Raw genomic sequence first — 41,233 nt, forward strand, 5'->3', positions numbered from 1 at the left:
CGGCGCGTTGCGCGGCGGGACTGGCGCCCCATTGGCCGGCCACGGCAGCGGCGGCGGCGACAGCGGCATCGATCTGCGCCGGCGTGGATGCCGGCCAGCTTGCGCCGGTGGGCTGGCCACTGCGCGCGTCGATGGATTGCAGCAGGGAGGACATGGTCATACGCTCTTCAGGTGATAGCCGCGGCCCGCGTAGTCGAATGCCACCAGTTCGTTGATGGGCGTTGCCTTGTCGGCGGGCGAGGCGTAATAGGCGCGGATCTCGGCGATCTTGCCGGTCTGCGGATCAAAGTCGTACCACTCGGCGCCGCGCAGCGCGGTGCCGCTCTTGTTCTTCCAGTGCGTCCACTCGATCATCGCCTCCGGGGTGTCGTGGCTGACGATGAGGCGCTCGATGGTCCATTGCGAGCCGAGCGTTTCCACGCACCAGATCCATTTTTTGGCGATGGTGTCGGCGCTGCGCCAGGGCACTTCGGGCAGGCCGGCGGGGAAGTAGTGCACGGCGTCGGGCGTGAAGCAGTCCACCAGCGCGTCGTAGTCGGCCGCGTTGCAGGCGTCGAAGTAGCGGCGGATCAGCGCGGCGTGTTGTTCGGGAGTGAATTTGGCGGTCATCTTGGTCTTGTGTCCGGTTGGGCGGATTCAGCGGCTGCCGGCTGGCTTGGCGGCCGGGATCGGCGGGCGGCCGGCGGCAACCCATTCGCGATGCTGCGCGCGCGTGGCTTCGCTCGGCGGGTACAGGCCCCACAGCGCTTCACCGGCCTGCACGCGTAGTGCCAGGTAGGCTTCGATGTCGTCGCGCTTCTCGCACAGGTTGGCCATTTCCTCGGCCAGGTGGGCCGGGATCACGGTGATGTTGTCGCCGTCGCCGTGGATCACGTCGCCAGGATAGATCGCCACGCCAGCGCAGCCGATCGGCACTTGCAGGTCGGCCACATGATGGTAGGACAGCCGCGTGGTGGCGGTCACGCCCGTGCTCCACACCGGGAAATCCATCTGGCTCAGCTCGGTGCCGTCGCGGAAGCTGCCGTCGGTGATGACCGCGCGGGCGCCGCGCATCATCATCCGCGTGATCAGCATATTGCCCATGGATGCGGCGCGGCCGTCGCGGTTGCTGTCGATCACCAGCACATGGCCCGGCTCGATCTGTTCCACGCCTACCCATTGCAGGTTGTCGGCGGAAGGCTCGGTGGTGAGGTTGCCATAGACGTCGATGTCCTCGCGCGCCGGGATGAAGCGCATGGTGTATGCGCGCCCGGCAAAGGGCTTGACCTTGGGGTTGAGCGGCGTCAGCCCATGCAATACCGGCTGGCGGAAGCCTTTGATGTAGAGCTGCGTGGTCAGCGAGCCGCTGGTCACCTGGGCCAGGCGGTCGAGTACGGAATCCGGCACGTGCGGCGCGGGTGCGCGCTGCGGGATGTTGGCCAGGGGCGGGGGAGGCGTGAAGATGGGGTTGGTGCTCATGATGCGCGCTGTCCAGGTTGCAAGTGGTCGGGGCGGCCCTCGTCCCAATCGGTGGGACAAACCTGGCCGCGTGTCAGCTGTGCTGGCTGATTGCATGGTATTGAACTTCCCGAGAACTTAAAATGCTCACCAGAGGGCCTGCCCCGCCAGACTCCTTCGTTTTTTCCATATATTGAGACAAGCCACCATGTCCGCGAATCCCGGTGACGGTACCGGCGCAATCGAGAAAGCCATCGACGTGCTCGAAGCGGTAGGCGCCACCCCCGGCGGCGTCAGCCAGAGCGACCTGGCCGCGCAACTCGCGCTGCCGCGCACCACGGTGTACCGGCTGCTGGCCACGCTGGTGGCGCGTGGCATGCTGCGGCGCGATCCGCTGCGCAAGGTGTACCGGCTGGGCTTTCGCTGCTTCGAGATGGCGCGCCAGGCCTACACCATGCCGGACCTGGTGGCCGCCGCCGCGCACGAGATGCGCGGCCTGCGCGACCTCACCGGCGAGACCTGCTACCTTGCCACGCTGGACGGGCTGGAGGTGATCTCGCTGGAACGCTGCGACGGTGCCCACAGCGAGCGCTCGGCCGCGGTGCTGGGCCAGCGCAAGCCGGTGCACTGCACCAGCCAGGGCAAGGCCATCCTGTCGGCCATGGAAGGCCCGGCACGCGACGCCATCGTGCGCGACCTGACGTTGAAGGCGCTCACGCCGCTCACCATCACCGATCGCCGCCGCCTCAACGCGGAGCTCAATATCACCGCCGCGCGCGGCTACTCCATCGACGATGAGGAGATCGTGATGGGCGTGCGCTGCGTGGGCGCGCCCATCGTCGACCCCGAAGGCGTGGTGCGCGGTGCCATCAGCGTGGCCGGTCCGGCCTACCGCTTCACGCGGGCGCGGCTGGAGTTGCTGGGCCCTGAAGTGGCACAGGCCGCCCGCCGCATCGGCGCGCAACTCGAAGGCGTGCGCGCGCCGGCGGGAGACGCCGCGGTGACTGCAGTGCCCGGGCCTTGGGCCTTCCAGGGCGGGCATCCGCTGTGGTGCGCGCGGCGCCAGCGGCTGTACTGGGCCGACGTGCTGGCGCCCTCGGTGCGCATGCTGGACACCACGCAAGACCCCGCGCGCGATGAACAGTTGCTGCGGCTGGAAGCGCCCGTCACGGGCATGCTGCTGCGCGGCGAGGAGGTATGGGCCATGCATGACGATGGCGCGGTGGCCATTGCGGCGGATGGCAGCCGCCGCCCGCTGGAGGGCTGGCCGCGCGCGCCGCTGCAGGCGTTTTGCGATGTTGGCGATGTTGGCAACGGCGCGCAAGCCACGCAGGCGGTGTGGGCCGCCATGGAGTCCGCCGAAGGCGGATCGTCGGTCGGCCTGCTGCGCGACAACGGCAGCCTCGAGGTGCGCTGGCATATCGGCGAGGCCGTGCAGGCGCTGTGCTGGAGCGCGGCGGATGGCACCCTCTACGCCACCACGCCCGCCTCCGGCGCCATCCTGATGCTGCAACCCGGCTCCGCGGCGGTGCGCCGGCTGGCCAGCATGCCGCCGGGCGCGGGCAAGCTGAGCGGGCTTGCGCTGGACACCAGCGGCGGCATATGGACAGCGCTGTGCGAGGGCTGGAGCGTGGTGCGGTTCACGCGCGACGGCACGCTCGATCGCGTGGTGGGCATGCCCGTGCCGTGCCCCAGCGATGTGGCGATCGGCGGTGCGAACCTGGACACGCTCTACATCACCACGTCGCGCCAGCAGGTGTCGCTGGAAACGCTGGCCAAGGCGCCGCAGTCCGGCTGCCTGTTCGAGGTCAAGGTCTGAGCGGTTTGCGGCGCTGCGTTCTTGCGGACTTGTGTTTGTCCTTGTAGTCGTCCTTGTGGTCGTCCTTGTGCTGGTAGGTCTCATACCAGCATAAGTTCTCATCTTGTCGCCTCGGGACTAGCCCTCTAGGCTGTTCAGGCCCATCCCTTGCAACAAGACAGAGTGAACGAACAGGAACGCACCAATGACCACGAATACGACCGCTGCCGCCGCTGATTCAGCTGCCAAGTTCGACCCCAGCCGCGCCGGCGAATACGAAAAGCAAAGCCGCATCGCGCTGGCGGGCTACGACGCCTGCCATGAACTGTCCGCCTGCATGCTGGCGGCAACGCTCGGCGCCGGGCGCGCGGCCGAAGTGCTGGTGGTCGGCGCCGGCGGCACGGCGCAGGAGATCGTCTGCGCGGCCCGGCTGGAGCCGGCGTGGCGCTTCACGGCAGTCGATCCGTCGCAGCCGATGCTGGACCTCGCCATGGCGCGCGTCGCCCAGGCCGGGCTGGCCGAGCGCACGCATGCCGTGCCTGGCGTGGTAGAGGACCTGCCCGCTACGCCGCGCTTTGACGCCGCCACGTTGATCGGCGTGCTGCACCACCTGGCAGGGGACGAAGCCAAACGCGATATCTTGCGCGCTATCGCCGCCCGCCTGAAGCCGGGCGCGCCGCTGATCCTCGCCGGCAATTACCGCGCCTATGCCAGCGAGCCGCTGTTGCTGGCAGCGTGGGGCGAACGCTGGCGCATGCAAGGCGCCAGCGCCGACGAAGTCCAGGCCAAGCTGGGCAAGATCCTGCAGGGCGCGGACCCGCCGCAGTCGGAGGCTGCCGTGCAGGCGCTGCTGGCCGAGGCGGGCTTTGCCGCGCCGCAACGCTTCTTCGGCAGCCTGTTCTGGGGCGCGTGGCTTGCGCAAAAGCAGGGCGGCTGATCCGGGGCGCCCGTGCATGGCCGGGCTTTGCATGGTTGACGGCCGGTTCTATCCTACGCAGACAAGAGCCGCCATCAAGGAGCTTGCCGTGCCCGTCCGCCCTTCGTCCTTGCCCGTGCAGATCGCCGTGATGGCCTTCGCCGGCACCGCCATGCTGGCGTGGCCGGCGCGCGCTGCCGACAGCGACCAGGAAAACCGTGGCCACGATCCCTTCTTCCAGATCTCGTCGCGCATCGCCAATTGCCCGGAGCCGCTCGGGCCCCGCGTGGACGAAGCGCAGTGGCGGCGCGACGCCCATCACCGGATCGAGGATGGCAACCACTGCTATGTGGAAGGCCGCTGCCGTCTCGGCAATTCCTACCAGTACGAGCAGGAGATCGTGGAAAGCACGCAGCGCCGCCTGCAGGCGCTGTCGATCGCGCTGCCGGGCTGGCATGACTCCACGCTGTGGCTCACCGTGCGGGGCCGCTGGCTGCTGGTGCAGGGCTGCGTGGGGCGGGGCTTTCCAGGGCAGCCCTTTCTGGCCGCGCTACGCGAAGTCGCCGACGTGGAGATCGTGGTCGACCAGATCACGGGGGATCCGGTGCGCGGCGTGCCTTACCCCGTGTTCGGCGGCCATTCGGGCAAGGCGACGCCCGTCCTGCCGCAATCCGGCCGAGGGCCGAATTAAGCATTTTCCTCAAAGGGTTAGATTCTGTGGTGCTGGCGCCAATCCGGGTTGTGGGGCGTCATGCCAAGTGCTACCTTCAGGGCATGCTGGCGGGGCCCGTCCGGGCCAGCCCCACGCCCGGGGCATTCATTACCAGCGCCGGGTCGCTTGGGATACGACATGTCTGCTCACCCTCATGGGCCGAAGCCCGCTTTCAGGAGACTGGGTGCGATGCTATTTCCCTTGCTGCTATGCGGGCTCGCCGATGAAGCCATGGCACAGCAAAGCCGCACCGACAGTCCGGCGCAGGGCGTGCCCGGCACCATCTGCGACGCGCCCTGGTTCCAGTCCGGCGCGCGGGCGCAGATGGAGGCCAGTGGCGACATGCCAATGTCGATCACCATGATCATCCGGCACCCGACGCTCACGGAAAATGGCTGCAGCGCCTGGCTGTCGATTCACTCGAAGTCGGCGCTGGCGGCCATGATGGGCCCTCCAGTCGTGATGGACCAGGTCCACAAGATGACGTTCGACCGCGGCGCGACGGCCGGCTCGGTGGGCAGCGTGAGCAGCCAGCGCGCCACCATCAATGCGCAGGCGCGCTACACGCGGCTGTTCGGGCAAGCCTCGTTCCAGGGCAAAGGCGTGCTGACCTACGCGGGCCTGGCGATACGGGAGGGCGTGGTGCTGCCGGGCGAGACCCTGAGTTCCAGCCTGGATCTCGAGATCCGCAGCCTGGCGACGGACGAGATGGTCACTACCATTCGCGCGCCGTCGGCCTCGGTCTCGGTTGGCGAGCGGCGCGTCGGCCGTGCGCAATCCATCGAGACCGTGCTGGGCCGCCGCGAATGCATGCCGATCACTTACGAAAAGCGCACCTCGCTGGGGCCCTTGATGATGGGCGACGACCTCATCCAGACCGAGCCCGCGATCATGAACGTCACCGACTGGTACTGCCCGACGGAAGCGTTCGTGCTGCGCACGGAGGTGCGGCAAAAAGGAAAGATCGAAAGAATCGACACGACTGCCATCGGCATGGACGACGACGTGCAGTGACGCAGGATACCGAGCGATGGCAGGAGCGCCGCGCCGGGGAACGCCAAGGAACACCGCGACATGAACAACGAGAACCAAGACATCGATTTGCTGCCCTTGCTTCGGCAACTCGAAACCGAACTGCATCGGCCCGCAGCGCGCGGTGACCGCCATCGGCTGGACGCGCTGCTGCACGACGACTTCCTGGAGTTCGGCCGCTCCGGCGGCATCTACACCAAGGCCGACACGCTGGACGAGCTTCCCACCGAAGCCGCCTCGGGCACGATCTGGGCGCAGGATTTCTCGCTGCGTTCCCTCGGGCCAGGCGTGGCCATGCTGAACTACCGGTCAGCCTGCCAGCAGCCGGACAACCGGCTGGAGCGGCACACGCTTCGCACCTCGATCTGGACGCTGACGGACAAGGGTTGGCAGATGTCGTTTCACCAGGGCACGCCGACCGAGAGCTTCGCGGAAAAAGCCGTGTAGTCGGGCAGCCGCATAGCGGCTCCTCAGACTGCTGACAAGGCCGGATCTGCGTTGTCGGGCTCCCCTCTCCCGCGTGCGGGAGAGGGGCTGGGGGAGAGGGAGAGACAGCCGTCGTCATGGCGTGCGGCGGCTTTGGCCCGTTCGGCGGCTTCGGCTAGTGCTTCAGGTTTGTCAGCAGCCTGGGGATAGGAACGGCAGCAAGCGCGTCGGCATTGAGGCCAATCATCGTGCCGATGCACCTCGCTCAGCGATGGTCGCGTGCATTTCCACCACCGAGACCGGACGTTGCAATGTGCCGATGATCCCTTTCAGAGCAGATATCGATTGTGTGGCTGCAATGATCTCGTAGCGACCACTCTCCTCATTCATGACGAATTCAATCCGGTCACCCGTGACCACGCCTAGCGCATTGCGCACGTCGGCAGGGATGGTGACTTGCCCTTTGGCATTGATGATGGCTGACGTCGGAAAAGCGTGACCATGAGTGCAGTAAGGGACATATTAAAAATAGCTTGCAATTAGATCGCGCGCTATGTATATTCCAGCCCATGGACACGAAACGCACCTTCCGGACCAAGCAGGCAGCACCCGGCGCCACGGTAAATGCCGCGTCGGCGCTGCTGCTGGACCAGCAGTTCTGCTTTTCCGTGTACGCCACGTCGCTTGCGCTGAACAAGCTGTACCGCAAGTTGCTGGCGCCGCTGGGCCTGACGTATCCGCAGTATCTGGTGATGATGGTGCTGTGGGAGGCCGATGGCCTGACCGTTTCGGAAATCGGCGCACGCCTGCATCTGGATTCGGCCACCTTGACGCCGTTGCTCAAGCGCATGGAAGCCCAGCAATTGCTGCGGCGCGAACGTGCGGTTGCCGACGAGCGGCAGGTGATCGTCTCGCTGACCGCCGAGGGCCACGCGCTCAAGGAGCCGGCTGAGGCCGTGCCGCGCGCGGTGCTCTGTGCCTCGGGCTGCAGCGTCGACCAGGTGGTGGCCGTGAAGGCGGAGCTGGACCAGCTGCGCGAGCGGTTTGCAGAAGCGGCTGGCGGGTAAGGTCAAGGCGCCGGCGCTATTGGAGCGACGGCTGAAGACGGGCTGCTCAACTTGACAGCCCGTTTTGATTGTCTATTATATAGCGTGCTATTTAATAGCTAGCTATTTAGTATGGAAAGCGAGCATGCTTTCTCCAACCGAAGGCTCGATGAGCCAGTTTTTATCACTAGCCAGGAGTGTCATCATGTCGATCGAAAAAGTCCTCTACCGTGCTTCCGCCACCGCAACCGGAGGCCGTGACGGCCGCGCCGTGTCGTCCGATAGCGCGCTGGATATCAAGCTGGCCACCCCGCGCGAGCTGGGCGGCGCGGGTGGTGCCGGCACCAACCCGGAACAACTGTTCGCGGCTGGCTATTCGGCTTGCTTCCTGGGTGCCCTGAAGTTCGTGGCGGCGCGTGACAAGGTGGCACTGCCTGCCGACACCGCCATCACCGGCCAGGTCGGCATCGGCGCCATCCCCACCGGGTTTGGCATCGAGGTGGACCTGAACATCGCGCTGCCGGGCCTGGATCGCGCCGTTGCGCAAGACCTGGTCGACAAGGCGCACGTGGTCTGCCCGTACTCGAATGCCACGCGCGGCAATATCGACGTGCGCCTGACGCTCATCTGAGCGTAGATCCGGATCCCGGAGGCTCCCCCGGGCCGGCCCCGCGCAATGCTCTAAAATGAGCATCCCTTGCGCGGGGCCGGCTGCTTTGTCTCGCGTGCCGCCTCAAGTGGCAATCAGCGAAACAAGAAGACGGACCCGGAGACACAGTGCGCTACGAACTCACCGACCTGCGCCTGTTCCAGGCGATTGCAGAAGCACAGAGCCTGTCCAGCGGCGCGTCCGCCATCCACATCACGGCATCCGCCGCCAGCTACCGCCTCAAGAATCTCGAACACGCGATGGGCACTGCCCTGTTCGTGCGTAGCGCGCGCGGCATGGAGCTCACGCCTGCTGGCGAAACCTTGCTGGTGCACGTGCGCGAACTGCTGCGCGGCGTGGAGCGCATGCATGGCGAGGTGGGACGGTTTTCCGCCGGGCTCAAGGGCCATATCCGGCTGCTGGCCAACAGCAGTTCGCTCAATGGCTTCATCATCCCCAGCGTGAGCCGCTTCCTGGCCGCCAACCCGGATGTCAACATCGACCTGGAAGAGCGTGCCAGCCAGGCGATTCCCGCCGCCGTGGCCGCGCAGGAGGCCGATATCGGCATCCTGGCCGGCGACATCGATGCCAGCGACGTTCGCGCCGTGCGCTACGCGGTGGACGAACTGATCCTTGCGGTGCCCAACGGCCATCCGCTGGCGCGCCAGGCCGAGTTGCGCTTTGGCGCCGCGCTGGATTTCGATTTCGTGTGCATGAGCCGCGGCAGCAGCAACTTCCTCTTCTTGCGCGACATGGCGCAGCGCGCCGGCAAGAGCCCCAACGTGCGGCTGCACGCGCATAGCTTCGAGGCTGCACTGTCGCTGGTCGAAGCCGGCGTGGGCGTGGCGCTGGTACCGCGCAGCGTGGCCGCAACGGCCCTGCGCGAGGCGCGGATAGCCGGCGTGCGCCTGGCAGAGACCTGGGCCCGCCGCGAGCTTAACCTGATCGTGCGCGCCGAAGGCAAGCTGCCGTCCTTCACGGCGGCGTTCGTGCAATTCCTGCTCAACGATCCGCGTGTTGCCACCACGCGGGAGGATGGCGCCCCGGTGGTGTAGTTGCTGGCGCCACCGGTAACCATGAAAAAAGCGACTGCATCTGCGCTACATATATCATTTTTCGAATAGATTCATCGTCGCTACACTTTCCTCGTGTACCCAGACTTGACAAGGGTAGGCACAAGGAAAAAAACGATGAACAAGAAGCAAACGCTCGCCGCCGCTCTGGCGCTCTCCCTCCTCGGCATCGCCCCCACCAGTACCTCCGCCTGGAGCGCCACGGCGCCTACGCCGGCCGCCAAGGCCGCCCGTGTCGCCGCCCTGTTCGGCAGCCCCGCCGACGTGGGCACGACGACCCGCACGGTCACGCTGGCCCCGGGCATGAACTACGTGAACGTGGCATCCGGTGAATCGGTGGCCTTCCGCGCCGGCGGCAAGACTGTCGGCTGGACGTTCCTGGAGGCCATCGGCGGGACTTCGGTCGATATGAGGACCATCTTCCCGGATGTGGCGCAGGCCAGGGGGATCCGGGTGTACATCGCGCCGAGCGAAGTATTCAGAGGCGGTTAAGCAGGAGCGGTGGCGCCCCGCAGTTGCCGCCCAGCGTGGCGAGCGTAGGGCGTTTATACAGGGCGTTACAGGTGTTGGGCGTTGAGCTGGTATTGAGTCCTACCCCGGCCGCGAAAGCTGCGGTGACGAAACGTGCGGGAAGAGATGCGGCGGATCGCTTCAAGCGCGAGGTCTGGTAGGCCAGGGCTGAAACTCGCACGAGCGTGGACTCTGGACGTATTCCCCCAAGCCTTCCAATTCCACGAACCGGTGATTCGAATCTTTCGGATGGCCGGGCTCCGGCCACAAAAATATACTGGCCGGCAGCCCCAAGCCATCGATCGCGGATCTCTCCGCCTCTTGTCGACCAGGCGGCGGCACACAAGAACGAAAGACCGGAGACACCGTGAAATCCATCCAGGCCCGCGCGCGCCTGCTCGCCTTGTGCGGCAGCGCCCTTAGTTCCCTGATTTCCCTGGCAACAGCCGCGCCCGCGCTGGCCCAGCCTGACGCGTATCCCAGCAAGCCCGTCACCATCGTGGTGGCATTCGCGCCCGGCGGCATGACCGATATCGTGGGGCGCTTGCTGGCGGCGGAGCTGTCGCTGGCGTTCAGGCAGAGCTTTGTGGTGGAGAACCGTCCCGGCGCGGCCGGGCAGATCGCGACCGAGTACGTGGCGCGCAAGCCCAACGATGGCTACACGCTGTTGCTTAGCGCGACCGGCCATGTGATCGGGCCGGCCGTGCAGAAGAACGTGCGCTACCAGCCGGTGAAGGATTTCGAGCCGATCGCGTTGATCGCCAAGGCGCCGAACCTGCTGGTGGTGAACCCATCGGTGCCGGCCAGGACGTTGCCGGAGTTCATCAAGTGGGCCAGATCGCAGCCCGGCGTGCCTTATGGCTCGGCCGGGGTTGGCGGCTCCACGCACCTTGCCGGCGAGCTGTTCCGGCAGGTGGCGGGCGTGCCGCTGGTGCATGTGCCGTACAAGGGCGCGTCGCCGTCGACCAACGATGTGGTGGCGGGGCAGATTCCGATGGTGTTCCAGGATTCCATGAGCGTGTCCGCATTTATCGCGGCCGGCAAGCTGCGTCCGATCGCGGTCACCAGCGCGGAGCGCAGCAAGCTGTTTCCCGATCTGCCGACCATTGCCGAAGCCGGTTTCAAGAACTATGACCTCTACACCTGGCTGGGTTTGTACGCGCCGGCCGGCACGTCGCCGGAGATCGTGGCGAGGCTGAACCAGGAGGCCAACCGCATCATGCGCTCGCCGGAGATGGCGGCCAAGCTGCGCAAGCAAAGCGCCGAAGCCGCGGGCACGCTGGGGCCGGCGGAATTCCGCAAGTACGTCGAGGCCGAGGTGACCAAGTGGCAGCGCACCGTCCAGGTCACCGGCGTGAAGGTGGACGAGTAAATGGGCCGGCAAGCACGCGAAGCCATATCGATGCATGACGAATCCTCCACGCAGGACGCCCCGGGCGCGGACGCCTTCTACTTTGGCCAGCTGGCCCAGGGCCGCTTCGTCATTCCCCGCTGCGCGGATTGTGGCCGGTGGCATTTCTTCCCGCGCGTGCTGTGCCCGCACTGCGGCTCGGATGCGCTGGAATGGCTGGCGCCCGCGGGCGGCGGCACCGTGTACTCCACCACCACGGTGCGCCGCAAGGAGGGCGACTACAACGTCTGCCTGGTCGACCTGGACGAAGGGCCAAGGATGATGAGCCGCGTCACCGGCGTCGCGCCGGACGCGGTCCGCATCGGCATGCGCGTGCAGGCGCAGGTCGCGCGCGAGGAAGCCGGGCCCTTGCTGGTATTCGTTCCGGGAGAGACGCAATGATAGGCAATACCAGAGGCAGATCCGGCTCGCAGCGCGGCGCCGTCGCCATTCTCGGCACGGGGCTGGCCGGCCTTGGCCACGCCGGGGGCCGTACCGAGCAGGAGATCATCGCGCAGGCAGCGCATGCCGCGGTCAAGGCCAGTGGCCTGAGCATGCAGGAGATCGACGGCATCATCACCTCCAGCCTCACCTCGCCGTGGTGGGTGATGCGCATGGCCGAGTACCTGGGCATCCGGCCGAGGTTTTCCGATAGCACGATGTTTGGCGGCTCGTCGTTTATCGCCGACCTGAAGATTGCCGCGATGGCGATCGAGGCGGGCGAATGCGACAACGTACTGATCTGCTACGGCAGCACGCCGCGCAGCGTGCCGAGCAGCTCGCGCCAGAACCAGATGCGAGCCGAGCTTGACCCGCAGCCCTACGAGCATCCGTACAAGCCCTTCAACCCGCCCAGCAGCTATGCGCTGGCCGCGGCGCGCCACATGCACCAGTACGGCACCACGCGCACGCAACTGGCGGAGGTGGCCGTGGCCGCGCGCAAGTGGGCGCAGCTCAACCCCGATGCGTTCTCGCGCGACCCGCTGACGGTCGATGACGTCATCAACGCCAAGATGATCTCGGACCCGCTCACGGTGCGTGATTGCTGCCTGGTCACCGATGGCGCCGGCGCCTTCGTGGTCACGCGGGCCGACCGCGCGCGCGGCCTGCATGCCAGCCCGGTGTATGTACTGGGGTGCGGCCACGCCCACTGGCACCGGCAGATCTCCTGCATGGACGACGTGACCGTCACGCCCGCCGTGGAGTCCGGGCGCAGGGCATTCGCCGAGGCGGGCCTGACGCCGGCCGATATCGACGTGGTGGAGCTCTACGATGCGTTCACCATCAACCCGATCCTGTTCCTGGAGGACCTCGGCTTCTGCGCCAAGGGCGAGGGCGGCGCCTTCGTCTCCGGCGGGCGCATCGAGCCGAGCGGTGCGTTCCCGATGAACACCAATGGCGGCGGGCTGTCCTGCCTCCACCCGGGCATGTACAGCATCTTCCTGGTGATCGAGGCCGTCACGCAACTGCGCCGCGAGGCTGGCGCCCGCCAGGTCAAGGACGCGGACATCGCGCTGGTGCATGGCAATGGCGGCGTGCTGTCCAGCCAGGCTACGGCCATTCTCTCCACCTTGCCTTGAGCTCGCGTAATCCCATGACATCCAGTTCTTCGGCGTCCGCCTTCACCCCGCTCACCGCCACCGCGCCTACGGTGCAATATGGCCGCCAGGGCCGCACCGCGATCCTGTTGCTCGACAATTCGCCCGTGAACGGCCTGGGGGACACCGTACGCCTTGGCCTGTTCGACGGCATCGCCCGGGCCGGGCAAGACGATGCCGTGACGGCAATCGTGATCCTCGGCGCCGGCAAGGCGTTCTGCGGTGGCGCGGATATCCGCCAGTTCAATACGCCGGCCGCCAGCGCGCAGCCCACCCTGCGCCAGGTGATCGCGCGCATCGAGCAGTCGGCCAAGCCGGTGGTTGCCGCCATCCATGGCGTGGCGCTGGGCGGTGGCATGGAACTGGCCCTCGGTTGCCATTACCGCATCGCCAGCGCCGATGCCAGTCTGGGGCTGCCGGAGGTCAATCTCGGGCTGGTGCCCGGCGGCGGCGGCACGCAGCGCCTGCCGCGCCTGATCGGCGTGCCGGCGGCGCTGGAGCTGATCCAGAGCGGCAACCCTGTGCGCGGTGACAAGGCGGTGGCCCTCGGCATGGCCAATGCGTTGATCGACGGCGAGCCGCTGGCCGCGGCCGTGGCTTTCGCCGAGCGCGTGGTGGGTTTGCCGGGCGCCCATCCCGTGATCGCGCGCAAGCCTTGTGCCGATGCCGCTGGCGTGGACTTTGCCGCGCGCATCGCGGCGGTTAGCGCCAAGGCGCGCAATGCGCTGGCGCAACGCGCCGCCATTGCTTGCGTGGAGGCCGCCACGCGCTTGCCGATTGAAGCCGGTCTCGACGACGAACGTGCCCGCTTCGGCCAGCTCGTGGCGGGCACGGAGTCGAAGGCGCTGCGCCACCTCTTCTTCGCCGAGCGCGAGGCGCCCAAGGTGGCAGCACTGCCGGCAGGCGCATCGCTGCGCCCGGCGGTGCGGGTGGGCATTCTCGGCGCCGGCACCATGGGCGCGGGCATCGCCATGGCCTTTGCCAACGCCGGCATCCCGGTGACCTTGCTGGAACAGCAGCAGGCCGCGCTGGATCGCGGGCTGGCCATGATCCGCCGCAACTACGAGATCACAGCCGCCAAGGGCAAGCTCACGGCGCAGGGCATTGCGCAGCGGATGGCGTGCATCACGCCCACGCTGGCCGATGCCGCCCTGGCGGATGCCGACCTGGTCATCGAAGCGGTCTTCGAGGACATGGCGGTCAAGCAAGCCGTGTTCGCCCGGCTCGACGCGTTATGCAAGCCCGGCGCCATCCTCGCCACCAATACCTCGCGCCTGAGCATCGACGTGATCGCCGCGTCCACTTCGCGCCCACAGGATGTGATCGGGTTGCACTTCTTCAGCCCAGCCAATGTCATGAAGCTGCTGGAAGTGGTGCAGGGCGAGCGCACCGCGCCGGAGGTCACCGCCACCTGCATGAAGATGGCCCAGGCCATCGGCAAGATCCCGGTGCTGGTGCGCGTGTGCGAGGGTTTTGTCGGCAACCGCATGCTCACGCCCTACTGGCGCGAGGCCGGCTTCCTGCTGGAGGAGGGCGCATCGCCGCAACAGGTGGACGGCGCGCTCACGCGCTTTGGCATGGCCATGGGCCCGCTGGCCATGGCCGATCTTGCCGGCATGGATATCAACTGGGCCACGCGCAAGCGGCTCGCGCCGACTCGGCCCGCGCACCTGCGCTACTCCAAGGTGGCCGACCGCATCTGCGAGCAAGGCCGCTTCGGCCAGAAGACCAATGCGGGCTACTACCGCTACGAAGCCGGCAGCCGCACGCCGCTGCCCGATCCGGCGGTCGACGCGCTGATCCGCGCCTGCGCGGCGCAGGCCGGCATCGAACGCCGCGACGTGAGTCACGAGGAAATCGTCGAGCGCTGCGTGCTCGCGCTGGTCAACGAGGGCGCGCGCATCCTGGAGGAGGGCATCGCGCAGCGCGCCTCGGATATCGACGTGGTGTACGTGCATGGCTACGGCTTTCCTGCGTGGCGGGGCGGGCCGATGTTCCATGCCGAGACCATCGGTCTGGACCGCACGCTCGACAAGATCCGGGCGTTGAATGCCATCCACGGCGAGCACTGGACACCCGCGCCACTGCTGGTCCGGCTGGTGGCCGAAGGGCGCCAGACCTTCGCCGGGGGCTGATCTGGCGCGGGACGCGCGCCTGCGTGCCGCGCGTCGACCCCGGGGACCGGTTGCCTTACGGTGAAAGGCGGAGGACACTAGCGTGGTTTTGCTGATGCAGCCCACCGTCAGCGCTAGTGCCAACGCCAACGCCAACGCCAACGCAAGGGAGAGGCAACCATGGCCGTCACCGACAAGATGTCCACCGTCGCGGATCGCGAACTGACGCTGACCAGCATCATCGACGCTCCGCGCGCCGCCGTCTTCAAGGCATGGACCGATCCCGAGCTGGTCAAGCAGTGGTTCGCGCCCAGCCCGTGGACGATCTCCGCGGCGCAGATGGACGTGCGCCCCGGCGGCGAGAGCCTGGTCGTCATGCGCAGCCCGGAAGGGGTCGAGTTTCCCAACCGTGGCGTTTATCTTGAGGTGGTGGAGAACAAGCGGCTTGTCTTCACCGATGCCTATGTCACGGCGTGGGAGCCTTCCGAGAAACCGTTCATGACCGTCGTGCTGACGTTCGAGGACGAGGACGCGGACAGCAAGACCCGGTACACGGCACGCGTGCGGCACTGGACGGTGGAAGATCGCATGGCGCACGAGCAGATGGGCTTTCACGCAGGCTGGGGGCAGTGCGCCGACCAGCTGGCTGCCCTTGTCACCATGCGTTGACGCGCCGGCCGGGAGGCCGCGCCGGGCGCGTCTTTCCTTGTCTGCCAGGTAGCCGATGATGATGCCAAGAATCACACGTCTGCTCAAGCGCAGGGCCGTGCTGGCCGGCGTAGTGCTCGTCAGCACGCGCGCGGTGGTGGATGCGCGCTATGCGAACCCGCCCGCGAACGGCAGCGAGCTGGTGCTGTTCGACCTGAACCATGACGCGCACCTTGGCCCACGCATGCGCCCGAGCAATGGCGGGCTGGCGGCGCCGTATCGGCTGCAGGGCATGGACGAAGGCATCGCGCAAGCCGGCGGGCCGGCATGACCAGCACGCTGCTCGCTCGCGTCCATCCGTTGCTGCGGCGCGTGCTGCGCCCGGTGCTGGATCCGGCGCGCCGCTACCGCCATGCCAAGGTGATTCATGCCGCCAGGGTGGCGCTGGGCCTGCTGACGTCCATTGCGCTGACCACCGGCATCCACCTGCCCCATGGCGAGTGGGCGTCAATCACGCTGCTGGTGGTCATCGGCGGCCTGCAGCACCACGGCAATATCCGCAAGAAGGCGGCCGAACGCGCGCTCGGCACGCTGATCGGCGCGGGCGCGGGACTGGTGATCATCCTGCAGCAATCGTATTTTCACGCGCCTTTGCTCAGCTACGCGCTGATCGTGATCGCTTGCGCCATCTGCGCGTACCACGCGATCGGCAAGGGTGGCTACGTGGCGCTGCTCTCCGCCATCACCATCTTTATCGTCGCCGGCCATGGCGAGAACGCCATCGCGGACGGCCTCTGGCGCGCGGCGGATGTACTGATCGGCATCGCGATCGCGCTGCTGTTCTCCTTTGCGCTGCCCCTGCACGCCACCTACACGTGGCGCTACAAGCTGGCCGAGGCCCTGCGCAGCTGCGCCAGGATGCACACGGCCATCGTCAACGACGCAGGCTTCGACCGGGCCGTGCTGCAGCGGGCCATGGTGCTGCAAGGCAGCTTGCTGGTACAGCTGCGATCGCTGATGCCGTCGGTGGCCAAGGAGATCAACGTATCGATGGAGCAGCTCGAGGCCATCCAGCACGGCATGCGCGTGTGCATCAGCCTGCTGGAAGTGCTCGCGGCCACGCGCCCGCGCGTTGACGGCGACGAGGACAAGGCATTGGTGCGCGATCACCTTGCCGAAGAGAACCGCCGTGTCAGCGCCATGCTGATCGGCATGGCGCGTGCGCTGACCCATGGCGTGGTGGCGCGCCTGGCGCCGCGCGGCAGTTGTTCGCTCGCGCAAATCGCGGGCACCATGCCACCGCGATGGGCAGGCTATGTGTCGCTGACGCTGCGCTTGTCCGACGAGTTCGACGACCTCAGGCAGCGCCTGGCGGCCATCGCCGATCGCTGGAACATTTAAGCCCGCTTCGACATCGCCAACCGCCTGATCCCCTCGCAGGGGCACCATCGGTGCCTGCCTGCCCACCGGCGTTAACCCTGAGCTCGCTTGGGAAAACAGGAGGCGCTGGACTCATCGATACGTGCTTGCTGGTACTAGCGCTCCCCTGGCCGATCTTCAATACTGCAAAGGAAGACCAGCCGGCCATGCCAGGCGGGACGATGGCTGTGGCCATTCCGCTGAGCCTGATCTTCGATGCGTGTGTCGCGCCTCGGACGCGGATCCGCGAGTACCAGCCTCAGCCGTTTGGCCGCCCCGATACGCCCCAGATCGCCAGCTTCTCCGTGCGGCTGCACGGCCAGTTCGACAAGCAGCGCCTGAAGGCGTTTCTCAAGTCGGTGCCCGGCAATGTGCTGCGTGCCAAAGGTATCGTCAGGCTGGCGGGGAACGCGCGTGCGCATGCGTGTCAGGTGGCGGCGCGCCGAGTGGCACTGTCGGTTTGCGAGCAAGCTAGCGCAGGGGATCTCTCCACGGTGGTGTTCATCGGGCGCTTCGACAACGCGGATGAAACTGGCTTGCGGGCCGGGCTTGTGGCTTGCCTGCAGGGCGAAACGGGGGACTCAGGGGTGGCCTTGCGTCGCGCCCGCGCCGTGACGTCGCCACAGTAGCCGGCGCAGCATCCAGGCCCCGGCCAGCCCCAATGGAATGGCGAACGCCCATACGCCGACTGGCGCTTCCAGCACCGTGCTTTCCGGCGCCATTGCGGCGGAGACCATGACGCCTGTGTTGAGGCCCGCATGCCGGACGATGCCGGGCCAGAGCGAACGCGTGCGGCAATAGAGCGCCGCCGCGAACAGCCCGATGGCGAACGCGATCACGAACTGGTAGATGTTCAGGTGCGCCACGCCAAAGGCGAAGGCCGAGTACACGGTGGCGTCGGCACGCACGTAGCGCTTGAGCATGCCCCGCAGCAGGATGCCGCGGAAGAACATCTCCTCCACGAGCGGCGCAATCAGGCACACCAGCACCCAGATGCCGATGCCCCCGCTCGTCATCTCCGTGATCATGCGCGCGTCATCGGCGGAAAAGGGGAGTAGCGCCTCTATGCCGATCATGGCCAGCCCGTCGAGCAGCAAGATCAGCGGCACCATCAGCAGGATCGGCGGGCCCAACACGCCCAGCGTGGCCGCCACGCTGGCGCGGCCCTCATGGAACAGCTTGCGGTAGCTCAACCCGCTGGCATGCAGCAAGGTGCTGAATACCAGCCCGTAGCAGGCCACGCGAATCAGGCTGGCGGCGGCCATTGGCTGCATGCCGCTGCGCAGCAGGGCCGGGCGCAGCAACATGGTCAATATCACCTCGACAAACCAGGCCACGAAGGTGAGCGCGAGCGCCCATTGGAAAGTGATCGGTTGGGTCTGGTCTGGCCGGTTCGGATTCATGGATCGCGGGGTCTTTCGGGACGATGGGCTTGTCGTAGGTTGCCGCTTCCATTAACGGCAACGGCAGCGCGAATCTGTAGAATCGGCTGCTCAAAAACGACGTGAGTGCCATGCACTTGCGAAAGATCCTTGGATTTCTGCTGGGAGCGCTCGGCGCCGCCGGGACTGCCCATCCAGCCCGGAAACCTGAAATGGTCGATGTGAAATCCATCGGATACACGCTGGCAACGGTTGCCGCGGACCCGCTCGAATACGTGATGCCTGGCAAGGAGAGTTAGCATCCAGGCGTCTAACTGCAGGTCTGTGTCAATGTGCTCGCTTCGATACGCGAGCAATCAGTTCATCCAGCCGCGACAGGAACAGCTTCAGGATGGGGGAACGGTTCGCCTCGCTGTAGCCAATGGCGAGGTCGATCGTCGGCACCTCGCCGGCAAGGGGGCGGCTGACGACCGACAAGGGCATCAGACTCTCGACATAGGCCGGGATCAGCGTCACGCCTCGCGTCGATGCCACCAATGACATGACCATCGCAGGGTTGTCCACACATTGGGTCGGTGTGATCCGAACCCCTGAGCGCTCCAGGTAGTCGTCGATCACCGCGCGCAGCACCTTGGCCTTGTTCGCCATGGCGATGAAGGGCTCGCCAACGAGCTCTTGTGGGCGGATGGCCTCGCGTGACGTCAGCGGATGATCGCTGGGCATCAGCACCACAAGCGGTTCCTGGCTCACGACCCTGTAAGTGAGATCGAAGCCCGGTTCGGCGCGCAGGAGCGCCAGATCCAGCTTGCCCCGTGCTAGTCCTTCGGCAAGATCCGGCGAGTAGTCGCTGGAGACGGTGACATCGACATTGGGCAATTCGTCGCGAAGGATGTGCATGGCCTCGGGCAGCCAGGTCATTTCCTGCCCGGTGAGGAACCCGAGCGCAAACCGCTGCTTGGCTGGTTGCGCCGCCCTGCGGGCCGCTTCGACCGCAGCGTCCACCTGGGTAAGGGCAAGCCGCGCGTGATCGATAAATGCCTTGCCTGCGGCGGTCAGCTCCACGCCGCGCCCGCTGCGGCTCAATAGTTCGACCCCGACCTGATTTTCCAGGTCCCGGATCTGCCGGCTCAGTGACGGCTGTGAGGTGTGCAGCCGTCGCTCCGCGGCCACCGTCAGGCTACCCGTCTCGGCGACCGCGATGAAATACCGAAGGTGTCGCAGTTCCATTGCTCCTCCATGTTGAACCCCCCATGCCTGCGAGGTATGCCCGTCAGCTTATAAAGTCTTTTCCAATTTTGTCACGAACCCCTACATTCTTACCAGTGGCGGCGTATTGGGGCGTCCTGTCCTCGCCGGAATCTAGGTGCCGGCTAAACCTCCCCATACCCCGAAAATCATATCGCACCGGAGTTGTTCAATCATGACCAAGCCCGTAGTCCTCATCACCGGAGCCCTGACCGGCATCGGCCGTGCCACCGCTCTGGCCTTTGCCAAGAATGGTGCCCATCTCGTCGTCTCCGGCCGCCGGCAGGCCGAAGGCAAGGCCCTCGAAACCGAGCTTCAGCAACTCGGCGCCGAGGTCGCCTTCATCCAGGCCGACGTCCGCCACGACGATCAGGTTCGCGATCTGGTCGATCAGACCGTGGCCCGCTTCGGCCGTCTCGACGTGGCCGTCAACAACGCCGGCACGGAAGGGCAGCCGGGGCTGGTTGTCGACCAGACCGCCGAGAGCTACGCCGCCACCTTCGATACCAACGTGCTGGGCACGCTGCTGAGCCTCAAGCACGAACTGCGCGTGATGACAGCCCAGAAGAGCGGCAGCATCATCAATATCTCCTCGACCTACGGTCACGAAGGGGCGGCCTACGCCTCCATCTACGCCGGCAGCAAGCATGCAGTCGATGGCTTCACCAAGTCGGCCGCGCTGGAAGTCGCCACCACAGGTGTGCGCGTCAACGCTGTTGCCCCCGGCCCGGTCGACACCGGCATGCTCGACCGCTTCACCGGCACCCCCGAGAACAAGGCGGCGCTGACCGCTACCGTACCGCTGGGCCGCGTCGGCAAGCCGGGCGACATTGCCAACGCAGTGCTCTTCCTCGCGTCCGACGCCTCGTCCTTCGTGACCGGCCAGATCGTCACCGTCGATGGTGGCAAGACCGCGGGCTGATCGTCCCAGCGCCACTCTCCCGGGGCGCGTCATCGACACGCAGTGGGGTGAGGGCGCATCGCCTTGGGACAAGCCTGGCATCGCCCGCGGCCTCAGCCGCTGAACCTCACGCCTGTCGCTTTGGCGAGGCGCCTTAGCCCCGCATGCCTCGAAGGACATTCGACATGACCGCATACACACACCAGACGGCGCCGACGCAGTATGTCGAAGCCCAGGGCATTCGCTTTGCCTATCGCCGCTTTGGCAAGACCGGCGGCGTGCCGCTCGTCTTCAACATGCACTTCACCGGCACCATGGACCACTGGGACCCGGCGGTGACGGACGGGGTTGCGCAGCAGCGCGAAGTCATCCTGTTCAACAACGCAGGCATCTCCAGCAGTTCCGGCGAGGTACCGGCCTCGATCGAGAAGATGGCGGCTAACGCCGCGGCCTTTATCAAGGCGCTCGGTCTTTCCCAGGTCGATGTGCTCGGTTTTTCCCTGGGCGGCCTCGTTGCGCAGGAACTGGCGCTGGCCGAGCCCGCCCTCGTGCGACGCCTGATCCTGTTGGGCACCGGCCCGCGCAGCGGCGAAGGCATGGCTTCGCTGTCGCCCGAAGCGCAAGAGATTTTCGGCGCGACCTACGATGAGCCTGATCACCTGTGGCTCAGGGTCTTCTTCACGCCGTCCGAGGCCAGCCAGACGGCTGGACGCGCTTACCTCAAGCGCTTGCGCCAACGCATCGAGGGCCGCGATCCCGATGTTGGCGACCAGGTTGCCCCTGCGCAGCTCGAGGCGCTGACCAAGTGGGGCGCACCGCGCGAGAATCCCTTCGATTACCTGAAGGCGATCACGCAGCCGACGCTGGTCGTCAACGGCGACAGCGACGTGATCATCTACTCGGTGAACTCCTCGATCCTGCAGCAGCACATCCCGAACGCGCAACTGATCCTCTATCCGGACGCCAACCACGGCTCGCAGTATCAGTACCACGAGCGTTTCGTAGACGACGTCTCCCTGTTCCTGTCTCAAGATGGCGGGCGCGCGCCCGACCAGGAGAAAGCAATGTCCACACATCCCGTTGTCCTCATCACAGGCGCACTGACCGGCATAGGCCGTGCTACCGCGCTGGCCTTCGCTCGTGAAGGCGCGCACGTCGTAGTTTCCGGACGGCGCGATGAAGAAGGCAAGAAACTCGCTGCCGAACTTCGAAAGCTCGGTGCCGAAGCGGAATTCCTCAAGTCCGATGTGCGTCATGAAGACGAAGTCAGCAGCTTGGTCGATGGCACGGTCGCGCGCTTTGGTCGACTCGACGTGGCAGTCAACGCCGCCGGCACTGAAGGCCAGTCCGGACCAGTGACGGAACTGACTCCCGAGAACTATGCGGCCACTTTCGACACCAACGTGCTCGGCACATTGCTCAGCGTGAAGCACGAGATGCGCGTGATGCTCGCGCAAGGCAGCGGCAGCATCGTCAATATCTCATCGACGATGGGTGAGCGCGGCGCGGCGAACGCATCCCTCTACACCGCCAGCAAGCACGCGGTGGAAGGCCTGACCAAATCGGCCGCGCTCGAGGGCGCCGCATCCGGCGTGCGGGTCAACGCCATTGCCCCGGGCCCGGTTCAGACCGCCATGCTCGACCGGCTCACCGGCACGGCTGACAGGAAAGCCACCTTCCTCTCGAGTGTTCCCCTCAAGCGCGCGGGAGCCCCCGAAGAAATCGCCGATGCCATCGTGTTCATCGCGTCCGGCAAGGCGACCTTCATTACGGGCCAGATCATCCGAGTCAACGGCGGCAAGACCGCTTCGTGACGTTCGAGCGCCAGATGTCGAAGCATCCTGTGGAAGGTTCCCGGCCATTCGAGTTGGGGCCGCGGACCAGTTTCTGGGTGGCGGCGGGTGTGGTCGCACATACGCTATGGACCAGCGCTGCGCCCGCCATGACCTATCGGCTGTATGCCGAGCAGTGGCACCTGACCCACACGGTGACGACCGGCATATTCGCCATCTATCCGGTCTTCGTCGTGACCGTCCTGATTGCATTCGGCGACCTCTCCGACCATCTTGGCCGTCGAGCGACGATGTTGCTGGGGCTGGGCGCGTCGTTGCTCGGTGTGCTGCTGCTCGCCATTGCACCGAGCGTGTCGTGGCTGTTCGCCGGCCGCGCCCTGATGGGCATCGGCGTTGGCCTCAGCGCCGGCGCCTCGACGGCCGCGATGGTGGAGTTCGGCTCGCGGGGGCAGGGTAAGCGCGCCGCATCCGTTATGGCGACTGCACAAGCCTTCGGTTTCGCGGCGGCGCTGCTCGTAGGCGGTGCGCTGACGCAATACGCGCCATGGCCGCTGCATCTCAGCTTCTGGGTGCTGTTTGTCCTCATTGCGCTGCTATTCGCCGCGGCCTGGCTCTTGCCTCGTCACGCGGGTGTGCCAGTGGCTGGCAAGTGGCGCCCCAAGGCGCCGTCCATCCCCTGCGCCTTGCGGCCCGCGTTCGCAGTCGCAGCGCTCGCGGTGACTACCGCGTATACGCATGGCGTACTGATCCTGTCGCTCGGCGCCCAGGTAGCCCGCGACCTGGTGGGTTCCCCCAATGCCCTGGTCAACGGTGCCGCGCTGGCATTGTTCGCCGTCACGTCTGGTGTGTTCGGGATCGTCGCGCGTAGGCTACGCCCTGGCCTTTCCATGACCTTGGGCTCCATCGCGTCGGCGGCCGGCATGGCATTGCTCGCCCTGTCCACAGCTTGGCACGGACTGTGGATATTCCTGGCGGCCACGACGATGACGGGCATCGGCTATGCCCTGCTTTTTCTGGGTGGTCTCACCTTGATCAACGGCTTGACACATGCGCAGCACCGCGGCGGAGTGCTCTCGACCCTCTACCTGTTCGCCTATCTCTCGCTCGGCGTCGTCGCCCTTGGCCTTGGTGTCGTGGCGACGCACGAGGGACTGGGCCCGGCGGTCGATCTTGGCGCCGGCGTGATCGCCTTGCTCAGTCTCGCAACGATCGCGCTGCTCTTGATGCAACGAAAGGCGGGCGTTCTGGGCGAGCCTGCATCCCACTGAACCTGCAATCCCGACGCTCCCCGAAAGCGCAGGTCCCGACCTTCGCTCCGCGAGCATCTCGAATCTCGACAAAGGAAATCAACCATGACCTCCGACCCGATCAGGCTCTACCACTCAGCTTCCTCGCCCAACTCGCGGCGCGTGCGCATCTTCCTCGCCGAGAAGGGGTTGTCAATACCACTCGTTCCCGTCGATCTAAGCAAGGGCGAGCAGCATTTCGAGCCATATCGGGCGATCAACCCTCGCCGGGTCGTGCCCACGTTGGTGCTGGAGGACGGCACGGCTATCGGCGAAGTGCCGGCGATCTGCAGGTACATCGAAGAATTCCACCCGGAAACACCCCTGCTCGGTGACACGGCAAAGGAGAAGGCGCTGGTGGCGATGTGGGAGCGGCGCGCCGAACTGGAAGGCTTCGCCACGGTCATGGAGGCCATCCGCAATGCCGCGCCAGGTCTCAAAGGCCGCGCGATCGCTGGCCCCCACGACTATGAGCAGATTCCTGAGCTGGCGGAGCGCAGCAAGCTGCGGGTGGAGAATTTCTTCGCCGATCTCGATGCCCGCCTGGAACAAGTCCCATTCGTGGCCGGTGATCGCTTCTCCGTCGCGGACATCACTGCGATGGTGGCGGTGGATTTCGCCGCCAAGGCGATCGACTTCGTCATCCCGGAAGAGCACGCTTCACTGCGGCGCTGGTACGACGTGGTATCGAAGCGCCCCAGCGCGTCAGCATAGATCACGACAAAGCCCCTTTGTCGCAAAAGCCTGGCCCAGCCAGCATCCCCCTCCGCAACCTCATTTTGGTCTGGGAAGCGGGGCTTTCCGGAGCCGGGGAAGAGGGGAAAGAGGGGGGGAGCGGGGCCGGTATCCCGACGCGTCAATCCAAAGGAGAGTGTTCATGTCAAGCAACGCCACCGCTGCAACCCGGTCCGTCAAGGTTCCGGATGCCAATCATCCGATCGTCATCGAGCCCAACCCGTCTCGCGTGGTGGTCACGCTAGCCGGCCACGTCATCGCTGATACACGCGACGCGTTGACGCTTCGCGAGGCCCGCTACCCAGCCGTCCTGTATATCCCGAGGAAGGATGTGGACATGACGCTGCTCAAACGGTCCGACCACACCACCTATTGTCCCTACAAGGGCGACTGCGCGTACTTCTCGATTCCGTCCGGCGGCGAGCGGTCCGTCAATGCGGTCTGGACTTACGAGGACCCATACGCGGCTGTCGCGCCGATCAAGGATCACCTCGCTTTCTACACTGACCGGATCGATGCAATCGAGGAACGCGCGAACGGCGCGGCGCAATCCTGACCGCAGATTCCCCTGCATGGCAGCGCAGGGGGGCAATGACGGAAAAAACCGCGTCGTAACGCTCGATTGGCAGATTCCAGGCCTGTCAGCCGTCAGGGGAGATATCCGATGCTCTACGAAATCCGAACTTACACCTTCAAGCCGCTACGCGGCGCCGATTGGCTCGCTTCGTACAAGAGCGAGGGGCTGGCGCTTCAGCTGGAGTTCCTCGGCGACCTGATTGGCTTCTTCACGACTGAAATCGGCGATATCAGCCAGATCGCTCATATCTGGGCCTACAAAGGCCTTGACGATCGGCTTGAGCGTCGGGACAGGATGGCTGCCGACGGCCGCTGGCAGGAATTCGGTCGCAAGGTGAAGGCGCTGGACATCCTGGTGAGCATGGAGTCGCGGATCATGCGCCCGACGGATTTCTCACCGCTGAAGTAGGCGCAAGCACGAAGCAGCCGCAGTGCCATACCGCCCGCCTGAAAGCACGAGCACCGCGAAGCGGGCGACGAACAGTTCGCATCACCCCCTTCGAGGAAAACCTTGCTCCGGTTGGGACTTTCAAATGCACCGGCGTGGGACCCAAGCCCATGCCATCAACGGCGATGGTGAATACGATGTCTACCCCCCTTTTCGATGATCTTCCTGCACCGCTCACGAGCGTGCAAACGCGGCCTCTGTTCGTCATGCACCTGGACGTCAAGTCGATCGTCATCGTCGGCGACACGCCGGGCCCGTTTCGACGCGTCGGCATCGTGTCGTCGGGAACGTTCGCCGGCGAGCGAGTGTCGGGCCAGGTGCTGGACGGCGGGAGCGACTGGCAAACCGTGCGCAGCGACGGGAGCACCCTGCTCGACGTGCGCCTGATCCTCCAGACCGACGACGGCACCAACGTCACTATGTCTTACCGCGGCATTCGCCACGGCGCCACTGAGGTCATACGGCGACTGGAGAAAGGCGAAGAAGTCGACCCGGCAAGCTACTACTTCCGGATCAACCCGATGTTCGAGGCGCCGGCCGGGAAGTATGCGTGGTTGAACCAGGTCATCGCGGTCGGTGTGGGCCATCGGTTCGTGTACGGACCCGTCTACAGCGTGTTTGAAATCCTATGAGCAATGGACGGGCGCTGCCCCGGTCCCACAGGGGAAGCAGAAGATGACAGCAAAGAACACGCCCCCCGCCACAGCCCCCGCGTATACGCTAAGGGACATCCAGACGTTCGTCGGCTACGACGGCTACGGCCTCGAAGCCGACGTCTACCTCGCCAAGCGGAAGGTGGCCTCGATCTACGACGCCGCCGACGGCAGCCCGCTCCGGATTGAATACGCCGGGGGGAAGCAGAAGACGGCCCTCCGCAAGTTCGCCGCGCGCTGGTACACGGAGTCGGGCGTGGAAGCCGACCACGAGGCCATCCGCGCAGAGGTGCTGGCGAAGCACGGCAAGGTCACCAACTGCCGCCCGGACGCGCAAGGGAAGCTCGAGTCGTGGGTCAACGCCGAGATCGACCGCATTCCACCGCGCCTCTGGAACCCCAGCCGCTCAGCCCGATGTCAACCGGGAAAACCCGCGAGCGACGGAGTCTGTTAGCGCAAATGCGGCGCACCAGGCGCGGCATCTACCAACTTCCTTGGATCGCCGCAGTCGGCGGACAACAAGGCTCGATCACTCCGGGTGGGACGTCAAACGGTCATCCGCTCATGGAAGATCTCACTCAAGTCAAGAATGACTGGTAAGGCGCCGCGCCTGATGGGGGACGGTATGTACGCAGCCGGATTGCCTGCGCGTGGCCCCGACCTCTACGTCCCGAATTCCTATCGCCTGTTCGACATTGATTTGCATACCTTGCAGTCCTATGCGACGACCCAGTCGAGGCCAGCAATCGGCCCACCGGCTTGCTGCATGCGACCGCCTGCAACCAGACCGCCAAAATCCACTGCCGCGTAGCCAAATTCCTTGACAAGACCGCTCACCACCGCCTTTGCGTCCTTGTCGTCACCGGAGACGAAGATGACGCGCTTTCCGTCATGAAACTTCGGGCCCTTGTCGTAGTGCTCCATGCGGATAGCATTGAACGCCTTGACGATGCGAGCCCCTGGCGCGTGTGCCGCGACGATCTCGCTGGCGCCCGTGCCCCCCAAGTCCGCCAGAACGAGCTCAGGCTCGAGTTGCGTAAAAGGGTTGGTGGTATCCACCAAAATGCGACCTGCCCAATCGGGCAGCCCATCCAGGGCCGACGGGACTTGAAGCCATGGAACGGCGAGCATGACCAGCTCGAGCCGGGCCGCCTCCTGGACCGTATCTGCCGACGCGTTCGGACCGAGTCCGGCCACGATATCGCTCAAAGCCTGCGGCCCACGACGAGCGCTCAAGACAACCTCATGTCCTGCTTGAATGGCACTCCTGGCGATGGACTGCGCTACAGCACCTGCTCCAATAAAACCAATCTTCATTTCGACACCTCAGTGGCAACGTAAGTCAACGAAGCCATGCTCGTCCAGGAGCACGACACTTGGGAGAACAGCCAGGTCAATTCGATGAGCGCAAGTCGAGCAGCACCTTGCCACCCTTGATTGCATGAGCGACGGCCTTTTGGTAGTCCGCGAGCGGATAGACGGCAGCCACAGGCAGGTCAAGCTCGCCGCGAGCCATCAATTCGGCGGACTCCTTGATTGCGTCCATGATGTACGGCAGGTATTCGGGAAGGTCGATGTATATGCCGCGCACGACGATGCCGCGCAGATGCAGGTCCACGACCTTGAGCGGCGTGACCAGCTCGCCGCTTGTGAACGCATAGCTCACCAGCGTACCGTTTTGCGACAGCACGTCGATCAGGCGCACCGCAGCCGAACCGCTCAGGCCGTCGATGGCCAGACGGACGTTGCCCGGACCGACCGCGGCCTTGGCTTTGTCGATGGCGCCCGGCTCATCGACGAGAACGACGTCCCCACCCGCTTCTTCCAGTTCCTTGACCAGTTCCGGACGACGTACGAAGTTGATGGTCCGCAGGCCACGCTTCTTCGCCAACGCGATCACCGTGCGGCCGATGCCGGAGTTGGCCGCGTTTTGCACGATCCAGTCGCCTTCCTTGAGGTCAACGAAGCGCCCGAGCAGAAGTACGGCCGTGGGAGGATTGATGCGCAGCATGGCCAGTTGACGTGGATCGACGTTGGCAGGCAGCGCGATCAACCCCTTGGCCGGGATCACCAGGCGCTCGCGCCAGGTCAACGCATAAAGCGGGGGCAACACGCGGTCGCCGACCTTCACGTTGGAGACATTCGAGCCTACCTGCAGAACTCGCCCGACGCCTTCGTTGCCCACGATCGAGGGCAGTGGAGTCGAGTAGGCGAAGCGATTGGTGATGACGGCCAGGTCATTGCCGTTGATGGGGGCATACTCCATCGCGATCAGGACTTCATCCGGGCCGGGGTTTTCCGGCTCCGGAAGGTCAACGAGTTTCAGCGTCTCGACGGGGTCGCCGAAAGCGGTGTTGTGGATAGCACGCATGGCTTGCGTCCTTTCATAAGATGCTTGGCTGGGAAGCCGAGAGGCGATACGTCGGCACTCGGGGCTCATTTCGAAATCGTGCAAAAACCGGGGTGAACGCTACCAAGCCGCCCCTCGCGACGAGGAGCGCCTCACATTGCGCAGGACGGGTAGCGCTAGAACGCGAGCAGCACCATGCCGTTCCTTCCCCTGTGGTACGCATGTTCGAGCGCTCCCAGGTAGTCGCTCGCCTGATATCGTTCCGCTACGGGGAAAAGGCTCGGGAAGTTGCGGGCGAGCTCGAGCGCCTTGGCCACGTCTGCATCGTGCACCGCCGCAGGTTCGAATTGCCAACTGAACAACGACACACCCTTGATGGTCAGCGCGCGAGGGGCGATGGAACGAATGTCCGTCGTAGCGCCGCCCAGGGAGCCGTAGCTAACGATCGTTCCACCGCGAGCGAGGAAGCTCGCTACGTCGGGCAATAGCGCGCCGCCGACGCCATCGAACGCCACGTAGACTGGCTTGTTCGCAAGCGCATCGGGAAGCTCGTCCTTCCAGCCCTGGTTCTCCGTGGCAATGACAGAAAGGTTGGGGCGAGCAGCTTTAAGCGCTTGCGCGCTCGCCGCGGAGCCGACGAGCAGGATCGGATTGACGCCCACTTCGACGAGCAGATGAGTGAGCAGCTTTCCGACGGCGGAATTGGCAGCGGTCTGAATAACCGTGACATCTTCGCGCTTGTCTTCAGGCAACGCGTTGTGGCCAGCCCGCATCGCAAGGCGTGCAGTCAACGTGTTGACCAACATCTGCGCTGCGACCTCATCGCTCACTTCATCTGGCACGGGTATCAGCGACTGGACAGGCGCGGCGATCCTGGCGCTCCAGGCGCCGTTGACGGGGAAGAAGGCCACACGTGTGCCGACCTGAATCCGGTGTGAAGGGTCGATGTCAGCGGCCAGCGCTTCCACCACCCCTACACCTTCGATGCCGGGCACTCGACCTCCCCTCGGGATGAGCGGAGCCGCCCCGAAAGCGGGGGAAGCGGAGATGCCCAGCAAGTCGCCCGGATGAACCGGTGCGGTGGATACACGCACAAGCGCCGCTCCGCTCACAAGAGACGGGGCATCGGAAAATGCTTCCAGCGTGAGCACCTCGGCGGGCTCGCCATGGTTGGTGTGAACAATTCGCTGCATTACGGACTCCTTTCCGCAGGGATTTGTTTATTGGAGCGATCGCTCCGTTATGGCAGAATAGGGTCATCTCTACAGCATGTCAATTATTTTTGGAGCTATGACTACAAAAAAAGATACGCAACCCCGGCGCAGCCGCGGCAGGCCCTCGACCTTTGATCGTACGGAAGCGCTGAACCGAGCCATGAAGCTCTTCTGGGAGCAGGGATACGAAGGAACCACCTTCGACCAGTTGATCCAGGCCATGGGGATCAGCCCCTCGAGCTTCTATAACTCGTTCGGCAGCAAGGAGCAGCTCTACAAGGAAGCGACTGACGCATACCTGAGCATGTCCGAAGTCTGGTTCGCTGGCAGGCTGTTCGGCACGGCCGACACGCGAGAAGCATTCACGAAGCTTCTCGATGCCACCGTCTTGGAATTCACTCGAAACAGCCACCCATCGGGCTGCATGATCTCTCTGGCCGGCACTCACCTGCCCCCCGAACTCGCTTCTATTCGTGAGACGATGGCCGAGCACCGCGCAAATGCTGAAGAGATGATGGCGCAGCGGTTGCGCAAGGGGGTCGAAGACGGCGACTTACCGCCCGACACCAACGTGCCGGCACTTGCTGCCTTCTACAGCGCCGTGACCCGCGGAATGGCCGTCCAGGCACGAGACGGAGGCGGCCCGCAAAAGCTGAAGGCGATCGCAGACGTCGCCATGCAAGCATGGCCAGCGCAAAGCGGTCGGGTAAGATCTGCAAGGCCCCGGGGGACTCGCGTTGTCTGACCGGCCGTGCTGCACGGAGTGGTCCAGTACCGGCGCCCTCCGGCTTTCCGTGTAGTAGATACGCCGCCTTTGTTTCATCTCACCCCTCACTGCTCGCGCAGCCTTTAGAAGTGTGTTGCATCGACCGGTTGAATCCACAACCCGCTGCCGCCGCTCGACGCGGCGCGGCGCAAGCGGCAGCTTCCAAAGGCAAAGCAAACACTCAGGTGGCTCTTGTTATCGAAGCCGGCAAAGCGTGCGAGACCATCGCATGGTTATGTGGGATTGGAATCGAGGAAGACATAGAGCGCTGCGATCTTCTCATCACGAACGATGATCACATCCCAGCCCGTATAGTCGGGCGCTTCGCCGTGCGGGCCAGAACCCCAAGCCAGAAGACCGGCGTTGTGGAGAGTCTGAGGCTTACCGTGCGGTGTGTAGGCGAAGTGCGGGTGCGTCGCGCGTAGATCCCCTGCGAATTTGTCGAGAGCGTCGTGCCCAACGAATGCACCCGGAGGCACGTAGAGCACGCAGTCCTTGGTATAGAGCTCCTCGATTGCCGCGCGACGACGCGTTGCGTCGCCTTCACCGAAGACCTCCTGGAGGTTGCGATAAAGCAGTTCTTGGGTACGGTCATTCATAACACACTCCTTAATCAATGACTGCGGACCTTTGCGGTCGCATTGTGTGGAAATCTCTTGCATGTCCATTTCCTGTAGCAGCTGCTTCAGGAAGAGGCGGGATGTGGTGGCGCGCTACTGAGCGAGGGCCAAGGTCTTTGTGACGGCGGTGACGACTGCGGGTCGTGCCGAGATTTCGCCATACCAACGAGTAACAAACGGAAACTTGTCAAGGGATGCATCGATTGCCTGATGGCGCCAGACCCACCCGAAATGAGCAATGTCCGCGATGCTGTATGCGTCACCAGCAACGTACGGGTGATGTTCGAGGCCGGAATTGAGCAGGCCTAGCACCCGGTCGACCTCCGCTAGAGCGCGTGCTTGGGCATCAGGTTGTGGTGACCGCTGCATGGCGGCCAAAAATGCCTGAAGGAATGCAGGACTCAGGCCGGACGCGTGGAAGAAAAGTTGTTCGAAGACCTTGCCGCGGCGGGCACCCTCCTTCGGAAGAAGTTGCCCGGTCTTCTCAGCAAGGTAGACCAGGATTGCGGCGGATTCGCTAAGTATCACATCGCCCTCTCCAGGCTTGGAGGAACGATCGATAAGAACCGGGACTTTCGCGTTGGGATTCATCGCCATGAATGCATCGGCCTTCTGTTCACCCTGACGCAAATTGACCGGGACGAGCCGATAATCGAGCCGCATTTCTTCTAGCGCGATAGGGACTTTGACGCTGTTGGGCGTGGCGAATGCGAGAACTTCAAGCATGACAATCTCCTACTTCCTACTATTAGTCTCGGCTGGAGGGACCTGCGCCGCTCCAGCTGATGTGTCAGGACCGGCGGCCATCGAGGCTTGCACGACCACCGCCGAAAGCGATCACGTGCAGCAGACCGCCAGCCATCGGATGTCCTTTGTGTTTGATCGTCTATGGCGACGTTCGGGGTGTGTCGAATTGGGTGGCCGGTTTGAACGCACCCGGCCACGCAACAGGTTCTCGTCAGATCTGAGCCTGTCCGCCGTCGACGAAGAGTTCGGTGCCGGCGATGAAGCTCGCGTCGGAGGACGCGAGGAAGACGGCGGCGCCAGCAACCTCCTCGGGGTCTCCTACACGCCCGAGCGGGATGGTGGAGGCCATGTAGTCGAGCAGGCCCTGTTGTTGCGCGGCATCGGGGCCAGCAAGGTCGACGAGGCCAGGCGTCTTGATCGGACCCGGGCTGATGACATTGACGCGGATGCCGCGAGACTTGAGATCCAGCGTCCAGCTTCGTGCAAAGTTGCGCACTGCGGCCTTCGAGGCGCTGTAAACGCTGAATGCGGGTGTGCCTTTAATGCTGACGTTGGAGGCGGTCAGGATCACTGAGGCACCGTCGACCAGCAGCGGCAGTGCCTTTTGCAACGTGAAGAGCACGCCCTTCACGTTGCGACCGAACGTGTCGTCATACTGCTCTTCGGTAATTGACCCCAAGGGCAACATCGAGCCGCCGCCGGCATTGACGAACAGCACGTCGATGCGACCTGCCTCTGCCTTCACGCGCTCGTAGAGGCGATTGAGATCGCTGAGATTGGCGGAATCCGCCTGGATACCAGTAGCCTTCGGCCCAATCGCCGCAACGGCGGCGTCAAGTTCTGCTTGGCGACGGCCGGACACAAAGACCTGCGCGCCTTCCGTTGCGAAACGCTTGGCGGTGGCGAGGCCGATGCCGGTCGTGCCGCCGGTCACGACGGCGATCTTTCCTTCGAGTCTGCGTACCATGATCTATCTCCTGGGTGGTGTGGTGCGACGAGACAAATCTATGGCGTCATGCTAATTTTCGAAATGGAAATGAATGAAAACCATCGTTGCAGGATTGTCGATGTCAAAACTGCCGGATTTCGAAGGGCTCGCGATGTTCGCGAAGGTTGCCGAAGAAGGTTCGTTCGCTGCGGCGGCAACAGCCATGGGTGTCTCGGTCGCCACGGTCTCTCGGGCCGTTACCCGTCTTGAAGAGCGGCTGGGAGGTCGACTGTTCAACCGCACCTCCCGACGACTTGCACTCACGGACTATGGCCACACGCTTGCCGAGCGAGCGGCGAGAATCTACGCGGAGGCTGAGGAAGCGGAGGATTTCGCACGTGAGACGTCAAGTCGACCGCGTGGTCTCGTCAAGCTCGCGGCGCCGCTCTCCTTTGGTGCTCGCTGGGTGGCTCCGTTGTTACCCGAATTCTTTCGGACCTATCCGGATATTTCCGTCGATCTGCATCTCACGGACGCACATACCGATCTGATTGGCGATGGCTTTGACGCCGCCCTGCGCATCGCCATCATGGAAGACTCGTCACTTGTCGCACGTCTCATTGCACCCGTGCGTCGATTTGTCGTGGCATCTCCAACCTATCTGTCTCGCTATGGTCGTCCTCAGCACCCGCATGATCTTGGCGCCCACCAGTGTCTTACCTACACCAACAGGAGTAAGCGCGACGTCTGGCGCTTTACCCATGAAAGTGGCGAGGAATGCACCGTCACGCCGACCGGAGCGTTGCGAGGAACGAGCGTGGAGGCATTACTGCCCACGGTCCTCGCTGGACTTGCCATCACCGAGCTTCCTGAGTTTGTCGCGACGCAGTATTTCCGGGACAAGCAGCTCGAGCCCGTTTTGACCGATTGGCGCTTGCCTGAAGGTGGTTTGTATTTCGTCACACCCACTGCCCGCGCACGGCCCGCGAAGGTTAGTGCGTTGGCCGATTTCTTCATCTCCAAACTCACTGCGGCGGAGTGGAGCGCAGAGACGCTTTTGGATTGGAAATCATCTAGCCACCGCAGAGGGTGGCCGTGAGGACGGGTTCTCCGCGATGTCCAGCGTGAAGGTCTGGTACCACGCGTTGCTGGCGCGAATAGCATCGTCACTGTTGTACGCACGTTCATACACCGCGTGGTTCGCGCCCTCAGACGCGATACCCGTAGAGTGTGCCGCCGGCTTCGCGCGCGTTGTCCAGCGGGTCGCCCGCAAGTTCGCTGCAGGCGTTGCCTTTCGGCTGAACTGCGCCGACAGGCGGTGCGCCCGGGTGGTCATTGACCGTGGCCAAGGCAAGGTTGGCGGCAGCGGAGAAAGCGGCGGCTGCAATCGCCCGAATAAGCATGCGTGTGCGGATCATCTGAACCCCCTTAGTTGAGTAGGAAACATGCAAAACGCAAGTTTCATGAGCAGTTGGCCAGCGGCTGCACGAATACTTGCAAGCGCTGGTCGACGTCCTCGGGCATGCGCGGCCGGTTGAGCGGGCTGGCCAATGCCCTGGTATCTAACGGTCCCAGCGGGTCCGCAGAAATCCAAGCAGGCTGATGGTCGCTGCCACGGCAATGCTGACGGCCACCAGTACGAAAGCGGTATGCAGGCTCGCGTAGCCCTGCAGGACCAGCACCGTGGCAGCCAGCGCAAATACGAAGCGCACCACGCTTGCGATCATCGGCCAAAGGATGCGTTGTGCCCCCTGACCTGCAAAGTAGAGCTCGAAGATCACGCCGATCACCGCGTAGAAAGGCGCTACCACATGCAGGTATCCTGCGCCGACCGCCATAACGCTGCTGTCGCTGGTAAACAGGCCTAGCCACAGTTGCGGGAAGAGCGAGACAACGAGCCCGACTATGCCAACCACGCCGGCAACGAACAGTACGTTCACCATCGCCACGCGCCGGGCACGCGCCACGTTGCCCGCGCCCAGGTTCGTGCCCACCAGCGTGATGGCCGCGGTTCCGAATCCGAACATCACCGGCACCAGCAGCATGTCGAGGCGGGAGGCAATGCCGTAACCGGCGATGGCGGCGACGCTCACGGCGCCGGCCGCAGCGGTCAGCGCGGTGACTGACATGGCCGACATGACGGCGTTGATCGCCGACAGCAAGCCGACGCCGAGGATCGCGCTGAAATGCTTACGTTGTAGCGGATAGCGGCGCAGGCGCAGCGTCGACGAGGGCGAACGCATGTAGACGACCACCACGCTCAGCGCGGCGATATTGCACAGCACTTGGGCGACGCCGGCGCCCGCCACCCCCATGCGCGGCGCGTTCAGCCAGCCGTTAATCAGCACCGGTGACAGTATCAGGCCGGCGACCGCACCGCCCAGGATGATCACCGCCGGCACCTTCACGTTGCCGGCTCCGCGCAGCGCCGCCTGCAGGAGCAACAGTATCCAGAACGGGATCGCACCTCCGAACAGGAGGTTAGAGTAGAGCACCGCCTGGTCCAGCGATGGCCCGCTGCCGCCAAGGCTGCGGTACAGAGCCGGGCCGGCCAGCACCACGACCAAGGAGAACAGTCCGCCTGCCGTGGCGGCGATGACCACCGCATGCCAAGCCAGGCTTTCCGCCTCGTCCTGGCGGCGGGCGCCGGTGGCGCGGGCGATGGCCGAGGACACGCCGCCGCCGATGCCGGCACTGGCTACCGTGGTCATCAGTACCGCGACGGGAACCACGAGCGATGCTGCGGCGATCGCCTCCAGGCCCAGTGAGCTGACAAAATAGGTCTCGGCGACACTGAGCAAGGTCGTCATGAACAGCACGACGACTGTCGGCAAGGCAAGGCGGATCAATGCTGACAACAACGGACCGTGGAGCAGTTTGTTGGCCGGAAGGTTGTCAGGAGGCGGAGAAATCTTCTCGGCCTGACTAGCAAGAGTAGCGGACATGAGTTTTGGTATGCCAAGAAGAAGAGACCGCCCGACAATGGCCGGGCGATGACAGTGCCATATGCAAGCGCTGATGCGCGCCTACGCGCGGATGATCGGCAGGACCGGGATCACTTCCGTGTATCCGGCCGATGAGCTGGGGCTGCGTTCGGCCCAGTTCAAAGCCTCTTCCAGCGTCTCGACATTGATCACCACAAAGCCGCCAAACAGTGCGTGCCCTTCCGGGGATGGGCCATCCTGGACTTGGCGCTGGCCGTCCCGCACCCGCACGGTGCTGGCGTTGCGCGGATCGAGTTGCGTGCCGGCCCGCATGACGCCGGCGGCCGCCATGGCGCCCATATACTGTTTCCACGCGAGCGAGACTTGCTGCCCTTTGAGCGGATCGGCGTGGATTTCATCGACGTTCGGTGCCTGTTGAAAAGCGAGAAAGAATTCCATCATTGCTTCCTTTTAAAAGGGAGGATCCGGCAGGCGTGAACGCGGCCGCGTGGCGGCGAGCGAATTCGGCGGCGGAAATCGGGGCACGGCCGACTAACTGCTCGAAGGTGTCGCTCATGCGGTCGTAGCGGTTGTCGCGATGTAGCTGGGCCATGACGACCAGGTGTGCGATCAGATGCGCCGGCTGTTGGAACTCCTGGAGCTTGGCCTCCCAGATCTGCGGTGGGACGTTGACGTATTGGATGGTGCGGCCCAGAGCGTCGCTGAACTCCTGTGCGATCTCGGCCATCGTCAGCGACTGCGGGCCGGTCAATTCGTAGATCTTGCCGACATGCGGCGCTGGGTTGCCCAGCACAGCAGCGGCGGCAGCCCCCACGTCGGAGGCGGCGATCGGCGAGGTCTTGCCGTCGGCGAACGGCAGGCGGATCGCATTGTCGTCGCGGATGCCCCTGGCCGCCGGCAGGAACAAGCCTTCGAAGAATGCGGTTGGACGCAGGTAGACCACCGGCAGGCCGGACCAGCGCAGCATCTGCTCTGCGAGCCAGTGCTGCTGCTGCTGCGGGCTGCCGGTGGTCTCTGTCTCGCTCATCTGCGACAGCGTCATCTGCGACAGATTGACGAAGGCCTTCACACCCAGGCTTTTGGCTGTGACCGCGACGGTGGCGGCCGCTTCCAGGTATGTGGGCGTAACCGACATCGTGAAATACACCACGGAGCAGCCTCGCATGGCCGCGTGCACGGTAACGATGTCGAGCATGTCGGCGACCACGACTTCGGCGCCCAGGTCACGCAGCATGTCGGCACGCGCGTCCAGCTTGCGCACCATGGCGCGTACGCGATGGCCTTGCTCCAGCAGGATGGCGATAGCCGCGCGCGCGGTCGAGCCGACGCTGCCGGCGGCGCCGGTGACGAGGATGGTTTCTTGGGACATGATTCTCTTCCTTGTATCAATGATCAAAATGAAGCCGGTGTAGCTGATGTTGTCGGCACCCGCCGGCGCCGCCTCGACCAGGCAACCTTGGCGCTCAGAGGCGGCGACACGGCGGACTGGCCGCACCCGGTCGACGCTGCGACGCCTGGCGCAGTCGCTGCCCGGGGAATAGGGTAAAATTCAGTATGTGGAAAAATACATAGTGCCACGCCTTTTTGACTATGTCAAAAAAAACATAGTCATTCCGCGTGCGCGCTGATGCACAATCAAGGAGCAATGCGAGTGAGTGATCTGAAGGAAGCCAAGGCAAGCAAGGAAAAGCCGCTGAAGCATGTTCTTCTTGCCGGGATACATAGCCAGCCGCGTTCCGGCTATGAACTGACCAAATGGCTGCAGATGGCGGGCCAGCATTGCTGGTCGGTTGAGCACAGCTCGGTGTACCCGGCCTTGCGAGAACTGGAGACGGATGGACTCATCAAATCGGAGCGCTTGCCGGGAACGCGCGGGCCGGAACGCTCGATCTACAGCATGACCGTTGCCGGACGCGAGAAGCTGACGGCTTGGGTGGCGAAGGGCTCACCGCGCCCGGCCATCAAGGACGAACAGATACTGCGGGTGTTGTGCTTCGATTTGCTGCCGCGCGAGATGGCGTTGCAGCAGATCCGCGAGGTGCGTGCGGACCACCAGGCCCAGCTTGAGTTCTTTCTCGCAAGGCAGGCCGTGCTGACCGAGCAGCAGCTTGGACCGCTGTTGGTGACACGCCGCGGCGTGCTGGCGGAACAGGCCTATATCGCGTGGTGTGACGAGGTGGCGGAAATGATTGCTCGCAGGCTGGCCTGATGCCCGGCCGAATTCAGGCCGGGCGAACGGCTTTGTGTGCATATACATAGAGATGCCTTTTTTGAAGAATCACAACGATGGGAATATGAGTGATTTCCAAACTTCACGTGTGAATCTCGGCCGCCTCCCGAGCAAGCTTTGCTCGAGTCAGGCAGCGGCGGTGTAACTGGGAATACGCAATCGCCCAAAGGACACGCGATGCGCTGTGGAATACCCGGGAGATCGACGCATACTGCATCGGTTGCCCGTTCGCCCAGGGCTGCTACGACTTCGTCCCAGGCGATCGCTGCGTCCAGAAACCCGTGAATGAAAACAAGAGTCGGTTGGAGCCCTTGGGCACCGGCAGGCGCAACAATGATTTGCTTATCCGAATTCATTGCAATTCCCTATTTGTTAGTTCACGAGCTTCTGCGCGAGATCAGGCAGCTGATTGCAGTGAGGGGTAGTCCGTGTAGCCGGTTTCGCCATCACCGTAGTAGGTCGCGGGATCAGGCGTGTTCAGCGGCGCGCCCAGTTCAAAACGGCGCGGTAGGTCGGGGTTCGCGATGAATAGCTGGCCCCAGGCGACGGCATCGGCCTCACCCGCGTCGAGTACCTGTTGTGCGGTCTCCTTCGTGAATTTCTCGTTTGCGATGAGCGGCCCGCCGAATGCTGCCTTCAGTTGTGGGCCGAGACGGCTCCCACTGAGCGGTTCACGCGCAACAATGAACGCGATCTTGCGCTTGCCGAGTTCGCGCGCGACATAGCCGAAGGTTGCGGCGGGATCGGAATCGCCCATCGAGTGCACTTCGCCATGTGGCGAGAGGTGCGTGCCGACACGGTTTGCTCCCCATACGGAGATGCACGCGTCAGTGACTTCAAGAAGCAGGCGTGCCCGGTTTTCAATTGATCCGCCGTAGGCGTCGGTACGGTGATTCGTGCCGTCCCGCAGGAACTGGTCGAGCAGGTAGCCGTTTGCGCCGTGAAGCTCGACGCCGTCGAAGCCGGCGGCCTTCGCGTTTTCAGCGCCCTTGCGATAGGCCTCGACGAGGCCGGCAATTTCCGACAAATCGAGAGCGCGCGGCGTAACGTACGGCCGCTTTGGACGCACGAGGCTCACGTGACCAAGCGCTGCGACCGCGCTCGGCGCGACCGGCAATTCGCCGTTCAGAAACACTGGGTCGGAAATACGGCCAACGTGCCAGAGTTGCATGAAAATCCTGCCGCCTGCTGCATGAACGGCTTCGCTGACGAGCTTCCATCCTTCGACCTGTTCCTCTGACCAGATGCCCGGTGTCGCTGCATAGCCAACACCTTGAGGCGTCACTGACGTGGCCTCGCTGATGATCATGCCGGCCGAAGCACGTTCCGCGTAGTACTTTGCCATCAGCGTATTGGGTACACGAATGTCACCGGCACGCTGACGGGTCAGCGGCGCCATGAGAATGCGATTTGGCAACGTGAGGTCGCCAATCTGGATGGGGTCAAAAAGTGTAGGCATACAAGTTCTCCGTTTTCCTGACGGGCATAGGCCCGAATCTGAGTCGTACTTTCGATTGCTGAATGGATCACCATGTCGGCGCGGCGTCTGCAATTTGCGCGATTCCACGGCCGAACGAAAAGCTCTCATTTGGTACAGGGGCGAGTGCGTCGAATACGTCGTCGGGGGAAATGCCCCCATCGCTTTCGAGCAAGCGCGGAATACGCACAATTTCATGCGCGGTAGCGGCAGCTGCCTGCCGGAGAACGACGTCTTTGACCTCTTGCCTGTCTTTGTCGGTGAAACGATGCGTCGCTGCGGCGTGCGCAGTCGCATTGGCGGTCGCAAGGGTTACAACTGCGATGAATGAAGCGAGTGTTTTCTGTATGCACATGTGCATCTCCCATTCACTCGGCCGGAACCGGAACAACCGCCGAGATCTTCCAGCCGGATGGCGTCCTAATCACAAACTCGTTGATCAGAAACGTCGCCGTCTTGGCGGGTTGGCCGGCTGCTCCGAGTGTGATGCGAGTAGGTGCATAGATCTGCACCGTGTCGCCGTTCAAGGGGATGATGCTTATGGCGCTCTGGTCCGGTTCAAACCGCCACGTGCCCGTGAAGGTCTTGCGGAAGTGCTCCATGACGGCATCCCTGCCCCAGAAGCGATATGCGCGAGCCACGAACGATACTGGGTCCGGTTGACCTGGAACAGCGTGCGCCAGCATGCCGTCCAGGGCGTCGATGTCATGGGCCGTTTCGGCGTCGGCCTGACGCAGGAACAAGTCATGAATCTCCTGCGTATCGGTTGCGGTAACTTCGGCAGCGTGCGCGGAAGTCACGGCAGTCAGTAACGAAAAGGAAAATGCAGAAAGGAGGTTGTGACGCACGAACGAAGTTCGATTACGCATGATAGATAGTCTCATATGCCCGTATACGCGATTTTTTTGCGGCGAGAGAACGGGATACTCTAGCCGCATGTCGCTGGGACGTCAGTGGCAGATGTGGCGCCCTTGACCTCAGGAAGTCTCTTGATCGATGGTCAACTCCAGTTGCGCGATCCGAGCCATCAATCGCCGCATCGCCAACGCGTCCTCCTTACCAAACTCCTTTTCAAAGCGTGTTTGCGCCTTCATCCATGATGGCTTGCTTTGCGCCTCTGTTTTGGCGCCTAGGGTAGACAACGCTACTTCACGCTCCCGGCGGTCTTCGCGCCCAACTTGTATCGTGATCAGTCCGTCGCGCTCGAGCGGGCGAAGGTTGTGTCCCATCGTTGCCCGATCCATTGACAACAGGTCGGCAAGCGCGGCCATTGTCGTGGGCCCGCGGGCGGCAAGGAGGCTCAAGATCGTGTATTGCGTGGTCCGCAAACCGGTTTCCGCCATGCAGGCATCATAAAAGCGAGTCAGGCGCCGCGCGGCTTTGCGCAGAGCAGTGTTGTTACATACACCAGGATTGGTTGCGAACCGAGACGCAGTCATGTTGGATCGAATGTTAGATAAGGCATTGGAAGCAACATTATGGGCATATGAGACTATGGTCAACTGATTTCAATGTGGCGAAGGGCTGATGAAGCATGGCCGGGCCCAGTGCCCGAATATGGCGCTGCCTCGACCCTGTCGGACAGAGCGCACAGGCGGCAGCTCTACTTCTGGAAAATGGCGACGTTTTCTGCAAGCCAGCGGGTCAAAGGCAAAGGAGCTTCTCCCGTCACCTCCTGGACAGTCGTGGTCGTTTCGCCCAGTGCTGAGTCGCGGAACACCTGGTCGAGACCGACAAGCAAATCTGCGACGAACGCCGGCAGCCCTTCTGCCAGCAGAAGCTCTCGCTGCTGCTCAAGGGTCCGCTCCCCGTAATTGACTTTGCGGCCCAGCAGTTTTGAAAGTTCGTCCGCAATTTCATGCATAGTCATGGCACGTGGGCCCGTGAGGTGATAGACCCGCTGAGACTCAGGTTCCACGTGCTCAAGCAAAGCGACGCGTGCCACTCTGGCGACGTCGCGCGTATCGAGAAAATTAATCCGCCCATTGCCAGCAGCACCTGCCCACGAGTCTATAGCGATATAAGCGGCGGACCGTTTGAGGACGTCCGCAAATGCAGATGGTCTCAATACAGTCGACGCGACAGATTGCATGGCTAGTACAACATCCCGCAAATAGGTTGAATAATTAATTGGCTCGGATATCATGGCGGGATGAGTCGAGGCCGCCA

At 64.1% G+C, this 41,233-nt stretch carries 48 protein-coding genes and 2 pseudogenes; 30 read left to right on the forward strand and 20 right to left on the reverse strand.

Translation table 11 applies throughout. The features are described 5' to 3' along the window. Positions 1–156: 156 nt before the first annotated feature. Both ACGLHR_RS31755 and ACGLHR_RS31760 read right to left on the reverse strand, forming a co-directional pair. Positions 157–609, reverse strand: coding sequence for a nuclear transport factor 2 family protein (locus tag ACGLHR_RS31755; protein ID WP_400098690.1), 453 nt, complete (start codon positions 607–609; stop codon positions 157–159). A 27-nt stretch (positions 610–636) separates the two neighbouring features. Beyond that, positions 637–1,458 carry a ribonuclease activity regulator RraA gene (locus tag ACGLHR_RS31760; protein WP_400098692.1) on the reverse strand — a complete coding sequence of 274 codons (822 nt, stop codon included), beginning with the start codon at positions 1,456–1,458 and terminating at the stop codon, positions 637–639. A 187-nt stretch (positions 1,459–1,645) separates the two neighbouring features. Between ACGLHR_RS31760 and ACGLHR_RS31765 the strand changes: the two genes are divergently transcribed. The 5 genes from ACGLHR_RS31765 (at position 1,646) to ACGLHR_RS31785 (ending at position 6,342) form a co-directional block, all read left to right on the forward strand. Further along, entirely contained in the window at positions 1,646–3,256 is a 1,611-nt protein-coding gene (locus ACGLHR_RS31765; protein ID WP_400098694.1) for an IclR family transcriptional regulator C-terminal domain-containing protein, read from the forward strand. 184 nt (positions 3,257–3,440) lie between these two features. Then, positions 3,441–4,172 carry an SAM-dependent methyltransferase gene (locus ACGLHR_RS31770; protein WP_400098696.1) on the forward strand — a complete coding sequence of 244 codons (732 nt, stop codon included), beginning with the start codon at positions 3,441–3,443 and terminating at the stop codon, positions 4,170–4,172. 151 nt (positions 4,173–4,323) lie between these two features. Beyond that, complete coding sequence (locus ACGLHR_RS31775) at positions 4,324–4,842, forward strand: BON domain-containing protein (protein WP_400098761.1); 519 nt, start codon at positions 4,324–4,326, stop codon at positions 4,840–4,842. A 210-nt stretch (positions 4,843–5,052) separates the two neighbouring features. After that, on the forward strand, positions 5,053–5,877 hold the full coding sequence (locus tag ACGLHR_RS31780) for a hypothetical protein (protein WP_400098698.1): 825 nt from the start codon (positions 5,053–5,055) through the stop codon (positions 5,875–5,877). Positions 5,878–5,937: 60 nt separating this feature from the next. Then, on the forward strand, positions 5,938–6,342 hold the full coding sequence (locus tag ACGLHR_RS31785) for a DUF4440 domain-containing protein (protein WP_400098700.1): 405 nt from the start codon (positions 5,938–5,940) through the stop codon (positions 6,340–6,342). A gap of 222 nt (positions 6,343–6,564) precedes the next feature. Here the strand turns inward: ACGLHR_RS31785 and ACGLHR_RS31790 are convergent, their stop codons facing one another. Then, on the reverse strand, positions 6,565–6,798 hold the full coding sequence (locus ACGLHR_RS31790) for an AbrB/MazE/SpoVT family DNA-binding domain-containing protein (protein ID WP_400098763.1): 234 nt from the start codon (positions 6,796–6,798) through the stop codon (positions 6,565–6,567). Positions 6,799–6,890: 92 nt separating this feature from the next. Between ACGLHR_RS31790 and ACGLHR_RS31795 the strand changes: the two genes are divergently transcribed. From ACGLHR_RS31795 to ACGLHR_RS31850, 12 genes are all read left to right on the forward strand, one after another. Continuing rightward, positions 6,891–7,388, forward strand: a complete 498-nt coding sequence (locus ACGLHR_RS31795; RefSeq protein ID WP_400098702.1) for a MarR family winged helix-turn-helix transcriptional regulator — start codon at positions 6,891–6,893, stop codon at positions 7,386–7,388. Between the two features lie 184 nt (positions 7,389–7,572). Beyond that, positions 7,573–7,998 carry an organic hydroperoxide resistance protein gene (locus tag ACGLHR_RS31800; RefSeq protein ID WP_318232093.1) on the forward strand — a complete coding sequence of 142 codons (426 nt, stop codon included), beginning with the start codon at positions 7,573–7,575 and terminating at the stop codon, positions 7,996–7,998. 146 nt (positions 7,999–8,144) lie between these two features. Next, complete coding sequence (locus ACGLHR_RS31805) at positions 8,145–9,071, forward strand: LysR substrate-binding domain-containing protein (RefSeq protein WP_400098704.1); 927 nt, start codon at positions 8,145–8,147, stop codon at positions 9,069–9,071. Between the two features lie 135 nt (positions 9,072–9,206). Continuing rightward, the gene (locus ACGLHR_RS31810; RefSeq protein ID WP_400098706.1) at positions 9,207–9,581 is read left to right on the forward strand and encodes a CzcE family metal-binding protein; all 375 of its coding nucleotides are present in this window, start codon (positions 9,207–9,209) and stop codon (positions 9,579–9,581) included. A 385-nt stretch (positions 9,582–9,966) separates the two neighbouring features. Then, positions 9,967–10,971 (forward strand): tripartite tricarboxylate transporter substrate binding protein, encoded by a 1,005-nt coding sequence (locus ACGLHR_RS31815; RefSeq protein WP_400098708.1) that lies wholly within the window; start codon positions 9,967–9,969, stop codon positions 10,969–10,971. A 30-nt stretch (positions 10,972–11,001) separates the two neighbouring features. Then, entirely contained in the window at positions 11,002–11,391 is a 390-nt protein-coding gene (locus tag ACGLHR_RS31820) for a Zn-ribbon domain-containing OB-fold protein (RefSeq protein WP_400098709.1), read from the forward strand. Continuing rightward, a complete protein-coding gene (locus tag ACGLHR_RS31825) occupies positions 11,388–12,569 on the forward strand; it encodes a thiolase (protein ID WP_400098711.1) in 1,182 nt (393 codons plus the stop codon). The genes ACGLHR_RS31820 and ACGLHR_RS31825 overlap by 4 nt, the downstream gene beginning before the upstream one ends. A gap of 14 nt (positions 12,570–12,583) precedes the next feature. Continuing rightward, positions 12,584–14,722 (forward strand): 3-hydroxyacyl-CoA dehydrogenase NAD-binding domain-containing protein, encoded by a 2,139-nt coding sequence (locus tag ACGLHR_RS31830; RefSeq protein ID WP_400098713.1) that lies wholly within the window; start codon positions 12,584–12,586, stop codon positions 14,720–14,722. 159 nt (positions 14,723–14,881) lie between these two features. Then, the gene (locus ACGLHR_RS31835) at positions 14,882–15,370 is read left to right on the forward strand and encodes an SRPBCC family protein (RefSeq protein ID WP_400098715.1); all 489 of its coding nucleotides are present in this window, start codon (positions 14,882–14,884) and stop codon (positions 15,368–15,370) included. A gap of 61 nt (positions 15,371–15,431) precedes the next feature. Continuing rightward, a complete protein-coding gene (locus ACGLHR_RS31840; RefSeq protein ID WP_400098717.1) occupies positions 15,432–15,680 on the forward strand; it encodes a hypothetical protein in 249 nt (82 codons plus the stop codon). Continuing rightward, a complete protein-coding gene (locus ACGLHR_RS31845) occupies positions 15,677–16,750 on the forward strand; it encodes an FUSC family protein (protein WP_400098718.1) in 1,074 nt (357 codons plus the stop codon). The genes ACGLHR_RS31840 and ACGLHR_RS31845 overlap by 4 nt, the downstream gene beginning before the upstream one ends. A gap of 200 nt (positions 16,751–16,950) precedes the next feature. Then, positions 16,951–17,397, forward strand: a complete 447-nt coding sequence (locus tag ACGLHR_RS31850; RefSeq protein WP_400098719.1) for a GTP-binding protein — start codon at positions 16,951–16,953, stop codon at positions 17,395–17,397. Here the strand turns inward: ACGLHR_RS31850 and ACGLHR_RS31855 are convergent. Further along, positions 17,350–18,171, reverse strand: coding sequence for a lysostaphin resistance A-like protein (locus ACGLHR_RS31855; RefSeq protein ID WP_400098720.1), 822 nt, complete (start codon positions 18,169–18,171; stop codon positions 17,350–17,352). The two genes, ACGLHR_RS31850 and ACGLHR_RS31855, sit on opposite strands and share 48 nt — an antisense overlap. A gap of 110 nt (positions 18,172–18,281) precedes the next feature. On the opposite strand from ACGLHR_RS31855, the gene ACGLHR_RS31860 reads away from it, so the two are divergent. After that, positions 18,282–18,449 (forward strand): hypothetical protein, encoded by a 168-nt coding sequence (locus ACGLHR_RS31860; RefSeq protein ID WP_400098721.1) that lies wholly within the window; start codon positions 18,282–18,284, stop codon positions 18,447–18,449. A gap of 28 nt (positions 18,450–18,477) precedes the next feature. Here the strand turns inward: ACGLHR_RS31860 and ACGLHR_RS31865 are convergent, their stop codons facing one another. Continuing rightward, positions 18,478–19,377: a LysR family transcriptional regulator gene (locus ACGLHR_RS31865; protein WP_400098722.1), complete on the reverse strand. Its 900-nt coding sequence runs from the start codon at positions 19,375–19,377 to the stop codon at positions 18,478–18,480. Positions 19,378–19,570: 193 nt separating this feature from the next. On the opposite strand from ACGLHR_RS31865, the gene ACGLHR_RS31870 reads away from it, so the two are divergent. From ACGLHR_RS31870 to ACGLHR_RS31910, 9 genes and pseudogenes are all read left to right on the forward strand, one after another. Further along, positions 19,571–20,317, forward strand: coding sequence for an SDR family NAD(P)-dependent oxidoreductase (locus ACGLHR_RS31870; protein WP_400098724.1), 747 nt, complete (start codon positions 19,571–19,573; stop codon positions 20,315–20,317). Positions 20,318–20,481: 164 nt separating this feature from the next. After that, positions 20,482–21,333: pseudogene (locus ACGLHR_RS31875) on the forward strand (alpha/beta fold hydrolase); the annotation flags it as partial. Positions 21,334–21,360: 27 nt separating this feature from the next. Continuing rightward, complete coding sequence (locus ACGLHR_RS31880) at positions 21,361–22,110, forward strand: SDR family NAD(P)-dependent oxidoreductase (protein ID WP_400098765.1); 750 nt, start codon at positions 21,361–21,363, stop codon at positions 22,108–22,110. After that, positions 22,107–23,357, forward strand: coding sequence for an MFS transporter (locus tag ACGLHR_RS31885; protein ID WP_400098726.1), 1,251 nt, complete (start codon positions 22,107–22,109; stop codon positions 23,355–23,357). The genes ACGLHR_RS31880 and ACGLHR_RS31885 overlap by 4 nt, the downstream gene beginning before the upstream one ends. 84 nt (positions 23,358–23,441) lie before the next feature. After that, positions 23,442–24,089, forward strand: coding sequence for a glutathione S-transferase family protein (locus ACGLHR_RS31890; RefSeq protein WP_400098727.1), 648 nt, complete (start codon positions 23,442–23,444; stop codon positions 24,087–24,089). A 163-nt stretch (positions 24,090–24,252) separates the two neighbouring features. Next, a complete protein-coding gene (locus ACGLHR_RS31895; protein WP_400098729.1) occupies positions 24,253–24,666 on the forward strand; it encodes a DUF427 domain-containing protein in 414 nt (137 codons plus the stop codon). 108 nt (positions 24,667–24,774) lie between these two features. Beyond that, entirely contained in the window at positions 24,775–25,095 is a 321-nt protein-coding gene (locus tag ACGLHR_RS31900) for an NIPSNAP family protein (protein WP_400098731.1), read from the forward strand. A gap of 176 nt (positions 25,096–25,271) precedes the next feature. Beyond that, positions 25,272–25,766 (forward strand): DUF3237 domain-containing protein, encoded by a 495-nt coding sequence (locus ACGLHR_RS31905; RefSeq protein ID WP_400098733.1) that lies wholly within the window; start codon positions 25,272–25,274, stop codon positions 25,764–25,766. 43 nt (positions 25,767–25,809) lie between these two features. After that, positions 25,810–26,241 carry a hypothetical protein gene (locus tag ACGLHR_RS31910; RefSeq protein WP_400098735.1) on the forward strand — a complete coding sequence of 144 codons (432 nt, stop codon included), beginning with the start codon at positions 25,810–25,812 and terminating at the stop codon, positions 26,239–26,241. A gap of 263 nt (positions 26,242–26,504) precedes the next feature. Here ACGLHR_RS31910 and ACGLHR_RS31915 read toward each other — a convergent pair whose 3' ends face one another. From ACGLHR_RS31915 to ACGLHR_RS31925, 3 genes are all read right to left on the reverse strand, one after another. Next, positions 26,505–27,104, reverse strand: a complete 600-nt coding sequence (locus ACGLHR_RS31915) for an NADPH-dependent F420 reductase (protein WP_400098737.1) — start codon at positions 27,102–27,104, stop codon at positions 26,505–26,507. 76 nt (positions 27,105–27,180) lie between these two features. Continuing rightward, the gene (locus tag ACGLHR_RS31920; RefSeq protein WP_400098739.1) at positions 27,181–28,158 is read right to left on the reverse strand and encodes a zinc-dependent alcohol dehydrogenase family protein; all 978 of its coding nucleotides are present in this window, start codon (positions 28,156–28,158) and stop codon (positions 27,181–27,183) included. A gap of 155 nt (positions 28,159–28,313) precedes the next feature. Beyond that, the gene (locus ACGLHR_RS31925; protein ID WP_400098740.1) at positions 28,314–29,330 is read right to left on the reverse strand and encodes a zinc-binding dehydrogenase; all 1,017 of its coding nucleotides are present in this window, start codon (positions 29,328–29,330) and stop codon (positions 28,314–28,316) included. A 181-nt stretch (positions 29,331–29,511) separates the two neighbouring features. Between ACGLHR_RS31925 and ACGLHR_RS31930 the strand changes: the two genes are divergently transcribed. Next, positions 29,512–30,096, forward strand: coding sequence for a TetR/AcrR family transcriptional regulator (locus ACGLHR_RS31930; RefSeq protein ID WP_400098742.1), 585 nt, complete (start codon positions 29,512–29,514; stop codon positions 30,094–30,096). Positions 30,097–30,350: 254 nt separating this feature from the next. Here ACGLHR_RS31930 and ACGLHR_RS31935 read toward each other — a convergent pair whose 3' ends face one another. From ACGLHR_RS31935 to ACGLHR_RS31945, 3 genes are all read right to left on the reverse strand, one after another. Next, positions 30,351–30,779: a nuclear transport factor 2 family protein gene (locus ACGLHR_RS31935; RefSeq protein ID WP_400098744.1), complete on the reverse strand. Its 429-nt coding sequence runs from the start codon at positions 30,777–30,779 to the stop codon at positions 30,351–30,353. Between the two features lie 51 nt (positions 30,780–30,830). After that, positions 30,831–31,463 (reverse strand): glutathione S-transferase family protein, encoded by a 633-nt coding sequence (locus tag ACGLHR_RS31940; protein WP_400098746.1) that lies wholly within the window; start codon positions 31,461–31,463, stop codon positions 30,831–30,833. 232 nt (positions 31,464–31,695) lie between these two features. Beyond that, the gene (locus tag ACGLHR_RS31945; protein ID WP_400098748.1) at positions 31,696–32,451 is read right to left on the reverse strand and encodes an SDR family oxidoreductase; all 756 of its coding nucleotides are present in this window, start codon (positions 32,449–32,451) and stop codon (positions 31,696–31,698) included. 100 nt (positions 32,452–32,551) lie between these two features. On the opposite strand from ACGLHR_RS31945, the gene ACGLHR_RS31950 reads away from it, so the two are divergent. After that, positions 32,552–33,511 carry a LysR family transcriptional regulator gene (locus ACGLHR_RS31950; RefSeq protein WP_400098767.1) on the forward strand — a complete coding sequence of 320 codons (960 nt, stop codon included), beginning with the start codon at positions 32,552–32,554 and terminating at the stop codon, positions 33,509–33,511. A 109-nt stretch (positions 33,512–33,620) separates the two neighbouring features. On the opposite strand, the gene ACGLHR_RS31955 is transcribed toward ACGLHR_RS31950, so the two are convergent. The 4 genes from ACGLHR_RS31955 to ACGLHR_RS31970 all read right to left on the reverse strand — a co-directional run bounded on the left by ACGLHR_RS31955 (position 33,621) and on the right by ACGLHR_RS31970 (position 36,852). Then, entirely contained in the window at positions 33,621–33,830 is a 210-nt protein-coding gene (locus ACGLHR_RS31955) for a hypothetical protein (RefSeq protein ID WP_400098750.1), read from the reverse strand. Between the two features lie 144 nt (positions 33,831–33,974). Continuing rightward, positions 33,975–35,357, reverse strand: a complete 1,383-nt coding sequence (locus tag ACGLHR_RS31960; protein WP_400098751.1) for an MATE family efflux transporter — start codon at positions 35,355–35,357, stop codon at positions 33,975–33,977. An 81-nt stretch (positions 35,358–35,438) separates the two neighbouring features. Next, on the reverse strand, positions 35,439–35,795 hold the full coding sequence (locus tag ACGLHR_RS31965) for a YciI family protein (protein ID WP_400098753.1): 357 nt from the start codon (positions 35,793–35,795) through the stop codon (positions 35,439–35,441). After that, positions 35,752–36,852: an NmrA family NAD(P)-binding protein gene (locus ACGLHR_RS31970; protein ID WP_400098754.1), complete on the reverse strand. Its 1,101-nt coding sequence runs from the start codon at positions 36,850–36,852 to the stop codon at positions 35,752–35,754. The genes ACGLHR_RS31965 and ACGLHR_RS31970 overlap by 44 nt, the downstream gene beginning before the upstream one ends. Before the next feature lie 150 nt (positions 36,853–37,002). On the opposite strand from ACGLHR_RS31970, the gene ACGLHR_RS31975 reads away from it, so the two are divergent. After that, positions 37,003–37,566: a PadR family transcriptional regulator gene (locus ACGLHR_RS31975; RefSeq protein WP_400098756.1), complete on the forward strand. Its 564-nt coding sequence runs from the start codon at positions 37,003–37,005 to the stop codon at positions 37,564–37,566. 418 nt (positions 37,567–37,984) lie between these two features. Here ACGLHR_RS31975 and ACGLHR_RS31980 read toward each other — a convergent pair whose 3' ends face one another. The 5 genes and pseudogenes from ACGLHR_RS31980 to ACGLHR_RS32000 all read right to left on the reverse strand — a co-directional run. Next, positions 37,985–39,046: an alkene reductase gene (locus ACGLHR_RS31980; protein WP_400098758.1), complete on the reverse strand. Its 1,062-nt coding sequence runs from the start codon at positions 39,044–39,046 to the stop codon at positions 37,985–37,987. Positions 39,047–39,113: 67 nt separating this feature from the next. Further along, on the reverse strand, positions 39,114–39,419 hold the full coding sequence (locus ACGLHR_RS31985) for a hypothetical protein (protein WP_400098759.1): 306 nt from the start codon (positions 39,417–39,419) through the stop codon (positions 39,114–39,116). A 13-nt stretch (positions 39,420–39,432) separates the two neighbouring features. After that, on the reverse strand, positions 39,433–39,933 hold the full coding sequence (locus ACGLHR_RS31990; protein WP_318232132.1) for a nuclear transport factor 2 family protein: 501 nt from the start codon (positions 39,931–39,933) through the stop codon (positions 39,433–39,435). 108 nt (positions 39,934–40,041) lie between these two features. Continuing rightward, on the reverse strand, positions 40,042–40,407 hold the full coding sequence (locus tag ACGLHR_RS31995) for a MarR family winged helix-turn-helix transcriptional regulator (RefSeq protein ID WP_318232133.1): 366 nt from the start codon (positions 40,405–40,407) through the stop codon (positions 40,042–40,044). A gap of 260 nt (positions 40,408–40,667) precedes the next feature. Further along, positions 40,668–41,233, reverse strand: a pseudogene (locus ACGLHR_RS32000) (hypothetical protein); the annotation flags it as partial.

The organism is Cupriavidus sp. CuC1 (assembly GCF_044627735.1).
GTDB lineage: Bacteria > Pseudomonadota > Gammaproteobacteria > Burkholderiales > Burkholderiaceae > Cupriavidus > Cupriavidus ulmosensis.

Coding starts and splice junctions, on each gene's coding strand:
- ACGLHR_RS31755 (WP_400098690.1), bottom strand. CDS start 609: ATGACCGCCAAATTCACTCCCGAACAACACGCCGCGCTGATCCGCCGC.
- ACGLHR_RS31760 (WP_400098692.1), bottom strand. CDS start 1,458: ATGAGCACCAACCCCATCTTCACGCCTCCCCCGCCCCTGGCCAACATC.
- ACGLHR_RS31765 (WP_400098694.1), top strand. CDS start 1,646: ATGTCCGCGAATCCCGGTGACGGTACCGGCGCAATCGAGAAAGCCATC.
- ACGLHR_RS31770 (WP_400098696.1), top strand. CDS start 3,441: ATGACCACGAATACGACCGCTGCCGCCGCTGATTCAGCTGCCAAGTTC.
- ACGLHR_RS31775 (WP_400098761.1), top strand. CDS start 4,324: ATGCTGGCGTGGCCGGCGCGCGCTGCCGACAGCGACCAGGAAAACCGT.
- ACGLHR_RS31780 (WP_400098698.1), top strand. CDS start 5,053: ATGCTATTTCCCTTGCTGCTATGCGGGCTCGCCGATGAAGCCATGGCA.
- ACGLHR_RS31785 (WP_400098700.1), top strand. CDS start 5,938: ATGAACAACGAGAACCAAGACATCGATTTGCTGCCCTTGCTTCGGCAA.
- ACGLHR_RS31795 (WP_400098702.1), top strand. CDS start 6,891: ATGGACACGAAACGCACCTTCCGGACCAAGCAGGCAGCACCCGGCGCC.
- ACGLHR_RS31800 (WP_318232093.1), top strand. CDS start 7,573: ATGTCGATCGAAAAAGTCCTCTACCGTGCTTCCGCCACCGCAACCGGA.
- ACGLHR_RS31810 (WP_400098706.1), top strand. CDS start 9,207: ATGAACAAGAAGCAAACGCTCGCCGCCGCTCTGGCGCTCTCCCTCCTC.
- ACGLHR_RS31820 (WP_400098709.1), top strand. CDS start 11,002: ATGCATGACGAATCCTCCACGCAGGACGCCCCGGGCGCGGACGCCTTC.
- ACGLHR_RS31825 (WP_400098711.1), top strand. CDS start 11,388: ATGATAGGCAATACCAGAGGCAGATCCGGCTCGCAGCGCGGCGCCGTC.
- ACGLHR_RS31830 (WP_400098713.1), top strand. CDS start 12,584: ATGACATCCAGTTCTTCGGCGTCCGCCTTCACCCCGCTCACCGCCACC.
- ACGLHR_RS31835 (WP_400098715.1), top strand. CDS start 14,882: ATGGCCGTCACCGACAAGATGTCCACCGTCGCGGATCGCGAACTGACG.
- ACGLHR_RS31840 (WP_400098717.1), top strand. CDS start 15,432: ATGCCAAGAATCACACGTCTGCTCAAGCGCAGGGCCGTGCTGGCCGGC.
- ACGLHR_RS31845 (WP_400098718.1), top strand. CDS start 15,677: ATGACCAGCACGCTGCTCGCTCGCGTCCATCCGTTGCTGCGGCGCGTG.
- ACGLHR_RS31850 (WP_400098719.1), top strand. CDS start 16,951: ATGGCTGTGGCCATTCCGCTGAGCCTGATCTTCGATGCGTGTGTCGCG.
- ACGLHR_RS31855 (WP_400098720.1), bottom strand. CDS start 18,171: ATGAATCCGAACCGGCCAGACCAGACCCAACCGATCACTTTCCAATGG.
- ACGLHR_RS31860 (WP_400098721.1), top strand. CDS start 18,282: ATGCACTTGCGAAAGATCCTTGGATTTCTGCTGGGAGCGCTCGGCGCC.
- ACGLHR_RS31865 (WP_400098722.1), bottom strand. CDS start 19,377: ATGGAACTGCGACACCTTCGGTATTTCATCGCGGTCGCCGAGACGGGT.
- ACGLHR_RS31870 (WP_400098724.1), top strand. CDS start 19,571: ATGACCAAGCCCGTAGTCCTCATCACCGGAGCCCTGACCGGCATCGGC.
- ACGLHR_RS31880 (WP_400098765.1), top strand. CDS start 21,361: ATGTCCACACATCCCGTTGTCCTCATCACAGGCGCACTGACCGGCATA.
- ACGLHR_RS31890 (WP_400098727.1), top strand. CDS start 23,442: ATGACCTCCGACCCGATCAGGCTCTACCACTCAGCTTCCTCGCCCAAC.
- ACGLHR_RS31895 (WP_400098729.1), top strand. CDS start 24,253: ATGTCAAGCAACGCCACCGCTGCAACCCGGTCCGTCAAGGTTCCGGAT.
- ACGLHR_RS31900 (WP_400098731.1), top strand. CDS start 24,775: ATGCTCTACGAAATCCGAACTTACACCTTCAAGCCGCTACGCGGCGCC.
- ACGLHR_RS31905 (WP_400098733.1), top strand. CDS start 25,272: ATGTCTACCCCCCTTTTCGATGATCTTCCTGCACCGCTCACGAGCGTG.
- ACGLHR_RS31910 (WP_400098735.1), top strand. CDS start 25,810: ATGACAGCAAAGAACACGCCCCCCGCCACAGCCCCCGCGTATACGCTA.
- ACGLHR_RS31915 (WP_400098737.1), bottom strand. CDS start 27,104: ATGAAGATTGGTTTTATTGGAGCAGGTGCTGTAGCGCAGTCCATCGCC.
- ACGLHR_RS31920 (WP_400098739.1), bottom strand. CDS start 28,158: ATGCGTGCTATCCACAACACCGCTTTCGGCGACCCCGTCGAGACGCTG.
- ACGLHR_RS31925 (WP_400098740.1), bottom strand. CDS start 29,330: ATGCAGCGAATTGTTCACACCAACCATGGCGAGCCCGCCGAGGTGCTC.
- ACGLHR_RS31930 (WP_400098742.1), top strand. CDS start 29,512: ATGAAGCTCTTCTGGGAGCAGGGATACGAAGGAACCACCTTCGACCAG.
- ACGLHR_RS31935 (WP_400098744.1), bottom strand. CDS start 30,779: ATGCAAGAGATTTCCACACAATGCGACCGCAAAGGTCCGCAGTCATTG.
- ACGLHR_RS31940 (WP_400098746.1), bottom strand. CDS start 31,463: ATGCTTGAAGTTCTCGCATTCGCCACGCCCAACAGCGTCAAAGTCCCT.
- ACGLHR_RS31945 (WP_400098748.1), bottom strand. CDS start 32,451: ATGGTACGCAGACTCGAAGGAAAGATCGCCGTCGTGACCGGCGGCACG.
- ACGLHR_RS31950 (WP_400098767.1), top strand. CDS start 32,552: ATGTCAAAACTGCCGGATTTCGAAGGGCTCGCGATGTTCGCGAAGGTT.
- ACGLHR_RS31955 (WP_400098750.1), bottom strand. CDS start 33,830: ATGATCCGCACACGCATGCTTATTCGGGCGATTGCAGCCGCCGCTTTC.
- ACGLHR_RS31960 (WP_400098751.1), bottom strand. CDS start 35,357: ATGTCCGCTACTCTTGCTAGTCAGGCCGAGAAGATTTCTCCGCCTCCT.
- ACGLHR_RS31965 (WP_400098753.1), bottom strand. CDS start 35,795: ATGGAATTCTTTCTCGCTTTTCAACAGGCACCGAACGTCGATGAAATC.
- ACGLHR_RS31975 (WP_400098756.1), top strand. CDS start 37,003: ATGCGAGTGAGTGATCTGAAGGAAGCCAAGGCAAGCAAGGAAAAGCCG.
- ACGLHR_RS31980 (WP_400098758.1), bottom strand. CDS start 39,046: ATGCCTACACTTTTTGACCCCATCCAGATTGGCGACCTCACGTTGCCA.
- ACGLHR_RS31985 (WP_400098759.1), bottom strand. CDS start 39,419: ATGTGCATACAGAAAACACTCGCTTCATTCATCGCAGTTGTAACCCTT.
- ACGLHR_RS31990 (WP_318232132.1), bottom strand. CDS start 39,933: ATGCGTAATCGAACTTCGTTCGTGCGTCACAACCTCCTTTCTGCATTT.
- ACGLHR_RS31995 (WP_318232133.1), bottom strand. CDS start 40,407: ATGGCGGAAACCGGTTTGCGGACCACGCAATACACGATCTTGAGCCTC.